Consider the following 41,550-nt stretch of genomic DNA (forward strand, 5'->3'; position numbering starts at 1 on the left):
AAATCCACCCTGCTGAACGCGCTCGTTGGGACGAAAGTCTCGATCGTGACACCGCGCCCGCAAACCACCCGCGAGGCCATTCACGGCGTGGTGAACCGGCCGGAGGGGCAGATTGTGTTTGTGGACACGCCGGGATTCTTCAAGACGCACGCGAGCGCCCTGGTGGAAACGCTGCACAAACGCGCCAAGGAAGCGCTGGCTGACGTGGATGTGATCGTGCACGTGGCGGACCCGACCCGGCCGATTGGCGAGGAGGACGAAATTGTCCTCGCGGTTTTGGCGAAGCAATCCAAGCCCAAGATTCTCTGTTTGAACAAGACGGACGTGCCGTATCGGCGTTACCGCAGTCCGTGGTTCATGAAGCAGAACGATTACGCGGCGGTGGTGGAAGTTTCGGCCATTGACCGGCAAAACCTTGCGGCGTTGACCGACGCCATCATCCAGCAACTGCCTGTCGGGCCGGCGTTGTATCCGCCCGAGCAGGTCAGCAATGCCACGCGGGAGTTCACCTTTGCCGAAGTGATTCGCGAGCAGATCTATCTCCAGACCGGCGAAGAGGTGCCTTACCGGACCAGCGTCGAACTGGACGCCATCGAAGAAGCTGTCAGTGAAACCGGAAAGCCGGTTTTACGGGTGAAGGCAACCATCCTCACGCCCAGCGACCGTTACCAACGGATGTTGATTGGCGCCAAGGCCCGCATGGTGAAGTCCCTGCGGCTGGCCGCGCAGCAACAGTTGCGCAAGCTCACGGGCAAGAAGGTGTCACTCGACCTCGAAGTGCTGGTGGACAAAAAGATGTTGAAGTGAGGCGCTGAGCCGGTCGCGCCGGAAAACAAAAAGGCCAGCCCGACGCGGGCTGGCCTTTGTTTGTCGGAAAGGTCTTTCAGTGGCTGCAGCCACAGCCACCATGGCTGTGTTCGTGGCCGTGAGCATGATCATGGTCGTGGTCATGATCGCCACCACAGCAATCGCCGTCGCCGTGACCGCCGCAGCAGCCGCCTTGCTCAAAATCCTCCGCCTTGGGCAACCGGCCCAGTTCGATGGTCTTGGAAACGTAGTCCTGGATCGTGTCGCGCAGCCCGTGCAATTCCTCCTGGGCATCGATGAATCCGCGCGCCACGGGATTGGCGAGCAGGGCATCGCGGCTTTGCTCGAAATCCGTGATTTCCTCACCGCTCAAGGGCAGCGACTGGTGCTGCTTTTCGTGCAGCGCGCGGCCTTTGCGCATGACGGTTTCATACTGGTTGCGCGCGGCTTCGTCGCCCATGAAGGCGTCGATCCGCTGGCGCATCGTGCGCATGGTGGACTGGTTCAGAATGGTCTGGCAAAGGTCCTGGGTTTTTTGCAGGACGACCGGGTCTTGAGCGATGGCTGACATGTTCTTCTTTGGTTTTGGCGGCCCGGTGACGGGGCGAACGAATGCTCCGGCGCGGCCGCGGCGGGATAGTTCCACAGCTTGCCGGCGAATGCAAATGCGCGTTTTGCCGCGCTTGTCGGGCCGGGTTAAATACCTCATTTTCAAGCGGTGCATGCCGCTTCTTCCTCAGCCGCAACCGCCCGTGCCCAAGGAATGCCGGTTTTTCGCGTTGGTCTGAGGCTGATGCTGGCCGGGTGGCTGTTGGTCGGCGTTTGTCCAGGTCCGGTGCATGCCGCCGGGACCAACGCGTTCTTCCGGATTTGCGTGGTCGATTCCGCCACTGGACGGGGCGTGCCGTTGGTGGAGCTGCGAACCGTGAGCCAGGTGCGTTACTACACCGACAGCGCCGGCCTGGTGGCTTTCGCCGAGCCTGGCCTGATGGGGCGCGACGTTTGGTTTCACGTGTGGAGCCACGGCTATGAATTTCCCCGCGACGGCTTTGGCAATGCCGGTGTGCGTTTGCGGCCCGAGCCCGGCGGCCGGGCCGAAATCAAACTGAAGCGGATCAACATTGCCGAACGGCTGTATCGCATCACCGGCGAGGGCATCTACCGCGACACCGTATTGCTGGGCGAACCTGCGCCCATCGCTGAACCGGTCTTGAACGGCGACGTCGTGGGGCAGGATTCATCGGTCCCTGCATTGTATCACGGACACATCTACTGGTTCTGGGGGGACACCTCCCGGGCGGAGTATCCGCTGGGTAATTTTGCCACTGCGGGCGCCACCTCCGAACTGCCGGACCACGGCGGGCTTTCCCCATCGCAGGGCGTCAACCTTCACTATTTCACCGACGCCAACGGTTTCAGCCGCGGCATGGCGCCCGTTGCCGGCGGCGGTCCGGTTTGGATCGAGCAGCCGGTGGTCGTGACGAATGCCGGCCGCGAAGTGATGGTAACGCATTACCGTCGCATGAAAAATCTCGGCACCAAAGTCGAACAGGGATTGATGATTTTCGACGATGCCCGGGAGCAGTTTGTAAAGGTCCGGGAGGAGGACTTGCGGGAAAGCTGGCGGTTCATTGCCGGGCGACCGTTTGAGTGGCGGGACGCGGGCACAAACTATTTTGTTTTCGCCCGTCCGTTCGCCACGGTGCGGGTCAAGGCCGACCTGGCCAGCGTCACGAATCCGGCGAGCTATCAGGCATTCACATGCCTCGCTCCCGACAGCACGCCGGCGCAGCCGCGCATTGGGCGCGACGCGCAGGACCATGTCGTTTGGAACTGGCAGAACAGGCATCCACCATTGACCCAGAAGGCGGAGCGTGAACTCGTTCGGCGCGGGCGGCTGCGGCCCGACGAGGCGCGCTATCAGTTGATCGATGTCGATTCGGGCGACCCGGTCGAAATGCAGCACGCCTCAATTCATTGGAACGCCTTTCGCCAGTGCTGGATTCTGATTGGCGTGCAAATCGGCGGGCGCTCCCATTTGGGCGAAGTCTGGTATGCCGAAGCGACGAGCCCGCTCGGTCCCTGGCGCCAGGCGAAGCGCATCGTGACCCACGAGAAGTATTCGTTCTACAATCCGGCGCAGCTGCCGTTCTTTGATGAGGCCGGCGGCCGTTACGTTTACTTCGAGGGCACTTACAGCCACACCTTCTCCGGCAATGACCAGCCCACGCCGCGCTACGATTACAACCAGCTCATGTATCGCCTCGATCTGGCCGACCCGCGCCTGCGCTTTCCAACGGTTGAACAGGGAAACTCAAATTCCCGTTGAGTTCGCGCGGGTTTGGCGCACCATGCGCGGACCATTCAGGAACGAACACCATGGCGACACTGCAAATCCGACCGGCCGGCTCCTGCGAATACGACGAGCTTTCCCTCGGCGAAATCATGCTGCGCCTTGACCCCGGCGAGGGCCGCATCCGCACCGCGCGCGAATTCCGCGTCTGGGAAGGCGGCGGCGAATACAACGTGGCGCGTGGTCTGCGCCGGTGCTTCGGACTCCGGACGGCCGTGGCGACCGCGTTTGCGGACAACGACGTGGGCCGGCTGCTCGAGGACTTCATCCTGCAGGGCGGGGTGGCCACCGACTTCATCAAATGGCTGCCCTTCGATGGCGTCGGGCGCAGCGTGCGCAACGGCCTCAATTTCACGGAGCGCGGTTTCGGCGTGCGCGGGGCCTTGGGCGTGTCCGACCGCGGGCTCAGCGCGGCGTCACAACTCAAGCCGGGTGATTTCGACTGGGACCACATTTTCGGCACGCTCGGGGTGCGCTGGCTGCACACGGGCGGCATCTTCGCCGCCTTGAGCGACACCACGCCGCAACTCGTGATCGAGTGCGTCAAGAAGGCCAAGGAGCACGGCACCGTGGTCAGTTACGATTTGAACTACCGTCCGTCGCTCTGGAAATCCATTGGCGGCCAGGCGCGCGCGCAGGAGGTGAACAAGGAAATCGCGCGCTACGTGGACGTGATGATCGGCAACGAGGAGGACTTCACCGCCTGTCTTGGCTTTCACGTCGAAGGCGCCGATGAGAATTTGCTGCACATCGACGTGACGGCGTTTCAGCGCATGATTGAAACGGTCATCAAGGAATACCCGAACTTCAAGGCCACCGCCACCACGCTGCGCGCCGCCAAGACCGCGACCGTCAATGATTGGGGCGCGATTGCGTGGCATGACGGCAAATTTTACGAGAGCCGCCCTTATCCGGATCTGGAAATCCTCGACCGCGTCGGCGGTGGCGACAGTTTTGCGTCCGGCTTCATTTACGGGATGATGACCACCGGCCATGCGCAGGCGGCGGTTGACTACGGGGCCGCCCACGGCGCGCTGGCGATGACCACTCCCGGAGACACCAGCATGGCGAACCTCGCCGAGGTTGAGAAGTTGGTGAGGGGCGGCGGGGCGCGCGTGCAGCGTTGACGTTTTCGCGCCGGCATTGCGCCTTGGTTGGAGGAGACGACTTGCGCTGCGCTGGCAGTTGAGGCCGGCGCCACGAACAAATTTCAACTTCACGCGGCGGCGCGCTTTTCCATTTCCGGCGGCGCGTAAAGAAAGCAACCGCAATGCGGGCAGCTGTGAATTTGTTCTGTGGCCCAGTGGATGTGGAGCACTTGCGAAGGGGTCAGCTTAAGGTGGCAATTCCCGCAGGCCCCGGATTCGGTGAGGGCTGCGACGGGCGAGCGGCCGTGGTGAAGCAGATGTTCAAAGTGCCGCCGCAGGTCGGCGGGCAGCCGGTGCCGGACCTTTTTGATTTCCGCTTCCTGAATCCGCTGCAACCGGCGCGGCACGGCGGGTTGCCGGAGCAGGGCTTGCAGTTGAAGCATGTTTTGCAGCGCCTTGTGCATGCCTCACCCTGCCACAACGCCGGCCATCGTGCAGGCTGCGCCGGGCTATGTGCCTGCCCTGCACGCAAATCAGGCGCCAGGGTGGATTACACGTCGCAAATGAGCACGCCCTGCTTGAGCGACGCGAGGGCGTCGGGGCGCCTGGGCACGAACTCCTGGGCCACGTAGCCCTTGTAGCCGGTGTCCACGATGGCCTGCATGATGCGCGGGTAATGCAGTTCCTGGGTCTCGTCAATTTCGCCCCGGCCCGGCACGCCGCCGGTGTGGTAATGGTCGAAGTATTGGTGGTTCTCCCGGATGGTGTCGCACACGTCGCCATCCATGATCTGCATGTGGAAAATGTCGTAGAGCAGCTTGAACCGCTCCGAGCTGATGCGCTTGACCAGTTCCACGCCCCACGCCACATGGTCGCATTGGTAATCCTTGTGGCTGCGCTTGCTGTTCAGCAGTTCCATGCACAAGGTCACCTTCAGCTTTTCCGCGAGCGGCAGGATGCGCTTGAGGCCCGTTTCGCAGTTGTCCAATCCCTTGTCGTCGGCGAGTCCGTCGCGGTTCCCCGAGAAGCAGATCAGCCGTTCGAAACCCGCGTCGGCCGTTTCCTGGAGGCGCTTTTCATAGGCCTGCACCAGCTTGTCGTGATGTTCAATGCGGTTGAACGCCTTGCCGATGCCGCCCAAACCATCGATGACCGGGAAGCTGACCATGGAGCAGGTCAGCCCATGCTTTTTGACCGTGGCGAATTCATCCGGATTGAGCAGGTCGATCGCCACCAGCCCGATTTCCTTGCCCGCCACACACAGGTCGTCGAGCGAAATCTTGCCGTAGCACCAGCGGCACGCGCTGTGATTGATGCGGCCCTTGAGCTTGGTGGGCGCGGGTGATTCGGCCCGGGCCAGTTGGGGCAGGGCGGTGGTGGCGGCGGCCACGGCGGCGCTGCCGGCAATTTTGCGGATGGCGGAGCGGCGGGACATGGTGGATTGCATGGCCAATCCTTTAGCAGGACAGCCGGGGAATGCACGCAAATTGGGCGCGGATGATTCGCCGGCCGTTGCGAAACGGCGGTTGCGACGCCCGCGGTGATTTGCCAAGTTCGGTGGCCGGCCAAAACCTTCCGGACCAGCCGAACTGGGATGCAGACACCGCGAAAATGAAACTTCCAACTACTGTTCTTACGATGGCTATTGGCCTGTTGTGGGCGTGGTCCGCGGCGGCGCAGTCCAATGAAGCCTTGCTCAACAAGCTCGTTGAGAAGGGCATTTTGACCACGGACGAAGCGAAGCAGCTCAAGGCCGAATCAGAGCACCCCGCCGCGACGGCCTTCACCGCCAAGGCGGGCATGCCGCCGTGGGTCACGGCCTTCAAACTCGGTGGCGATTTTCGTGGCCGCTTTGATGACATTCTGCCCGACAATCAGGCGGGCGTTGACCGGTTGCGATGGCGCTACCGGATTCGCTTCGGATTCGTGGCGACGTTGCAGGACGACTTCGAGGTGGGCTTTCGGCTTGCTTCCGGCGACATGGACAGCGCCCTGGCCGCCGGGGCGAGTCCGTTGTCACCCAACCAGACCCTGCAGAACAACGGCTCCAAAAAGGGCGTCCTGATTGACCAGGTTTACGGGCGATGGATGCCCCTGCACACCGGGGCTTGGAAAGGTGACGTGGCGTTTGGGAAGCTGCCCGAGCCCTTTGTATTTTCCGAAATTGGCCTGGGCATCGATCCAGATTACTCGCCCGAGGGTGGTGCGCTGCAGTTGCAATACGAGCTGCGTCAGGGCCAAACCTTGCGCTGGATCAACGGCGGTTTCGTGCTCGATGAGATTTCACTGTCCAGCCACGATCCGTTCCTGCTTGGCAGCCAGTTGCGGTGGGAATCGCAATGGGCTTCGCAGTGGTCGTCGTCCCTGGGGCTGATGGTTTTTTCGTTTGCCAATGTGGACGAATTGAGCAACGGGGCGGTGCCCAACATGAACACGGGCAACTGGCGCGTGCTTCCCGCCGGCAGCGTCAGCGCGGCGGCGGCGGTTCCGCAGTTCAAGTTCAACCCCGTGCTGGCGGATGCCGCAATCACCTGGCGGGCCGCTCAAGTGCCGTGGTCTGCGGGGCCGTTTCCCGTCACGCTGGTGGGCACGTATTTGAACAATCCCGCGGCCCCCGCGAGCGCCGACAACTTCGGCTGGTCGGCGGGACTGGTCCTCGGCCGGACCGGCAAAAAGGGCACATGGGAGCTTTCCTATGAATACAAATGGCTTGGCGCAAATGCCATCTGGGAAGAGGTGGTGGACGACGATTTTGGCGGCTACTGGGCTTCCACGAGCGGATTGAACTTTGGCGTGAACGACGCACCCGGCTACTACACTGGCACCAACGTGCGCGGGCACATCGTGAGGCTGGCCTATTCCCCCTACGATTCTTTGACGCTCAGTGTGAAGTGGTATCTTACCGGCCTCATCAATGAACCGACGGTGAATGGCGGGACCGACCCCGCAAGCCTGGTTAACCGGGTCCAGGTTGACGCGCTCTGGCGGTTTTAGCTTCGTCCAGCGGAGCCGCGCCGGGCCGGAGGCCGCGTGCGGACGACGCGGAACAGCATTGTCCAAGCCAGACTCCGTGAAATCCGGCCAGTGACCGAACTTGATCGCTGCCAATCCGAGATTTTCAAGGCGGGATCCTTGTCACCGAATTGTCACAATGCCGCCGCATGGGTGTAACACGCCCGTCACAGTGTGTCCGTGCAACGCAATACTTGCATGAAACACACCATGACCAAATACACGAAACTCGCACTGACCGCCGCCGGCGTCGCCGCCTCCGTGGCCTGCGCCAACAAGGCAACGGCCCAGTCGGATGACGCGCTGCTCAACAAGCTCGTTCAAAAGGGCATCCTGACCGAGGCCGAAGCCAAGGACTTGAGCAAGGAGAACGACAGGGAGTTTTCCAAGAACCTGTCTGCCAATCTCGGCTTGCCCGCCTGGGTGAGCTCGTTCAAGTTGAACGGCGATTTCCGCGGCCGGCTCGATTACCTCGGCTCGGACAACTCGGCGTTTACGGATCGTTACCGGCTGCGCTACCGCGTGCGCGCGGGCATCACCGCCAAGCTGCAGGATGATTTTGAAGTGGGCCTGACGCTGGGCAGCGGGGATTCCGGCGGCAACGCGCTGTCGAACAACACGACGCTCGAAAACAACGGCACCAAGAAGCCCATCTGGATTGACAAGGCTTACGCGAAATGGACGCCCATTCACGACGGCGAGTGGACCCTCGGCACCACCATCGGCAAGATGGGCAACCCGTTCCAATTGTCGGCCATGGTGTTTGATCCGGATTACACGCCCGAGGGCGGGGCGCTGCAAGCCGGTTACAAGATCAACGACCAGCACTCGCTCCAGTTCAACACGGCCGGCTTCGTGGTGGATGAGCTGGGTGGTTCGTCGCACGATCCCTACCTGCTCGGCGCCCAGGCGTTGTGGAATGCCAGGTGGAGTTCCAAGGTGGACAGCTCTGTGGGCATTGCGGCCTTCGGCCTCGGCAACCGCGCGGGCAATGACGCCGCACTCGCCAACGGCAACACCGGCAACACGCAGAACAACTTCAATCCCTACGTCCTCAGCGGCAGCGCGACCTACAAGCTGGATCATTTCCCGCTTTTCCCGGGTGAATGCCCGATCAAGCTGGCGGGCGAATATATGGACAATCCGGCGGTTTCGAGCAACGGCGAGGGGTATTCGATCGGGGCCACGCTTGGCAAGGCCGGCAAACGCGGCACGTGGGATCTCTCCTACCGCTACCAACGCCTGGAGGCGGATGCCTGGTATGAGGGTTTTGTGGACGACGACAACGTCGCCTACAACGGGGGCATGATTCACGGCACCAACATCAAGGGCCACCTCGTCAAGCTGAACTACGCCCTCACTGATGCGCTGACCTTCACCTTCACCGGCTATTTCAACGATCTCATCAACGCCGGTCCGGCGAACAACGGCGGCACTCACATCATGGCTGATTTGATGTGGAAGTTCTAAAGTTTCTCAACTGTAACCTGAATCCCAAATCATTTGTGGTCTAATCCCACGGACATGAAGAACCTCATGAATACCTCGAAACTGTTTGCATTGGCCGCCGGCGCCCTCGTGGCGTTTGCGGGGCTCACCCAGGCGGCGGAACCGCTGCTCATCAACGGCGCGGGCTCCACCTTCGACCTCCCGGCATTCTCCAAGTGGTTCGACGCCTACGCCAAGCTCGATCCCAACACGCGCTTCAACTACCAGTCCATCGGCTCCGGCGGCGGGCAGCGCCAGTTGCTCAACGAAACGGTGGACTTTGGCGCCTCCGATGCCCCCATGACGGACGAGGCGATGGCCAAGGGGCCGGGCAAAATCCTGCACCTGCCGGTTGTGGCCGGCGGCGTGGCGATCATCTACAACCTGCCCGGGAATCCGAAGCTCAAGCTCGACGGCGCAACGCTCGCGGACATTTTCCTCGGCAAGGTGGCCAAGTGGAACGACGCGCGGATCGCGGCGTTGAACCCGGGCGTGAAGCTGCCCGACATGGAAATCATCGTCGTGCATCGCTCGGACGGCAGCGGCACGACCTTCATCTTCACCGACTACCTCAGCAGCGTCAGTCCGGCGTGGAAATCGCAGGTTGGCAAGGATGTTTCCGTCAAGTGGCCCACCGGGCTGGGCGGCAAAGGCAGCGAAGGCGTGGCGGGCCAGGTCAAGCAACTGCCCGGCGCCATTGGCTACGCGGAACTCGCCTACGCCAACCAGAACAAGATGCCGTATGCCGATGTGAAGAATGCGGCGGGCAGTTTTGTCTCGCCCTCGCCGGAATCCGTCAGCGCCGCGCTCGCCACGGCCACGATTCCCGACGACTTCCGCTTCTCGATGGTCAATCCGCCGGGCGAAAAGGCCTACCCCATCGCCGGCGCCAGCTGGATTCTGGTGTATCAGCATCAGAAGAAGGCCGATCATGGCGAGAAGCTTGCCGGGTTTCTGAAATGGGCCGTGACCGAAGGGCAGAAGCTGTCGGCCCAGCTGGACTACGCGCCGTTGCCGGAAAATGTCCAGCAACGCGTGCTCAAGCTGGTTGGCACAATTAAATACTGACACTTTGTTGGGGCGCCCGTTAACCTCGGGCTGGCGCGGGACGAAGAGCGAACAGTTCCTCCTCGCTCTTCGTCCCCATCATTTTTACGGAAACCGGCGGCCATGCCAGACGTTGCAACAACCGTTCCGAAGTCCGCGCCGGGTGAGCATCACCTGACGCAACACAAGTTCGGCGATCATGCCTTCAAATGGCTGACGCTGTTCATGGCATTGAGCGTGTTCGCCCTGATTGGGCTGATCGGCTACGAACTGGCGCACGGCTCGACGCTCGCCCTGAAGAAATTCGGCTGGCGCTTCCTCGTGAGCAGCGACTGGGATCCCGTCAGCGAACAGTTTGGCGCGCTGCCGTTCATCTTCGGCACGCTGGTGTCGTCGCTCATCGCGCTGGTCATCGCGGTGCCGCTCAGCGTGGCCAGCGCCGTGTTTCTCACCGAAATGGCGCCCCGCTGGTTGCGGCAGCCGCTGACCATCTTCATCGAGCTGTTGTCCGCCGTGCCGAGCGTCATTCTCGGCCTGTGGGGCATCTTCGTCATGGTGCCGTGGCTGCGGGTGCATCTCTTTCCCTGGCTGAAGAGCACGCTCGGTTTTTTGCCGCTGTTTCAAGGGCCGATCTACGGCGTCAGCATGCTGGCGGGCGGCATCATTCTCGCCATCATGATCATTCCCATCATCACGTCCGTCTCGCGCGAGATCATCCGTTCCGTGCCCGGCCTGCAACGCGAGGCGGCCTACGCGCTTGGCGCGACGCGTTGGGAGGTGACGCGCATCGCCGTCCTGAGCTACGCGAAGAAGGGCCTGTTTGGTGCGACGATTCTCGGACTCGGCCGCGCGTTGGGCGAGACGATGGCCGTGACGATGGTCATCGGCAACCGCCCGGAAATCGCCAAGTCCCTGTTCGCACCGGGCTACACGCTGGCCAGCGTGGTGGCGAACGAATTCACCGAGGCCACCACGGACCTCTACCTGCACGCGCTGTTTGAACTCGGGCTCGTGCTGCTGGGCGTGACCATTCTCGTCAACGCGCTGGCGCAGCTCCTTTTGAAAACCTTGGGCGGTCCGGGGGTGAAGGGACAACGCTAGTCATGAACGCGCCGAACCATCGCTGGCGGAAGTTCAAGAACGTCCTCATGCAGATCGTCACGCTGGCCTGTGCGCTGCTGGTGATTGCGCCGCTTTGCCTGCTGTTCTATCACCTGGTCAAATCGGGTTTCAGCGCGCTGAACTGGGCCTTCTTCACGCAACTGCCCAAGCCGGTCGGTGAACCGGGGGGCGGCATGGCCAACGCGATTGTCGGCACGTTCATCCTGCTCGGGCTGGCTGCGACGATCGGGGTTCCGGTCGGCGTGCTGGGCGGCGTTTATCTTTCCGAATATGGCTCGAACCGCTTGAACCGCTGGATCCGCTTTGGCGCCGATGTGTTGAACGGCGTGCCCTCAATCACGTGGGGCATGGTGGTCTATGCGCTGATGGTCGTGCCGATGAAGGGATTCTCCGCCTGGGCCGGCGGCATCGTGCTGGGCATGATGATGGTTCCGCTCATCATGCGCACCACGGAGGAGGTGCTGCAGCTGGTGCCCAACGGCTATCGGGAGGCGTCCCTCGCGCTGGGCATCGCCCAATGGCGCACCATCGTCCAGATCGTCGTCCGCACCGCGCTCAAGGGCATTGTTACCGGGGTCCTGCTCGCGCTGGCCCGCGTGGCCGGTGAAACCGCGCCGCTGCTCTTCACGGCGTTTGGCAACCGCTACTGGAACCACAACCTTTCCGATCCCATCGCCGCGGTGCCGTTGCAGATTTTCAACTACGCCATTTCGCCCTACGAAGACTGGCACCGGCAGGCGTGGGCGGGCGCCCTCGTGCTGCTGCTGCTCATCACTTTCATCAACGTGAGCGTTCGCGTCTTGACCCGCGACCGTCTTGCGCAAAAAAATCACTAAGCATGCCGACTCCCTTCGTTGCCGAACCGCCCCAGCCGAATCCGCCCGCGCCGGCGAACGCGCCCGTTCCGCCGCGCGCCGAGCCGGCCGCGCCCGCCGGCATCCAGGCCGGAACCGCGTCGCCTGAACTGGCGCTCACGGTCAAGAACCTGAGCATTTTCTTCGGCGCCAACCAGGTGTTGAAAAACATTTCCATCAACATCCAGGCGCGTGCCGTGACGGCCATCATCGGCCCCAGCGGCTGCGGCAAATCCACCTTCCTGCGCTCGCTCAACCGCATGCACGAACTCGTTCCCGAGGCGCGCATGGAGGGCGAAATCCGCCTGTTCGGCCACGACATTTACAGCCACCAAGTTGATCCGGTGGTGGTTCGCCGCCGCGTCGGCATGGTGTTCCAGAAGTCCAACCCGTTCCCGACCATGTCCATCGCGGACAACGTCACGGTCGGGCTCCGGCTCAACGGCGTTCGCAACCGCAAGCTGCTCGTCGAACGCACGGAACAGGCGCTGCGCATGGGCGCCCTGTGGGACGAGGTCAAGGACCGCCTGAATGCGCCCGCCATCAGCCTTTCGGGCGGTCAGCAGCAACGCCTGTGCATTGCCCGCGCACTGGCGGTGCAGCCGGAAGTATTGTTGATGGACGAGCCCGCGTCGGCGCTCGACCCGATTGCCACTTCCCGCATCGAGGAACTGATCCTCGAATTGAAACAAAACCTCACCGTCGTCATCGTCACCCACAACATGCAGCAGGCGGCGCGCATGTCGGACTTTACGGCGTTCTTCTATCTCGGCTCGCTGGTGGAATTCAACACGACCGAAAAGATTTTCACCGCGCCGGCCAACAAGCAGACCGAGGATTACGTCACCGGCCGCTTCGGTTGATTTCATTTTGTCCATGCAAACGCATCACGAGAAGGAACTGTCCGACCTCAAGGACCGGCTGCTCATCATGGCCAGCCACGCGGAAATGGCCGTCACGCAGGCTGTCGAGGCCGTGGTCAACCGCGACGAGGCGCTCGCCCGCAAGGTCCGCGCCGACGACGAGACGCTGGACCGTTTCGAGGTGGAACTCGACGACATGGCCGTGCACCTCCTGGCCAAGGCGCCGCTGGCCACCGAACTCCGGCTCGTGCTCATGGTGATGAAAATGTCCCAGAACCTGGAGCGCATCGGCGACGAGGCCTCGAAGATTGCCAACCGTGCCCGCGACCTCGCCCAGGAACCGCCGCTCAAGGTGAACGTGGACATTCCGCGCCTCGCCCGGCTCGTCCTCGACATGTTGAAGGGCGCCCTCGACGCCTTTGTCCGCCGCGATGCCGAGGCCGCGCGCGCCTTGATCCCGCGCGACAAGGAGGTCGATGCCCTCAACAAGCAGTTCCAGAACGACTTGATCGCCCTCATGGCCGAGAATCCGGAGAACATCCGGCGTGCGCTCTGGCTGACTGTTGTCTCCAAGAGCCTCGAACGCATTGCCGACCACGCCAAGAACGTGGCGGAAGACGTCGTATATCTCTGCGAGGCGCTCGACATCCGGCACAGTGGCAAGTCGGCGCCGACGGCCGCCTAGCGCCCGCAGAACACCCGGCCTTGCCGTTGCGACCCGCGCCTCCGTGCGGCCAGCCGCTTGACGGAAACTGGCCCCGGCGGGGGGGAATCCCAATTGCTTCAACCGCGGCCCTTGACGTGCCCTCCCTCCATGCTTAAATACATTTCGATGTTTGGCGAAATGTAGAAATGAAAGAATTCCTGAACCTGACCCGTGCGCTGGCGGACGAAAACCGTCTTCGCCTGCTGCTGGCGCTGCGCGGCGGCGAGTTGTGCGCCTGCCAGCTCACCGAACTGCTGGGGCTTGCGCCGTCCACCGTCTCCAAACATTTGTTCCTGCTCAAGCACGCCGGCCTTGTGGAATCGCGCAAGCAGGGGCGCTGGATTTACTTCCAGCTCACCGGCAAAGGCGCGCCGGTGGCGGTGCGCGAGGCGATGGACTGGGTCAACAAATCCCTCGGACGGTCATCCGCCGCGCTCACCGATGCCGGGCGGTTGAGGCAAATTTTGAAAGAGGATCCGAGCGAACTTTGCAAACGATTATGCCAAAACTGAAGGTTCTCTTTCTCTGCACCGGCAACTCCTGCCGCAGTCAGATGGCCGAAGGCTGGGCGCGGCATCTGAAGGGTGACGTGATCGAGGCGTATTCCGCCGGCATCGAGAAGCACGGCATGAATCCGCACGCGCTCAAGGTCATGGCCGAGGCGGGCGTGGACATCTCGAAGCAGTTTTCCAAGGCGCCGTCGGATCTCGGGCCGGTGGAGTTTGATTATATCGTCACCGTGTGCGGCCACGCGGATGAGAATTGCCCCGTGTTCCCCGCGAAGTCGAAGGTGGTGCACGTCGGCTTCGAGGATCCCCCCAAGCTCACGAAGCATCTCCCGGATGGCGAGGAGAAGCTGGCGGTGTATCGAAGGGTGCGGGACGAAATCCGGCGGTTTGTGGAGACGTTGCCCGGGGTGTTGCAAAACCGGTAGCGAGACGGGCGCCCGGCGATGGATGAACAACAATCGAAGAGCAAAGTTATGATCGAAACTCAATCTGAAGAAATTAGAAAGCTGGTGCGCGAGGGCTACGCGAAGATTGCGGAGGAAACCGCGAACGGTGGTTGCGGATCAGGCGTTTCATGCTGCGGTTCGGCACCGCAGGACGCGAACAAACTGGCCAGCAAACTCGGTTACACAGTGGCTGAGCTGCAGGCGTTGCCCGAGGGCGCGAACATGGGCCTCTCGTGCGGCAATCCCGCCGCGCTCGCGGCGCTGAAGCCGGGCGAAACCGTCCTCGACCTCGGCAGCGGCGGTGGCTTCGACGTGTTCATCGCCGGGCGCAAGGTTGGCGCAACCGGTCGCGCCATCGGCGTGGACATGACGCCTGCGATGTTGTCCAAGGCACGCACGAATGCGGCGCAATACCGCGCGACGACGGGTTTGGACAACGTCGAGTTCCGGCTCGGCGAAATCGAGCATCTGCCCGTGGCGGACAATGCGGTGGACGCCATTATCTCGAACTGCGTGATTAATCTTTCGCCCGACAAGCCGCAGGTCTGGCGCGAAATGGCGCGCGTGCTCAAGCCGGGCGGACGCGTGGCGGTGTCGGACATGGCGCTGCTCAAGCCGTTGCCGTCGGAGGTGCTGAAGCTCGTCGAGGCGCTCGTCGGTTGCGTGGCCGGGGCGGTGCTGGTCACGGACACGGAGCGATTCGCACGTGAGGCCGGACTGGAGAACGTCGCCGTGCGCGTGAAATCCGAATACGTGGTGGCGATGGAGCATTTTGAAGATCCGCTTTATCAGAAGATCACGGCGGCGCTGCCGGCGGGCGCGAAGCCGGAGGACTACGTCGCAAGCGTGGAAATCACCGCGTGCAAACCCGGCGGTCAGGATTGCTGCGGCACCGAGTGCTGCGACGGAACACGGAACACGTAGCACGGGCGTGACAGGATCAAGATTTCAATCAGGACCAAGATGAAGGGCGAAAACGACACCCCGCACTCTGCGCCGTCCAAGCGTCTCGCCTTCTTCGAGCGTTACCTCACCGGCTGGGTGTTCGCCTGCATGGTAGTGGGCGTGGCGCTGGGCAAACTCGCGCCAGGACTCACGACGAGCCTGAGCAAGCTGGAGTTCGGCGAAGGCTCGCAGGTCAACGTCGCCATCGCGGTGCTCATCTGGTTGATGATTTACCCAATGATGCTCAAGGTGGACTTCGGTGCGATTGGCGGCGTGGCGCGGCGGCCCAAGGGACTTGGCGTGACGCTGTTTGTGAACTGGCTGGTGAAGCCGTTCAGCATGGCATTGCTCGGCTGGCTGTTCATGCAACACGTCTTTGCCACGTGGATCACGCCCGAGGCGGCGCGCGAATACACCGCCGGCCTTATCATCCTCGCCGCGGCACCCTGCACGGCGATGGTGTTCGTCTGGAGCTATCTCACCGACGGCGACCCGGCCTACACGCTCGTGCAGGTCGCCGTGAACGACCTCATCATGCTCTTCGCCTTCGCGCCCATCGTAATGTTTCTCTGCGGCGTGGCGAACGTCGTCGTGCCGTCGAACGTGCTCATCACGTCCGTCGTGGTGTTCATCGTGATTCCTCTGGCGGCGGGCTGGCTGACGCGGACGGCGCTGCTGAAGTCGCATGGCAGGGAGTGGTTCGAGCAGAAGTTCCTGCCAAAGTTTCACCCGGTGACGATTGGCGCGCTGCTGCTGACGCTGGTGCTGATCTTTGCGTTCCAGGCGGAGAATCTGACCTCGCGCTGGTTCGCCGTGTTGCTGCTGGCCGTGCCGATCACGTTGCAGGTCTATTTCAATTCGTCGCTCGCCTACCTGCTGATGCGCTGGCTCAAGGTGCCGCACAACGTCGCCTCGCCCGGCGCGCTCATCGGCGCGAGCAACTTCTTCGAACTGGCGGTGGCGGTGGCCATCACGTTGTTCGGCCCCGGCTCCGGCGCCGCGCTGGCCACGGTGGTCGGCGTGCTCGTCGAAGTGCCCGTGATGCTCTCCGTCTGCAAGATTTGCAACCAATCCCGTGGTTGGTATCAGCGGCAGGAGCAAGCGTAGCCGCGTGGAAACCCGGCGTCGCCCGGCAGTGTTGCGAACGGCATTTCACTCCCCGCTTTCAATGTCGGGAGAACCATCGCACAGTGCGGCCCAACATGAATGACATTGAATCAAGGGTGCTCCGCCTCATCGCGGAGCGGAATTACGTCCCGCTGAACGTCCCGGAACTTTTGCGGGCACTGCGCCTGCCGCCCAGTCGCCAGCAGGAGTTGCAGCGCGGGCTGCGTGGCCTGGAGCAAGCCGGCCACGTCGCCCGCATCAAGGGCAACCGCTACATCCAGCCGCGCGAGGCGGATCTGATTCCCGGACGGATTCGCATGAACCGCCAGGGCAAGGGTTTTCTCGATCCGGACGATCCGGGTCTGAAGGAGATTGCCATTCCGGAAAGTGCCACGGGAACGGCCCTGCATGAAGACCGTGTGCTGGTGCGGCGGGATGTTCGCGCCAAGGGCCTGCGTGCGGATGCCGCGGAGCAGGCCACGGGCGCGGTGGTGCGCATTCTCGAACGCCGCCGCACGCAGATCGTCGGCACCCTGCAACGCGGGCGGCAGTTTCTCTACGTCATTCCCGATGACCCGCGCATTCCGCACGACGTTTATGTGCCCGAGCCGCGCGACCAGGGCCGCCCCGCGCGCGTGGGCGACAAGGTCGTGGTCGAGCTGAAGGACTGGGAATCGCGCCACACGAATCCCGAGGGTGAGATCATCGAGGTTCTCGGCGCGCCGGATGCCGAGGGGGTGGACATGCTTTCGGTGCTGCGCCAATACGAATTGCCGCTGCATTTCCCCAAGGCCGTCCTGCACGAGGCGCACGCCATCGGCAACGCCGTGCTGCCGCGCGATCTGCATGGCCGCGTGGATTGCCGCCGGCACCGCGTCATCACGATTGATCCCGATGACGCGAAGGACTTCGACGACGCCATCTGTCTGGAGCGCGCGGAGAACGGTCACTGGCGGCTGTGGGTGCACATTGCCGACGTGTCGCATTACGTAAAGCCGGGCACGGCGCTTGACACGGAGGCCCGCAAACGAGGCAACTCAACCTACCTCGTGGACCGCGTCATCCCGATGCTGCCGGAGGCGTTGAGCAACGAACTCTGCTCGCTCAAGCCGAACGTGGATCGCCTGACCAAGTGTGTCGAGTTTCTGATCGCATCCGACGGGCGCGTGCTGAACACGAAGTTCCATGCCGCCGTGATTCATTCGCAACGGCGGTTCACCTATCAGGAGGCGCTGGCCATTCTGCAACGCAAGCCCGCGTCTGATCCCATCGAGCAGATGCTGCATCAGACGCATGAACTGGCGCAGCGCATCCGAAAGCTGCGCTTCCGGAACGGCTCGCTGGATCTGGACTTTCCGGAAACGAAAATCCGGCTCGACGAACGCGGCCGCATCCGGCGCATCGAGAAGACGGTGAACGACGTGTCGCATCAGCTGATCGAGGAGTGCATGTTGCTCGCGAATGAAGCGGTGGCGGCGCGGTTGATGCAGTTGGGCCGGCCCGCCGTGTATCGCATTCACGAAGCGCCCGACGAACGGCGGCTGCAGGAGTATCGCGAGGAGGTGTTGAGCCACAACGTGCCGTGCGGCAACCTCCGCCAGCCCGCCGAGGTGCAGAGGCTGTTGCAACGGCTCGGCACGCTGCCCATCGGCCAGGCGCTCAAGATCGGCTTCCTCAAGTCGCTCATGCGGGCGCGTTACGCCGTCGAGCCGCTCGGCCACTACGGGCTGGCGAAGAAGAAATACACGCACTTCACCTCGCCGATCCGCCGCTACGCGGACCTCGTGGTGCATCGCGCGTTGTTCGATCAGAAGGCCGCCGCGCCGGCTGCGCTCAAGCAGACCGCCGAGCACATCTCGGTCACCGAACGCAACTCGGCCGACGCCGAACGCGACAGCAAGGATGTGAAGCTCTTTGCGTTCCTGAATGCACAATTGAAGTCGGGCCGGCCGGAGCAATATCCCGCGCTGGTGACGGACGTGCGCAACTTTGGTTTCTTTGTCGATGTGCCCGGCCTGGCGATGAGCGGCGTGGTGCCCCTGTCCACAGTCGAGGATGATTTTTTTGTATTCGACCAGCGCCGGAATCAGCTTGTCGGCCGCCGCACGCGCCGGGTGATCCGGCTTGGCGACAAGGTGACCGTGCAGGTGGCGAAGGTGGACCGCTTCAAGAAGCAGGTGGACTTCCGGCTGGCGCCGACGGCGCGGACACCCATCCGCGCCAGCCAAACACTCCGCCGCGCGCCGCACCGGCCGGGCGCCAAACCGGTGGCGTCGAGGCCGGCCTTTACGCCCCGGCCCGCCGGGAAGCGGACGTCGTCAGGGCGGCCGCGCCGATTGCGGTAGGCGCAGCAGCCAAACCATTGGTTGCGTCCTCGTCCTGCCGGCGGTGGGTGGCCGGCCCGCTGCGCGCCGTAACGAAACCGTCACCTCGTTTTTGCTGACGCGCCTGCGCGTTGTAACGCAGGCGTTGCACCCTCGCCATTGTGAGTCAGGAGTGGCCATTGATGCTTGCCGAGGAGGTGCTTGCCCCGGGCGAAGAACGCGAGTTTGTCGCGGGGGGATGGCGATTCATTTTGGTTGAGGAGGGCGTGTTGTATTGGCTGGGGCGTCCGCGGGCGCGGGAGGTTGTCAGGCACGAATTGTTGGTCGCAGCGCCGGGCACGGCGGGCAGCGTGCGTGCCAGCCAGATCAACGGCGCCCGCGTGCGGCGGTTCAGCGCCAATTTGGGGGCGTTGCTGGGCGTTTTCAGTCTGGCGGAGCGCGACGCGTTGCGCCGGCTGGAAGCGCCCGATGCGTTTGGGGTCGAAGTGCTCCCCGCCACGCACGCGGCCGCCCACCGACTCGCCCAACTGGGCGTTTCCGAAACGCTGCCCCAGCGGGCCTTGGGGCGGGGCGAACTGCTGCACGTCGCACTGCTGGCGCTGGCGGATGACATCAGGCGGGCCGACGAATCCCGGCCGGGCATTTCCACGGCGGAGCGGCGTTTGCGGGAGCTGATGCTGAACGCGCCGGATGCCGATCTGTTGGCGCGCTCGCCCGAGGACATCGCGGCGATGTGCGGCTGCAGCGTGCGCCATCTGCGCCGGCTCTTGCGAACGGCGTTCCAATTCAACCTGCGTCTGGCGCGGGAAGAAGTGCGGCTGCACAAGGCGCGCGAGCTGGTCGAGCAAACCGGCATTCGCATCGCCGACGTGGCGCGCAGCGTTGGTTACCGGCATGTGGGACAATTCAACGCCTCCTTCAAGCGCATGTTTGGCCACACGCCTTCGGAATGCCGGTTACGGCGGGCCGCGTCGCTGACGGCAGCGGTTCCTGATTCGGCGGGCCGGCTGGGCAAGCTGTCGTCGCCGGAGGAGCAGGAACCGTAACGCAGCCGGGCACTATTCACCCTCGGTGGCGAGGCCCACTTTGGTGATATCGAGCTGCTGCAACACGTCCAGCACGCTGATCATGCTCTGATAATCCACGTCATCCGAACCTTTCACCACGACCCGCACATCCGGATCGCCGGCCTTGAGTTGCTGCAGATCACTCTTCAATGCCGGAATCGTCACGGGCTGGTCGTTCAGAAACGTCTGGCCCGCGGCGTCCACGCTGATGCGGTTGATTTTTGGTTTCGGCTGCCGGGTGGGCGGCGGCGGTTTGCCGGAGGGCAGGGTCATCTCCAGGTTGTTCATCATCTGCGGCGTGGTGATGATGAAAATGACCAGCAGCACGAACACCAGGTCGAGCAGCGGCGTGATGTTCAGCTCGTTGAGCGTGCCGTGATGAGACTGGGAGGTTTTTTTCACGCGGTCAGTCGATCGGGGCTGTGGCGAGTTCCTGCACGTCGAAGCGCACGACGAAGTGGGGCGGGAAATTCGTCGGCGGCGGGCGCTCCATTTTGGTTATTGCGGCGACAGCCTCGCGCACGGACGCATCCCAGCGCGGGTTGCCCGAGCCCTTGAGCCACTCGGGATGGCTGATCCGGCCGTCGGGCCCGATGGAAACGCGCACCTCGGCCACGAAGCGGGCGTCGTCGATGTTTTCAGGCTTGTCCCAGCGGCTGGTGAAGGCGTATTGCAGCAGGCCGCGATAGATTTCAACAGGATTGGAACTCGTCTCCACGGTTTTGCCCCCGGCGAACTCAAACGCCGGCAGGTCCGCAGCGGGCGGTGCGACGGCCGGCGGCGCCACGGGGGCGGGCGGCGCCGTGACCTTCGGCGCCTCCACCAGTTTGGGGGCTTCCACCTTCGGGGTTGGTTTGGGCGTTTCGACTTTCGGCGGCTCCGTCTTGGGCTTGTCGGGCTCCTTGGGTTTCTCGGGCGGTTTTTCCTTCACCATTTCCACCGCGATTTTCTTCATCTGTTTGCCCAGCAGGCCGCCGCGCGCCGCGAGGTAAAGGCCCAAGGCCACGATGAGCCCGTGAAAGGTCAACGAGATGAGCAGGTTGACCTTGGACGAATTGCGGGCGGTGCGTTTCCGGGTTTGCGGAACCATGTTACTTGATCGGGTCGGTGGCGAGGTCAACCTTGGGCACGTTCGCCTGCTGGCAAACGTCGAGCACGGCGCGGATCTGGCGATACTTGGTGTGACTGTCGCCGCGCACGATGACGTTCAGGTCCGGATCATCCATCCGCAGGGCCACCAGCGTGTTCAACATTTCCCGGGCATCGGCCACGCGCTGCTTGTTGAGAAACAGCGCGCCATCCGCCCGGACCGTGATGTAGTTCGCCTTGTGCGGCGGGTCCTTCAACCGTTTGGCGGCGCTGGGCAGCTTCAAATCCAGATCATTCACGGGCGGCGCCGTCGTGATGATGAAGATGACCAGCAGCACGAAGGCGAGGTCGAGCAACGGAGTGATGTTCAACTCCGTCACCGAATGATGCGCCGAATGGGAGCACTTTTTCATGCTCCCACGAGCGCGGCTTCACGTTTTTCCAGCGTGTGAATGAGCTGGCGGGCGAACGCCTCGTTGGCGCTGCGCAATTCCTCGGCGAGCGGGCGGTGGTCCACATAGACGTGCTCGACCTGGTTCGCGTAACGGCTGGCGAAGCCGTCAAGTTCCTGCGTGATGTGCCGGATGGTGGTGACCATGAAGTTGTAGGCGAACATGGCAGGAATCGCGACGAGCAGGCCCGTGACCGTGGCCACCAGTGCCGCGGCAACGCCGGGTGCCATGGCCGTCAAGCTGGCCGAATGGCTCTCCGCGATGCCGGCAAAGGTGGACATGACGCCCCACACCGTGCCGAGCAGGCCGATGAATGGCCCGCCCGCCACGGCGGTGGACAGCACGATCATGCCTTTTTCCAGGGCCATCGCCTGTTCCCCGGCGGCTTCCTCCATGACGACCTTTACGGCTTCGAACGAGCCCTGGTTGATTTTGACCCGGTTGGCCCGGGCCAGATGCTCCGTGGCGCCGTGCTGGCTGGCGTGGGCGGAGTGCACGGCGGGCCGCGTTTCGACGGGGTTGTTCTTCAAGTGATAGCCCAGCTCATCCGCGCCGCGGATGTAAAGCTGGTAGGCGGGCGCGCCTTCAAACGCTTCGCCCTTGCGTTGCACGTCCAGCGGGTCATGCGTCGCATTGTAAGCGGCCATGAATTTTTTGGTCGCTTTCCGGGCAATGTGAATTTGCCGGTATTTGGTCAGGATGACCGTCCAGCTGAACAGCGACAGGGCGAACAGCACACCAACGGTGATCAGGCCTTCGGTCGTGGCGTTCTTGATGGCATAGACCGCCGCGTTCGAGGCGAACAAGGGGTGGAAGAATTCAGGGTTCATAAGCGGTGCAACATTCCGGTCCGGCGGGACCGGGGTTAAAACTTCAGTGTCAGGTCAACTTGAAAGAGATTGAAGTTGTCGATGGGGTTGATCTGCGGCAGGTCCTGGTTGCTGCCGCCGGTGCCGAGACGCTTGTTGATGCGTTGGGCGTGGGCGTAGCGGAACGAGCCGATGAAATGGCGGCTCAGCCCGTAGGAGACCTGCACGTTGATGCCTTCCAGGTTCTCGCGGCCCTCGAACGTGTCCGAATCGATGAGGTTCGGGTCGAGCGAATACTGTTCGGTGTGCTGCCAGAAGGTCTTGAACTCCCACGGATGCCGCGCGGCCCAGCCCGTGTCGCTGCCGAGCGCAAACCCGATCTGGTAGGCCATGTTTTCGTCCGTTTGCGGCGCGAACGGCTGCACGTTGGGGGTGGTGGGTTGATTGGCGAGCCAGTTCGCGTAGCCGGCGGCGGCGGCCTTGGCGCGGTCGGAGCCTTGGAGATTGTAGGCCACGTCGCCAAACACGCGTGCGTCCAGCTGGCGCAGCTTGAAATTCAGTTCAAACGGCACCTCGACCACGAGCAGGTCGTTCAGACCCACTTGATTGAGCGGAAAGCCCGTGCTGCCGTAACCGGGCAGCGAACTGGATGTGCCGTAGCCGCTGGAGCCGTTGACGGTTCCCGAACCGGGCCCGAGATACGCACCCTCGCCAACATACGGATCGCCAAAATACGGCGACAATGCTCCGGGGCCCGTGGTGGAACTGCGCTGCCGGCCGAGGTAGTGATAAATCGTGGCGGCAACTTTGGCCGTGGTGTTGGTGGTGAGGTGGTATTTGAAACCGGCCTGCCACGCGAGTTGGAAGACGTTTTCGGTGTTTTGTCCGGCCAGTCCGTTGAAACCAAGCCCGCCGTCGGCCGAAGCCGGATTCACGTCCTGGTAGATGAACTGGCCGAATGTGGCGAAGAAATCCGCTTCGCCCACCACGTAATGGAAACGTTCCGCCGCGCCCTCGACGTTGAGGTCGGAATCCCACACGAGCGGCGTCGTGAAGAGAGGGTTCGGCATCTTGCCGACGGTGAGATCCATCCAATCCCAACGGGCGGGATGCCAGCCGACATACGCCTGGCCGATTGCGATGCCGGCCGATGACTTGCCGAAGGGCCCCTGGTAGGGCGAACCACTGGATGACGTGCCTAAGCTCACCCAGGACGAGCGCGGGTTGGCGGAGGTGTCCAGCCGGACGCCGTAATAAAAGTCGTCAAAAAAATCGCCGTGCAAGCCCACGCGCACGGCATAGCGGAAGCGCTGCAAATCCACGCTGCCGCCCGGCGCCTCGACCGAGCGGTCTTCGTAGCGCAACCGCACGTCGCCGAACAATTCGAGCTTCTGGACGGTGTCGCTAATTTTCCAACGCGACGGGGGAATATGCGGCATCTCGGTCCGGTTCGTGCGCAGCGCTTCAATCTCGGAGCGTGCCTTGGCCGCTTCGCCTTCCGTGATGAAACCCTTTTGCAAAAACAAATTGATGATCGGGTCGGAAGTGTCTTCGCCCCGGCCCGCCAAGCGCCCGGCGGCGAGCAGGGCGGTGGTCAGAACTACCGTCCAACGGACGGATAGAAACCTGGTCTGGCTGCGGAGCGGGTTGGAGCTCCGTGTCGCGGCGACATTAATTCGCATCGCCTGATGCTAAGGAAGGCGAAGCGACGGTTTGGTGGCGCAAGCGTTACGATCTCGTAACGAACCCCGGGCGGCGGAAAATTTTTCGCGACGGCATGGCAAACGCGCCGCGGCGTCACCAACGTTGCACCCGATAGAACCGCTGGCTTCCGGGCGGGGCCGGATCCGTCAATGTCAGGAGACCACCGGAGCCGGCGTGGAGCGGCAGCGCGTGCCAGGTCACGTCCGTCAGTGAGTCCTGATATTCGAGTTGATACACGCGACCGTTTTGGGTCGGCAGCGAGACGTTGAATCCCGCGGCCGTGAAGCCGTCAACGGTCACCGGCACTTGGGTGACCGGGGGTGCTGAGCCTTGCAGCGCCAGACTGTGCAATCGCCCGGCGGCAATGCGCACGACGTTGCTCAAGCCGGGCGGCACGGTGCTCTGGCCGAAATCAACATTCGTGTTCGCACCGCTGCCCGCGCCCCACGCCGCCACCGTTCCGTCGCGTCGCAAGGCGAGACTGTGCCAGCCGCCGGCGGCGATTTGCACCACGTTGCTCAAGCCCGGTGGCACGTCGGCTTCGCCGTAGGTGTCCAGTCCCCAGGCCGCGACGGTGCCATCTGATTTCAACGCCAGATTATGGGCGACGCCTGCCGCGATGGCGACCACGTTGCTCAAGCCCGGCGGGAGATTGGTCTGCCCGCTGTCGCCGCGGCCCCAGGCGCGGAGCGTTCCGTCGGCTTTCAGCACCAGGCTGTGCCAGCCGCCACCCGCCACGGCGACCACGTTGGAAAGACCGGCCGGCACGGCTGCCTGGCCGTAATTGTAGGCGCCTTCGCCGCCCCACGCGGTCACGGTGCCGTCCGCCTTGAGGGCGAGCCCGTGATATGCGCCGCCCGCCACGGCCACGGCGTTGCTCAACCCGGCCGGGACATCCAGCTCGCCGTAGAAATTGTCATCGCCCGTGGCGGCCACCGTGCCATTGGTCCGCAACGCCAGGCTGAACAGGTCGCCGCATGCGACCGCGAGATAGTTGCTGGTGGACGGGAAATCCGTTTGGCCCAGGGTGTCTTCGCCCCAACCCAGCAGCGTGCCGTCATTGCGCACCGCCAGGCTGTGACGCCAGCCGCCCGCGAGCTGCGTCGCGTTGGTCAAGCCGGTGGGCACGAGGGACTGCCCGGCCTGGTTGTAATTGTTGGGATTCACAACGGTGCCGGCGCCCCACGCGACAACATTGGCCGCCGAGCCTGACGCGGCGGCGTTCAGCAGGACGACGAGCGCTGCGTGGCACAGCCAGGCGGGTGAACCGCAACGCGCAGCGGGTTGGCGGGGTGATGAGAAGTGGTTCACGAGGATTGAACGATGTTGTTTCGTCGCGCGCGAGTCTGCCACGGTAGGCCGATTGTCTGCGTTACAATCGTGAAACAACCGGCGCATTGCTTCGCGTTGCTCTTACAAATGCGCGGTCCGGCGCAAGCTCACCGCGCGCGTGGTTCTTTCTGGGCAGCCGCGCATTTTTTTGCGGCACCAAACCGGGTGGCGTCGCACAACCGATTTGCGTGACCTTTCAGCGACGATGTCCGGTGGAACGGCGACGGCGGCCGCGATGGTCCCGCAAATGGTTCATCGCCAAGCGATTCGTCGCCCGCCGCGCAGTTCCTAAAACAGAACCCGCGTGTCCGCAGGCATGAAGTGATTTTCCGGACAGAACCCTAGAGTGAGCGCGGGTCAACTCATTGCTTTGGGGAGATCACGCGACACACAAGCAACAGAAATCAACAACCATGAAATTACTTACCAAACCAGCGGTATGGGCGGCTGGAGTCAGCCTGATCGCAGCCGGTGCGCAGGCGTTCACGGCCAATGACATTTATCTCGGCTTCAGCCAATCGGGCGCGGCGGGCGATTATCTCATCGATCTCGGGCAGGTCAGCGCCATTGGCGTGGGCGGTTCGACCGTGGTGGATCTGAGCAGTTCCGTTTCACTCAGCCAGTTCAACTCCACGTTCGTCAGCGGTCCCAACGGCGTCAGCGTGGGCGCGGTGGGTGGCGAGAGCGCGTTTCCCTCCAGTTACAGCATCTTCGCCACCACGCTGCGCATCACGGGCCCGGGCAACCCGGCCGTGGCCGGCTCCGATCTGAGCAGCGCCAGTCACAGTCAATCGGTCATCTCCAGCGCGGTGTCCGACCTCACCCAGGTGGCCTTTCCGACGGCGGGCAACGGGACGGTGGATGCGGGTAAAACGTGGGCCAGCCACGTGTTGACCCTGGGACCGGGCTCGTTTTATGGCGATTCGGGGATCAATCCCAGCTCAACGATGGACGCTTCGGGCGTCGTTTATCAGGACTTGTGGGGGGCCACTCCTTCCGGCGCCTACACCTATCTGGGTTACTTCTCGCTCGATCTCGGCGGCTCAGAGGCCAGCCTGACGTTTACCCCCACGGCGGCGCCGGTTCCGGAGCCGAGCGGCATGGCGCTTTTCGGCCTCGGCGCGGTGGTCTGCCTCTTCACGCTCCGCAACCACAATCACAACCGGCGCCGCGGCGATTACGTGTGAACCCGATTCACGAAAACCAGTAACAGCAACCAAAAAGAAACAGCAACCAGAACATGAACATGAAATCAGCAACCACGGCCGCCCTCATCGCCTTGGGCCTCATCTCCCAGGCCAGTGCCGACAACGTTGTTTACCTCACCGGATCAACGGCGTTCCGTTCCACCGTTTACAACGTGCTGGCCGGCACGAATGTGTTTGACGTGGCGCCCACGTATGTCAGCCGCAAAGGCTCGGGCAGTTCGGCCAGCTACATGCTGTTCCACGGCGACATCAACGGCACGCCCACCTACATCAACTGCGTGTGGAGCGGTTCCGAAGCCGGCATCGCCTCCGTCGCAAACGTGACGATCGACAACGACGGCAATCCGCTGCCGGGCTCGCCGGCCACGTGGTTGAAAGCCGATGGCTCGGTGACGGGCAACGACACCGGCGCTCCGACGTCGGGTGAACTGGAAGCGTCCAGCCACGGTGCCGATCTGGCCATGGCGGACACGTCGCAGGCCGTTTCGCTGACACCCAAGGTGGCCAACACCTCGACCGATTTGAAGGACTACGGCACAGTCGGCATCGTCACATTTGTCTGGGTCAAGAACCTCAACTCCAGCCCCTCGGCGGAGTGGAGCGCGCTGACGAACGTCAGCATTCCGCAGCTCAACTCGCTGATCAGCGCCGGCTATCAACCGGCGGCGTTCTTCACCGGGAATGTGGCGCACACCAACAACAACGTCTATCTCGTGGGCCGCAACAAGGGCTCCGGCACGCGCGCCAACACGCTGGCCGACACGCTCTACGGCACCACGCGGAGCGTGCAGCAGTTTTCCATCGGCGGCGGGGTTTCCACGCCGACGGACGGCACGCTCACCCTCGCCTATGAAGGCAACAACGGCTACGAAAGCGGCGGCGGCGTGGCAGGCGCGTTGAAAGTGGACGGCAGTTGCGGGCAGACGGATCCGTTCTTCCCCGGCAAGCCCGGCTGGCTGGCCATTGGCTACCTCGGCATCGGCGACGCGGGCGGAACGCTGGCCAACAACTGGCTGACGCTCGATGGCACGGCCGAGTCCGACGGCGCCATTGCGGAAGGCCGGTATTCGTTCTGGGGCCATGAGCACGTGTTCGGCAAGCAGAACATCAGCGGTTTCCTCGACACGGTGGGCGGCAAGCTGCACGACGGCATCATCGCCAACCTGGAAACCGCCGGCGCGGGCAGCAATCCGGCCGCGCACTCCGGTGCCATCGCGGTGAAATACATGCACTGCGACAAGGCCAGCGACGTGGCCTTCCCGACCCGCAACTGATCGGGCCTCGCAAAATCATCATCAGCCAGCGCGGACGTTGCTCCGCGCTGGCTTTGAACTTTCCCATCCGGTGATGAACGCATGAACCGCGCATTGAAATGGTCGCTCGGCCTGAATCTGCTGGCGTTGGCCGGCTTGGGGCTGACGCTGAGTTCGCTCCCCCCGGCGCGTAATTCCTACGAGGAGTCTCCTTCCATTCCGCCGCGGCATGTCGCCGCCGCCAAGGTCGCGCCGGCGGCCGCCGCGTTTCACTGGGATCAACTCGGCGATGCGCGCGATTATCCGGCTTACGTGGCGAACTTGCGGGCGGCCGGCTGTCCGGAAGCGACGCTGCGCGACATCGTGAGCGGCGACGTGGCCCGCGCCTTTGCGCTTCAGCGGCGCTGCCGGGGGCTCGATGGTTCCGGTGATGGCCCGTGGTCGCGCGCGCGGGAAACCCAGCTTGTCACTGCGCTCGTGGGGACTGCAACGCACGTTGACGACACGCTGGCCATGGCACACCGGCAAGAGGCGATCCCAACGGCGACGGCGGAAACCGCAGTCGCTGCGAACGATTTTGATCAAGCCGCAAGCCGCCCTGTGGTCGCGCCGGCTCCGACCGCAGCGGCCGGGATGCCGCCGACCACGATGCGCGAGCAATCCGCGGCGAACACCCCCGCACGTTTGCCTGCGCCGCATTATCCGGTGGTGTATCAGGACGCCGTTGCGGCGGCGCCGCAACTGAGCGCAGCCGAACAGGCGGTGATCGCACGGGTGCAACAGCAGTTCGTGGCGGACATCGGTGGTCTGAATCAGAATCCGCAGGATCCGGCGTATCGGGCGCGCTGGCAGACGGCCCAGCAACTGGCGGATGATGCGCTGCGCGCGAATCTTGGCGCGCAGTTCTACCTGAATTCCCGTTTGCAGCAGTATTTTCGGAACTTCCAGCAGCAGATTCTGTCCGCAGGCACCGGACCGTTGAGCATTAATCCGGACCGGCTGGCGGAGTAGGACCGAGCGCGGGGCCACGGCGGGGCGTGCCTTCAATTTAATCAGCCGCGTGCGGGGGCGATGCCGGGGCCGATTCGGTGCCGGTCGGCCGGCTTGTCAGGAACGCTTCCACCCGCCGGCGAGCCTCAGCCAGTTGGGTTGGTGTCAGCCGTCGCAGGCGATCGTATTCGTCGCAGAAATGCCGCCCCACCATGTCGCCTTGCCGCGCGCTTAAGGCAAACCACTTGTAGGCTTCGACGAGATCGCAAGGCACGCCGTTTCCGTCCTGATACATCACGCCCAAGTTGGCTTGAGCGCGGGCCTCGCCGTGCTCGGCAGCGCGGCGATACCAGTGCAGCGCCTGCTCAAAGTCGCGGGTCACCCCAAAACCAAATTGATGGAGGAATCCAAGATTGTTCATGGCGGGGACGTAGTCTTGTCTGGCGGCCTGGCCAAGCCAGCGGGCTGCGCTGGCATAGTCCGTGTGATTGGTGTCCCCGCGAATGCCGCCGTTCAGATACAACTGGCCCAGGGCGTTGGCCGCTTCGGGTTGACCGTGTTCGGCAGCACGCTGCCACCAGCGCACGGCGGCATTGAGATCAGGCGCAACCCCGGCGCCGTGGGCGCAGGCGTAACCGAGACTGTATTCGGCCAGGGAATCCTGCTGGGCCGCGGCCTGGCGAAACCAATGCACGGCTTCGGCCAGGTTTTTCTCCACGCCCAGGCCACGGGCGTAATAGGCGCCCAGTTCCGTTTGGGCCGGTGCGAAGCCCAGCCGGGCGGCGCGCCGATAATGTTCGGCGGCCCGCGAAAAATCCTGCGGCACGCCGTCGCCCTGGGCGAAGCGTTTCCCGAGTTCGTATTCGCGGCGGGCCGCTTCCTGATTGGCGGCGGGCGCGGCTATATGGCGGCAGGCTGCCAGCGTCAGGGCGAGCAACAACGTGCCGATCACGCTTGCGCCACAGATCCACGGAGTTTTTCGGTTCATGCAACCGCCAGTTTAGAAAATGGGATTTGCGAAATACAAGTGACGGTCCGGTTGCGCTTGGGTGACGACGCGATGGCGAAAACCGCTTCGATGTTACAATCGCGTGTGGTGGCGGCGGCAGTGGGAGCCAACGGAAATAAGAATCCGGGCAACCATGTGTCGCTGGCCGTTCTGCCGGCAGCCGGCGTCCCCGGCCGGCGCGTCCGGAAGCAGGCAGTCGATGTCCGTCGACTGGTGGTTGGCCGGGGGCGTTCTTCAGTAGGTTGATCCTGCAAATGACAATCATGACACTCTTCAAGATGACTTCGCGTGTTTCCAAGGCCCGCGTGTGGGCGATGATTCTGGCGGCCGGGCTGCTCACGCCCGTGTTGAGCCAGGCGCAGTATTTCGATTATGCCAGAAGCACGTCCGGCCGGGGCGCCTTGCTGGCCGGTTTTCGGAAGCCGGGCGTGGGCACGTATGAACTCGTGGTGAATGCGGGCAACATCACCGATTTGCTGGCCGTTCCGGCCGGAACGACCACCACCATCGGCACGTTCACCCCGGGCCAGCTGGCCGCCGCCTTCAGCGACCTGAATAATTTGAACTGGTCGGTGATGGGGACGTTTTACAATCCCGAGTTCGGCACCTGGTCGGGCTTCCACGGCAGCACGCTCTGGTTCACGCTGCCCCGCGGCAATGTGGCGGTGCAGACGGCGGCCCCCGCGCGTCGTTCCTATTCCTCCCAAAGCGCTGTCATGGTTTCCGTGGACTCCATCGGCACCGGTGCGAACTACATTTCGACGACGCTGGGCACCACGAACAACAACAACAATCTGACCCTTGTGCGGGAACCGGCCGATGGCGATCCACATACGCTCAGCTACAACCTCGACGCGACGAGCGGCCTGCTGGCGAACATGCCGGCTTCGATTGAGAACACGACGCCGGCGAGTTTCACCGCGGCCGTGCGCTCCGACTTGTATCAGTCGGTGCCCAACGGTTACGCGGATCCCTACAGCGGCACGACCAGCGGTGCGGCATACTACGCGGGCTATTTCACGTTCAACCCGGATGGCACGCTGACGTTCACCCGCGCATCCGGCACGGTGCCGCTGCCGCCGGCGCCGCAGATCACGCAGATCATAAGGGCTGGCAACACCTCGACCGTCTCGTTCACGACCGCCAGTGGCAGCTACACCTACTCGTTGCGTTACACCAATGCCGCGGGCTTGACGGCGCCGGTGAGCACCTGGCCGGTGGCGGCCACCACCGTGACGGGCGACGGCACGGTGAAGTCGTTGTCGGACACCACCACGGAGGCGGGACGCTTTTACCGCGTCAGCGCACAGTAGCGGCGTTGACCGGAACGTTGCTCCAGACTTTCACGCTTGAACGGCCGGCCCGAGATGGGCCGGCCGTTTTGCTTTGTGAGTGTGCCGTGCCGGGGCCGAATTACTCGCGGCCCGGCGTTCTTGGAGTGCACTTTTTTGCGGTTGCTGTGCAGATATTGGCGAGGGGCACCGCTACAATGCGCCACATGTTCCACCCGCTCGCGGCTTTCCCCCGAGGAGTCCATGCCTCGGTCCAGCGCGTCTTTCAAGGCCGGTGTGGGGTGCAGCCTTTCGCCGGTCCGGCCGCTTCGCTTTGTTCAGTTGGATGAAATCACCCAGACCCAATACCAAACGCATGAAAGCACGACACCATCCCCGCGCCGTGGCCACGCTGCTGTCGTTGGCCCCGACTGCTCCCCTGTGGGCGCAGTTGCAATGGAATGTTTACAGCACCAGCGGCGCGCTCGTCACCGCCAACGTGGCGACCGGCGGCGATGCGACTTACGGCGGCAGCGTGACGTTCACGGTGCCGGCCAACACGGAACGCATCTTCATCACGCGGTCCTTTGCGCCGGTGGACCTTTCTGCGGCCAGCGCCAGCGCCAAAATCAACTTCACGCTCAGCGTGGGCGGCGGCTTGTATCCGCTGTCCGGTCGCGTCATCGGCATGGGGCTGCTGAACGATCCGGGCACGCCCGGCCCGGCGCTGGACGGCACGGGTTATTGGACAGACCTGCACACGGGCAACAATCCGCCGTCGTTCGAACTGTTTTACCGGCCGGCCACCGTGGGGAACTTTTTTTCAATATGACAGCAGCCACAAGCTGGGCTCGGGCAAGATCAGCTCCGGCCATCCGTCCAACAACATTCCCTACGGGATAAAGTTTCAGTTGAACGAAAACGCCAGCGCGAGCGCCATCAGCATCGGCACGAGTTCCTCCACCTCATCTCATCGCCCTGAGCGAACGGGCGTGGTTGGCAACCCGTGCCCGGGCGAGTTTAACAGGTGATTCACAGGCACCGGAGCGTCGGCCTTGTGCGGGCGCTCCGGTTTGCTTTTCGGGTGGTGCGTGCCCGCCGCGCGGCTCAAGCCTTGGGCAGAATGATTGTCACCCGCTTCACCCGGCGGAGCAGTTGGGCCGGGCCTTTTTTCTTCTTTTTCTCGTCGTCATCGTCGCCGGCGGTGTTGCTGGCGACTTGCTGGCCGTTGTCGCTGGATTGCTGGGCGGCGGCCTGGCTGGTGCCGGTGGCGGAAGCGGTGGTGCCCAGCGTGGACTGGGCGGTTCCGCCGTTGACGGAAACATTCTGGCCCAGCAAGGCGGCCGACACGCCGCCGACGCCGCTGGCGTTGACGCCTCCGACGCCAATGATCGTGCCCGAGACACTGCCGCCGGCCGCGAGATTCGCGGTGCCGCCCGAGAGCACCGTGCCGCTGAAGTTCTGGCCCGCGTCCACGCTCGAATTCTCCCGCGAAATTACGAGCCCGCGAATGTCGCCGCTGGCCTTGAGATTGACGGTCACCCCGATGACGCCCGAGTTGCCGAGGTCGATGTTGCCCACGTAATCGTCGCTTCCGGCGACGAGCGTGATGGTCGGGCCGGAGGAGAGGTTGCCATTCAACGCCTGCTGGAGGATGCCGCCGAGCCCGGCAAGGATGTCGCCCTGCGGGGCTTCGACCAGGATGTTGCCGGGAACGCCGGAACTGCCGGGCACTTGCGCGGCGTTCACCAGCGTCTCGGCCACGATGCCGTTGGCGTAAACATATTCGAACGGTTCGGTCGGGATGTGCACGAAGGGGGAGAAAACGTTGATCGGAATTTGAATGCGCCCGCCGCTCCCGGCGTTGACGTCGCCGGTTTCGGAGCGCACGTGAATGTCGCCGCCGTTGAAGGTCGCAATGCGCGAGCTGTCCACATTGATGTCGCCCAGCGCCAGGACGGTCACATCGCCGCCGCCGGAGGTGTAAATGCCGAGGCCGAGATTGTTCCGGCGCATGATCTGGCCCTCGAAATCGACCAGATCCTGGGAGCCGAGGTCCATGGCGCCGCCGAGGCTGTTGACCGTGACGTCGCCGCCGCAGAGGGAGGCAATCGTGGAACTGGGCATGTTCAAATCGCCATCCACCGTGACGTTGAGGGCGGCACCCGATTGGATGTAGGGCGCGAGCGTTGAATAATCGCGCCCCAGCAATTTGCCGCTGCCGAGGGAAAGAATGCCGTAGGAGTTGCCGAGTGAAATCGATCCGGCGTGCACATTGAACGTCCCGGTGCCGCCGACCACGAGCCCGCCGCCCGCGTTGTCCAGCGAGGGAGCGCCCTGGCTGGCGAGGAACAGGCTGTTGATGGCACTGGCCGGAGCCCACGTGATCTGGTCGGTCACGAAATGGAGTTTGCCATCGCTCAACCGTTCCACCACGGGGTTGCCCAATGCGTCGTAGCGCAAAACCGTCAGCGGCTGGCTCAAGGCGGCGAGGACGCCCGAGGACATGGGCCCGATGAAGGTAAGTTTTTTCGTGGTCCCGTTGTAGGCAAAACTGTTTTGCAGGGAATTGCCGAACTGCAGCACCTGCGAGATGTAACTCGCGTAGGCCGACGGATCGGTTCCGCTGGGAATGCCGAGAGCCGCCACCTTGACGGGATCGACGGCCAGGGCCAGGAGGGTTTGCCAGTTGTTGATGGTGTTGGGCGGAAGATTGTCCAACGGTGCGATCGGGGGGGCACTGGGAAGAATGACCGAATTGAACGAGCCCGGGCTGTAAATCTGCCCGTGCACGTCAATCGACGTGACATCGTCCGCGTGGAGATTCTGGCCGGAGAACTGGCTGTTGATCAGGTCGCCGCCCACGGAAATTTCGGCGGCCTTGCTGGTTTGCAGGATGACGTTTTTCATGTCGCCATCGATGGAGACCGTCGCCGGGTCGGTGTTCTCCAGCGCGACGGGCGTGCTGGCGTGGTCGGCAGGACTGAATGGCTGCAACCCGGTGTTGCTGACATACCAGTGCGTTTCGCCGCTGTCGGACATGATCAGGCCCGAGCTGTTGAAGCCGATGAAGTCGCCGCCCGTGCCCGGCCGGTTCACCAGCGTCAGGTCGGCGTCTGGCGACGGAAACAGCGTCATGTTGCCCAGCAGATTGATGCCGCCTGCGCCGGCTGAAATGCTCAGGCTGGGCGGGAGGAGGACGGGCACCGCGCCGTTGGGGCGGGGCAAATTCTGGCCCGTCAAATACACTCCCGATCCGGCGGTCAAATCAACGGCGGCGTCCGGCGCGTAGTCGAACCAATGGTAACCCGCGCTGTTGGCGCCGCCCTGGACGTTGAACACGCCGTTGGGATTGCGCACTTCCTGCAGGTAAATGTCGCCCGCGCCTTCGGTCACCGTTTGCGCGGCGGCGTTCCAGCCGGCGTTCACGTCCCAGCTCCCGTTGGCAAGGCTCAACGCCACGTTGTGCGTGGCCGAGCCGACGTTGGCCTGGGCGTTGATGGAGCCCGTGCCATTGACCACCATGTAATGTCCGTAAACGCTGCCGCCGGCGTTGATGGTCACATTGCCGGGCTGCGAGCCGAAGGCGCCGGTGCCGGGATCGCCTGCGGGCGCCGCGGTGGGATTGCCGGCGTTGCCCACCGGCAAATAGCTCGTCACGTCGCCGCCGGCCGTGATCGTGACATCACCGCCCGCCGCAGTGCTGATGCCGCCCAAGGTCGAGGTGGTGCCAATCGCGCCGCTGAAGGGGTTGACCGAAAAGGGCGTGTAGAACGGGGCGTTCTTCAGGTAATTGAAACCCGACGTGCTGCTGCCGGTGTTGACGTCGCCGAACAACGTCGTCACCGCGATGCTCCCGCCGCCGAGCGTCACGATGCGGCCCGTGCCGGTGTTGGCCGTGCCCGCGCCCAAACGGGTGCCGGACCAGCCCACCTGCACTTCGTTGGCGGCCCACAGGTTGATGTTGCCGTTGAAGCCTTGGAGATAGGCGCTGCCGTTCAAATAAATGCCGTAATCACCCGCGCCGGGCGTCGTTCCGGCCGGCAGGGCCGTGCCGGCCGTAAGGTCGAGATTCCAGTGATTGCCCGCCCGTAGCGAAGTGCCGTTGTTGAAGGTGATGTTGTGCCCGGCCGACAGGCTCAACTGCGCGTCCGCCGTCTGGTCGGCCAGGGACCATGCAGTGGTCAGCAGAATGTCGTGGTCGGCCTGCAGCGAGATTTGCGACAGCCCGCCGCTGATCTGGCTGTTCAGTGAATTCACATACGCGGCGTCCAGGGTGATGTCGTAAGGATCGATGCTCAGCGTGCCGCCGGTGAAACCAGCCTGCGCGCCGCCGCTAATGCTGGATGCAATCGGACCCATCTGCGCGGCGGAAAGCTCCACCTGACCACCCTGGCCGCCCTCGGTGCCGCCGCGAATGTCGATGGTCGAGCCCGCCTGGTCGGCAAACGTCTGGCCGGCTTTGACGGTGACAGAGCCGCCCGCACTGGCCCCTGCGGTGTCGCCGTGCGCGCTGATGAGCGAGCCGGCGCCGAGGTTGACGCTGTCGCCGGCCACGAGTTCGATGGTGCCGTTGACGTCGCGGACGGAGTTGGCTTGGATGAGATTGTTTTGGTTCACCACTTTCGCCTGCAAGGCGATGCTGCCGCCATCGGCGATCAGGCGGCCTTCGTTGTCCACCGAACCGGCCGGCAACGTGACTTCGGCGCTGATGCCGCGGCCGTCCGGGCTGGTGGACACGAGCACCGTTTGACCGGCGTAAAGCCCGATCTTGCCGCCGGGCGCGGCAATCGTGCCGTGGTTCTGAATGTCGCTTGCGATCAAAAAGGCCGGCGCGCCGCCCGCGACGTTGATCTGGCCGTAATTGACGATCTGCGCCGTCGGCGGTGGGGTGTCGAACTGCCAGGCGCCGCCGCTGAACACGTCGGGCGCGTGAAGCGGCGCGGTGGTCATCAACAGCCCGTGCGTCGAGATTGCGGCCTGGCCGCCGATGTAAAAGCCCGCGGCATTTTGCAGCACGACGTAGCCGTTGGCGTTCAGGTTGCCGAGAATTTGCGAGGGGTTCGGATCGTTGATCCGGTTCCACACCAACGACGAGGCCGAGGGCTGAACGAATGTGGTCGTTTCGCCGGCGCCGATGTTGAAGCTCTGCCAATTGATGAAGGCATGATCGGAGGTGGTGACCGTCAACTGCGCGCCGAACGTGGCGAATGAGGCCGTGCCCTGGGCGACGGTGCCTCCCTGCGGATTGGCGTGCACCAGGGCGGATGGCCAGCTCAGCAACAGCGTGCCGGCGAGCAGGGCAGGGCGCAGAACGATCCGGAACCGGCACAAGCGCGCGGTGCCGCCGGCGTTGGGAGATATAAATGAAGTGCTCATGAGCAACGTAGCGCGCGGCCGGGTGGCCGGTTCGCCAGAGCGGGATTTTATCATCTCCCGCGAACCGGTTGAATGCCTCCGCGGTGACATTTGGGTGACATCAGAATTGCGCCGTCAGCGCGAAGTTGAAGAACGGCTCGTGGGCGTTGATCGTGCCGGCGTCCAGCAGCGGCAGCGAAAAGAGGAAGCGCGCCTCCCAGTAGGAACCGAGGGAAGCCACCGTCCCAAAGCCTACGCCCCACAAGGCGGTGCGGCCGTCACGGCCCTGCGGATCCAGCAAATAGGTTTCGGCGTAGTCCATGTAAACCGAACCGCGCACGGTCAACGGCAGTTGGCCGGCGACCATGCCGACGACGTGCGGTGGCGTCTTTTGTTCCAAGGACACGTGCCAGCCGGTGTCGCCGAACACCTCGCCTTCGTGATAGCCGCGGACGCTTGCGATGCCGCCCGCGCCAAACTGTTCGTTGCTGATCAACGGTTCGCTGGCCCAGCGACCGTTGGCGCGCAGCGACAGGACCCAGTTGGTGCGCACCACGATGTCGGCGGAGAAATTCGGATCCAGCGTGACCCAGTGACCGGAGGCCTTGGTGGAGCCGGCGATGTTTTGGAGATTGCTCGTGGAGCCGGAGAAGCTGGTGTTGGCGCTCAGGCCCAGGCCAAAACCCAGCGTGGCGCGCGGCACGCGCCACTGGGCGTTGTAGGCCAGCGAAACGGGCAGGTAATCGAGCGACTGACGCGTCTCGGGCACCGGCGAATTCACGGTGCTGACGACCGGCGGATTCTGGTTGCCGTTCGCATCGTAGGTGATTTCCGACAGCACAAAGCTGTTCGTTTTGCCGGAATTCAGCGCGTAGGACTTGAAATCGAGTCCTTCGGAGAAGCTGGAGCTGAACGTTTCCGTGCCGCGCGCGGGCTGGTTGAGGCGGAACCCCAGGGACTCGTTGACGGTGAGGTCCTGTTGCGAGTCGTTGCGCGTGATGCGCCGCACGCCCGGAATGTCCAGCAGCGTGGCGCTCGACAGGTTTTGAACGCCCGTGTCGATCGTGGCGCGACTGGCATACACCGTCAAATCCATCTGCCCCGAGGGCGGCGGCAGCACGAACCGGCGTTCCCCTTCATTGTAACCGAAACTGCCCGGGTTGCTGGCAATGACGTCCGCCACCGCCTCGGGGTTGAACAGCGGCAGCCGGTAAAAGGCGCTGTAGTTGGCGACCAACGGCAGGTCGTAGGTGTTCCACTGGTCGCCCGCCTTCCAGGCCTCCGGCGAGAAACTGTATTGCACGCCGAGCGAGTGCTCGTGCTGCCACAGGTTGTTGTAGGCCGCCGAGGCGTTGACCCGCAAATCCGGCGTGCCCGGCGTGCTCTGGTTGTTCAGCTCCAGCTTGCCGTGCAGCGGGAGGTGATCCTTGACATTGAGCGTCAGTTCGCTGGTGCCGGGATCGAAGCCCGGACCAATCACTGGATAGATCTGGCGATCCTGGTTGGCGTTGGCGCGATTGAGTTCGGATTGAAAGACGAGGCCGTTCAGAATCATGTTCGTGTGCAGGCTCGGCAGCGCGCGCATGACGTTGTTGGAGCTGAAGTAATGGTTGCCCCGGACGTTGATGGTCGCCAGCCGGCCTTCGGTCACGCGCAGGCGGACGCTGGCGTTGGTGAGCTTTTGCTGCGGCAATCCGACTGATGCGGTCACGTAGCCGCGGACGCGATAGGCTTGTTGCAGCTCGGACAGTGCCGCCTGAATGCCGCCCAGGGTGACGTTGGTGCCGAACGCCGCCGGCGCGTTGGTGATCGCCCGGGCGATTTCGGCCGACGACAGCAAGGTGTTGCCCTCAACCAGATACTTTCTCACTTCGAATGCCGGTCCGCTGTTGGTGGCCGTGGCACTGGCGGTGGCCGGGGATGCCGGTGAGCCGGCTGGTTCAGCGGGCGCAGGATTGGCCGCGGTGACTTCGCCCTCCGGCGAAATCACGTAACGCCGGCCGGCCAGCACGATTTGCGGCAGCGCGCCGTGAAACACGTTGAGCGTCACCACGCCGTCGCCCGCGTGCTGCGTGCCGATGACGACGCTCAGGTCCGGATGACCGTGGTCGCGATACACCGTCTGCACTTCGGCCGCCACGCGCACGAGTTCGTCCGGTGCAATGTTGGTGCCGGCGTGGCGGGAAAAGATCGGCGCGAGCAGGTTGGTCGCCGGGGGAATGGTTCCTTCGATGCTGAAGGAACGCACGTTGAATCCGGTGAGCGCGGCCGGTGCGTCAGCTTTGCCGGCGGGCGGGCTGACTGCGGCCGCCGTCGCATCGGCGCCGTGGGCTTGCCCCATGGCCATCAGCCCGGTCAATCCGGGCAACAGGAGCAGGGTTCGGAGATGCGTCCATGAGAACAACACCGAGGGAAGCTGGGTGGCGTGTATTACGGTTCTTTGTCGGCGCCGTGACAAAACGGCAACAACCGCCGCGCCGCGGGCCGGGCGGTGCGGGAATGTCGGCGACAGTTTGCGTTGTTTTTTCCCAACCGTCGCGGGTTTGTAACGCAGACGAACTAGCTCTCTCCGTCACGCGGAGCCAACCGCCAACACCCACATCGCCCATGAGATCTTCCACCCGTGCGCACGAACCCCACCTGGCCTTGCGGGAGAGGGTGGTTCCGCCGGGTGGGGAATGGGCGCCACGTTCAGTGGGCTGGCTCGTGCTCCGTATTCGGGCCGGCGACGGTTACTGGCTCCAGCCGAATCAAAACCTGCCCCTGACGGCTGGCGCGGTCGTGGTGGCCCCGGGTGAGGCGCCGGTGGTTCTGCGCGCCAGTCATTTGAGCCGGCTGGAAGTGCAGTATTTCACCGTTGTGCCGCGGCGCCTGGGCGGTTTGCTGACCTTGACCGAGCAAAACTTTCTGCAAGCCGCCAGCCGGACCGGCGCCTTTCAAATTTTGCCGCCGCACCATCCGGTCGCGTTGCGGATGCAGGAATGCTGCGCGAACGCGGGCCAGCCGCGGCTCGCGGACCGGCTGAAGCTGCTGCAGGTGTTCGTGGAGGCGGTGGGCGACGAGCCGGGTCCGCCGCCATCGGACCAGGGTCCGGCGGAGGCGCGGGAACGGCTGCGCCAATTTCTGGCAGCCACGCCGGCTTCGGAGCTGCTGGAAATGAGCACGCACGAACTCGCGCAGCGAACGCATTGCACCCCGCGGCACCTGAGCCGCATCTTTCGCGAACTCGTGGGCGTGTCGTTTCAGGAGAAGCGCGCCGAGTTGCGGCTGGCAAGGGCGCGCGAGCTGCTCGCCACCAGCGATTCCAAGATTGTGGACGTTGCCTTGGAGAGCGGTTTCAAGTCGCTCAGTCTCTTCAACCTGATGTTCTCCCGACGGTTTGGCGCGAGTCCGGGCCAGTGGCGTCACCGGCACGGACGACCGCGCGCCCAACGCGGGAAACGCGCTCCAGCACCGGCCGCGGCGCCGGCCTGATGCAGGATGTCAGACTCCGTGGGTGCGTGAAGAACGTCCGCCGATGCCACGCCCGCGCCGGCTTGGGATGCGGCATCAACTTTCCAACGGCCCCGCCAAAGCCTGCAATGCCCGCTGCTTCGGCGCGGCTTTACGCTGTTGGTTCAGCTCCGTCTGAATCTGCCGCCGCAGTCGGGTCACTTCGCGGGACCGGCCGCATCGGGCCAGACTGTGCCCGATGACCTCCCCATCTTGCACGGCGCCGAGAACTTCCTGTGCGGCGATGAGCGCGCGCACGACGGGGCTGTGGGCCATCTCGCGCCGCGGCAGCACCAATTCCTCCAGGTAACGCCAGCGGCGGATGCGGCGCCGCAAGGCGTGCAGCTCCGGGGTTGCAAACGTGGCCGCCTGCGCGACGTCCGCGCGGCAGCGGGCGGCCAGTGCGTGCCGCCATTTGGTGAAGCGTGCCGCCAGTTTTTCCGCCCCGACTTTTGCAAGGGCACGCGACTTGGGTGGGCGCGCTTCGCGTCGCAACGTCCGGAGGTGGCGTTCGGCCGGCTGCCAGGATTGGGCGCGCTCTTGCAGCACGCGGGTCAGCAACGCCGGGGAAGCCTGCTGGGCGCGGACCCATTGCAGCGTGACGTCAAAATCGCGGATGGGCGCCAGCACGTCCATGATCTGGCGGGCGGCGGCGCGGAAAAGCCGGGTGCGGTGGTGGTCGCGGTGTGGGTTGCCCAACTGCAACAGCAGCCGGGCCCGGCGCAGCGCCACGCGCAAATCATGCACGGCGGTCGCATTGAGCGGACCGCGTCGCCGCAGCAAGGTTTCGGACCGTTTGAGGCTGGCGGTCAGGGCGCGCTGCCATCGTTTGCGCAAACGGCCGGGTTTCATGGCTTGGGCAGGATTGCCGGTTCGCCGGCCGACGGCAATTGCCGAATTGTAACACATTCGCCGCGCGCCTGAAACACGCTTCCAGCAGTTTGGGGGCGTCGTTTGAATCATACCGTTGCCGCCATGAACGTGTCCCGTCATTCCTGTTTCCGCTCACCACGCCTGTCGATGGCCGGTTTGCCGGTTCCTCCGCCCGGCCGGCGGATTCCCATCGTGGCGGGGAGCCCGGTTGAATTTTTGGTCCGCCTCCGTGAGGTGCGACGCCGGTCGCGGCGGAACTGGAGCCGTTCCTGATTGAACATGAGAACCAGGCACCAACGCGGGCCCGGCGCCGTCCGGTGTCGGCGTCCCAGCCCACGAACGACGGAGGAGGCTTCGCGCTTGGCGTTCTGGCAGATGGAGCCGACGCCGCTGGAACGGCTCATGGCCCGGTTGCTGGCGCAGGCGTTGTGCACGTTCGAGGAACCGCATTTCAACGCGCCGTTGCGGCAGGCGGCGCGGGAAGCGGGCGAACTGGCGGAGGCCACGGGGTTTGGGCTGCTGGTGTTTCCCGAATTGTTCACCGAGCTGGCCATTGCCGCGATGGTCCGGGCCGAATATGACCATGCCGGGCGCTTTTGAAGGGCAAGCTTTGCGCGTCAGGCGATGTCTCCTTCAAACCTGGCCTCATGCCGGCCAGGCGCCAAAGCGCAGGCGCTCTGGACTCATGCTTTTCGCAATCGCGTTGACCGGACCTCTCACTTTCCAGATCCGGCCGCTTTGCTGAATTCAATCTCCTGGCGCTGCTTCATCCCGCACCCCAACAACCGACGTCCCGCTGCCGTCCACGACCAGCGACTTGTAACGCCCGCCGAACAGATGTCCGAACAACTTGTGCCGCCGGTTGAAGCGCGCCGTGTAGGTCCCCAGAAACCATTTCATGCCGGCCACCAGATTCGCCCGCGGCGTTTCCACCACCAGATGAAAGTGATTGGGCATCAGACAACAGGCATG

At 63.7% G+C, this 41,550-nt stretch carries 36 protein-coding genes and 1 pseudogene; 23 read left to right on the plus strand and 14 right to left on the minus strand.

The window, feature by feature from the left end; translation table 11 throughout:
* The coding region (gene era / locus VFV96_00025) for a GTPase Era (GenBank protein HEU5068783.1) at window positions 1-807 on the plus strand (807 nt) is incomplete at its 5' end.
* 76 nt (window positions 808-883) lie between these two features.
* Here the strand turns inward: era and VFV96_00030 are convergent.
* Window positions 884-1,378, minus strand: coding sequence for a YlbF family regulator (locus VFV96_00030; protein ID HEU5068784.1), 495 nt, complete (start codon window positions 1,376-1,378; stop codon window positions 884-886).
* A gap of 303 nt (window positions 1,379-1,681) precedes the next feature.
* Here VFV96_00030 and VFV96_00035 point away from each other — a divergent pair, with 303 nt between their 5' ends.
* Together VFV96_00035 and VFV96_00040 are read left to right on the plus strand one after the other, a co-directional pair.
* Window positions 1,682-3,136 (plus strand): hypothetical protein, encoded by a 1,455-nt coding sequence (locus tag VFV96_00035; protein HEU5068785.1) that lies wholly within the window; start codon window positions 1,682-1,684, stop codon window positions 3,134-3,136.
* A gap of 50 nt (window positions 3,137-3,186) precedes the next feature.
* Entirely contained in the window at window positions 3,187-4,287 is a 1,101-nt protein-coding gene (locus VFV96_00040; GenBank protein HEU5068786.1) for a sugar kinase, read from the plus strand.
* An 89-nt stretch (window positions 4,288-4,376) separates the two neighbouring features.
* Here the strand turns inward: VFV96_00040 and VFV96_00045 are convergent, their stop codons facing one another.
* Together VFV96_00045 and VFV96_00050 are read right to left on the minus strand one after the other, a co-directional pair.
* Window positions 4,377-4,691, minus strand: a complete 315-nt coding sequence (locus VFV96_00045) for a C4-type zinc ribbon domain-containing protein (protein ID HEU5068787.1) — start codon at window positions 4,689-4,691, stop codon at window positions 4,377-4,379.
* A gap of 107 nt (window positions 4,692-4,798) precedes the next feature.
* Complete coding sequence (locus VFV96_00050; protein ID HEU5068788.1) at window positions 4,799-5,695, minus strand: TIM barrel protein; 897 nt, start codon at window positions 5,693-5,695, stop codon at window positions 4,799-4,801.
* Between the two features lie 164 nt (window positions 5,696-5,859).
* On the opposite strand from VFV96_00050, the gene VFV96_00055 reads away from it, so the two are divergent.
* From VFV96_00055 to VFV96_00115, 13 genes are all read left to right on the plus strand, one after another.
* Window positions 5,860-7,242: a putative porin gene (locus VFV96_00055; GenBank protein HEU5068789.1), complete on the plus strand. Its 1,383-nt coding sequence runs from the start codon at window positions 5,860-5,862 to the stop codon at window positions 7,240-7,242.
* 216 nt (window positions 7,243-7,458) lie between these two features.
* Window positions 7,459-8,730, plus strand: coding sequence for a putative porin (locus VFV96_00060; protein HEU5068790.1), 1,272 nt, complete (start codon window positions 7,459-7,461; stop codon window positions 8,728-8,730).
* Window positions 8,731-8,796: 66 nt separating this feature from the next.
* Window positions 8,797-9,816 carry a phosphate ABC transporter substrate-binding protein PstS gene (pstS, locus tag VFV96_00065; GenBank protein HEU5068791.1) on the plus strand — a complete coding sequence of 340 codons (1,020 nt, stop codon included), beginning with the start codon at window positions 8,797-8,799 and terminating at the stop codon, window positions 9,814-9,816.
* 102 nt (window positions 9,817-9,918) lie between these two features.
* Window positions 9,919-10,896 carry a phosphate ABC transporter permease subunit PstC gene (gene pstC / locus VFV96_00070; protein ID HEU5068792.1) on the plus strand — a complete coding sequence of 326 codons (978 nt, stop codon included), beginning with the start codon at window positions 9,919-9,921 and terminating at the stop codon, window positions 10,894-10,896.
* Window positions 10,897-10,898: 2 nt separating this feature from the next.
* Complete coding sequence (pstA, locus tag VFV96_00075; protein ID HEU5068793.1) at window positions 10,899-11,753, plus strand: phosphate ABC transporter permease PstA; 855 nt, start codon at window positions 10,899-10,901, stop codon at window positions 11,751-11,753.
* 2 nt (window positions 11,754-11,755) lie between these two features.
* The gene (pstB, locus tag VFV96_00080; GenBank protein HEU5068794.1) at window positions 11,756-12,634 is read left to right on the plus strand and encodes a phosphate ABC transporter ATP-binding protein PstB; all 879 of its coding nucleotides are present in this window, start codon (window positions 11,756-11,758) and stop codon (window positions 12,632-12,634) included.
* Between the two features lie 13 nt (window positions 12,635-12,647).
* Window positions 12,648-13,319: a phosphate signaling complex protein PhoU gene (gene phoU, locus VFV96_00085; protein HEU5068795.1), complete on the plus strand. Its 672-nt coding sequence runs from the start codon at window positions 12,648-12,650 to the stop codon at window positions 13,317-13,319.
* Between the two features lie 167 nt (window positions 13,320-13,486).
* The gene (locus VFV96_00090) at window positions 13,487-13,852 is read left to right on the plus strand and encodes a metalloregulator ArsR/SmtB family transcription factor (protein HEU5068796.1); all 366 of its coding nucleotides are present in this window, start codon (window positions 13,487-13,489) and stop codon (window positions 13,850-13,852) included.
* Window positions 13,840-14,274: an arsenate reductase ArsC gene (locus VFV96_00095; GenBank protein HEU5068797.1), complete on the plus strand. Its 435-nt coding sequence runs from the start codon at window positions 13,840-13,842 to the stop codon at window positions 14,272-14,274. The genes VFV96_00090 and VFV96_00095 overlap by 13 nt, the downstream gene beginning before the upstream one ends.
* 48 nt (window positions 14,275-14,322) lie before the next feature.
* Window positions 14,323-15,219 carry an arsenite methyltransferase gene (gene arsM, locus VFV96_00100; GenBank protein ID HEU5068798.1) on the plus strand — a complete coding sequence of 299 codons (897 nt, stop codon included), beginning with the start codon at window positions 14,323-14,325 and terminating at the stop codon, window positions 15,217-15,219.
* A gap of 39 nt (window positions 15,220-15,258) precedes the next feature.
* The gene (gene arsB / locus VFV96_00105; protein HEU5068799.1) at window positions 15,259-16,347 is read left to right on the plus strand and encodes an ACR3 family arsenite efflux transporter; all 1,089 of its coding nucleotides are present in this window, start codon (window positions 15,259-15,261) and stop codon (window positions 16,345-16,347) included.
* A 95-nt stretch (window positions 16,348-16,442) separates the two neighbouring features.
* Window positions 16,443-18,692 (plus strand): ribonuclease R, encoded by a 2,250-nt coding sequence (gene rnr / locus VFV96_00110; protein HEU5068800.1) that lies wholly within the window; start codon window positions 16,443-16,445, stop codon window positions 18,690-18,692.
* Between the two features lie 140 nt (window positions 18,693-18,832).
* Window positions 18,833-19,717, plus strand: coding sequence for a helix-turn-helix domain-containing protein (locus tag VFV96_00115; protein ID HEU5068801.1), 885 nt, complete (start codon window positions 18,833-18,835; stop codon window positions 19,715-19,717).
* Between the two features lie 12 nt (window positions 19,718-19,729).
* Here VFV96_00115 and VFV96_00120 read toward each other — a convergent pair whose 3' ends face one another.
* The 6 genes from VFV96_00120 to VFV96_00145 form a co-directional block, all read right to left on the minus strand.
* Window positions 19,730-20,140 carry a biopolymer transporter ExbD gene (locus tag VFV96_00120; GenBank protein HEU5068802.1) on the minus strand — a complete coding sequence of 137 codons (411 nt, stop codon included), beginning with the start codon at window positions 20,138-20,140 and terminating at the stop codon, window positions 19,730-19,732.
* A 4-nt stretch (window positions 20,141-20,144) separates the two neighbouring features.
* A complete protein-coding gene (locus VFV96_00125; protein ID HEU5068803.1) occupies window positions 20,145-20,828 on the minus strand; it encodes a cell envelope integrity protein TolA in 684 nt (227 codons plus the stop codon).
* A 1-nt stretch (window position 20,829) separates the two neighbouring features.
* On the minus strand, window positions 20,830-21,240 hold the full coding sequence (locus VFV96_00130; GenBank protein ID HEU5068804.1) for a biopolymer transporter ExbD: 411 nt from the start codon (window positions 21,238-21,240) through the stop codon (window positions 20,830-20,832).
* The gene (locus VFV96_00135) at window positions 21,237-22,109 is read right to left on the minus strand and encodes a MotA/TolQ/ExbB proton channel family protein (GenBank protein ID HEU5068805.1); all 873 of its coding nucleotides are present in this window, start codon (window positions 22,107-22,109) and stop codon (window positions 21,237-21,239) included. Before VFV96_00135 ends, VFV96_00130 begins: the two co-directional genes overlap by 4 nt.
* A 35-nt stretch (window positions 22,110-22,144) precedes the next feature.
* The gene (locus tag VFV96_00140) at window positions 22,145-23,770 is read right to left on the minus strand and encodes a putative porin (GenBank protein HEU5068806.1); all 1,626 of its coding nucleotides are present in this window, start codon (window positions 23,768-23,770) and stop codon (window positions 22,145-22,147) included.
* 115 nt (window positions 23,771-23,885) lie between these two features.
* On the minus strand, window positions 23,886-25,103 hold the full coding sequence (locus tag VFV96_00145) for a hypothetical protein (GenBank protein ID HEU5068807.1): 1,218 nt from the start codon (window positions 25,101-25,103) through the stop codon (window positions 23,886-23,888).
* Window positions 25,104-25,537: 434 nt separating this feature from the next.
* Here VFV96_00145 and VFV96_00150 point away from each other — a divergent pair, with 434 nt between their 5' ends.
* The 3 genes from VFV96_00150 (at window position 25,538) to VFV96_00160 (ending at window position 28,596) form a co-directional block, all read left to right on the plus strand.
* Window positions 25,538-26,311: a PEP-CTERM sorting domain-containing protein gene (locus VFV96_00150; GenBank protein HEU5068808.1), complete on the plus strand. Its 774-nt coding sequence runs from the start codon at window positions 25,538-25,540 to the stop codon at window positions 26,309-26,311.
* Window positions 26,312-26,370: 59 nt separating this feature from the next.
* Window positions 26,371-27,606: a hypothetical protein gene (locus VFV96_00155; GenBank protein HEU5068809.1), complete on the plus strand. Its 1,236-nt coding sequence runs from the start codon at window positions 26,371-26,373 to the stop codon at window positions 27,604-27,606.
* Between the two features lie 81 nt (window positions 27,607-27,687).
* The gene (locus tag VFV96_00160) at window positions 27,688-28,596 is read left to right on the plus strand and encodes a hypothetical protein (GenBank protein ID HEU5068810.1); all 909 of its coding nucleotides are present in this window, start codon (window positions 27,688-27,690) and stop codon (window positions 28,594-28,596) included.
* Window positions 28,597-28,633: 37 nt separating this feature from the next.
* On the opposite strand, the gene VFV96_00165 is transcribed toward VFV96_00160, so the two are convergent.
* Window positions 28,634-29,563, minus strand: a complete 930-nt coding sequence (locus VFV96_00165; GenBank protein HEU5068811.1) for a tetratricopeptide repeat protein — start codon at window positions 29,561-29,563, stop codon at window positions 28,634-28,636.
* 284 nt (window positions 29,564-29,847) lie between these two features.
* On the opposite strand from VFV96_00165, the gene VFV96_00170 reads away from it, so the two are divergent.
* Together VFV96_00170 and VFV96_00175 are read left to right on the plus strand one after the other, a co-directional pair.
* Window positions 29,848-30,897, plus strand: a complete 1,050-nt coding sequence (locus tag VFV96_00170) for a hypothetical protein (protein ID HEU5068812.1) — start codon at window positions 29,848-29,850, stop codon at window positions 30,895-30,897.
* 334 nt (window positions 30,898-31,231) lie between these two features.
* Window positions 31,232-31,687 (plus strand): hypothetical protein, encoded by a 456-nt coding sequence (locus VFV96_00175; GenBank protein HEU5068813.1) that lies wholly within the window; start codon window positions 31,232-31,234, stop codon window positions 31,685-31,687.
* 275 nt (window positions 31,688-31,962) lie between these two features.
* Here VFV96_00175 and VFV96_00180 read toward each other — a convergent pair whose 3' ends face one another.
* Window positions 31,963-36,234: a filamentous hemagglutinin N-terminal domain-containing protein gene (locus VFV96_00180; protein ID HEU5068814.1), complete on the minus strand. Its 4,272-nt coding sequence runs from the start codon at window positions 36,232-36,234 to the stop codon at window positions 31,963-31,965.
* 100 nt (window positions 36,235-36,334) lie between these two features.
* Window positions 36,335-38,620: a POTRA domain-containing protein gene (locus tag VFV96_00185; protein ID HEU5068815.1), complete on the minus strand. Its 2,286-nt coding sequence runs from the start codon at window positions 38,618-38,620 to the stop codon at window positions 36,335-36,337.
* A gap of 200 nt (window positions 38,621-38,820) precedes the next feature.
* Here VFV96_00185 and VFV96_00190 point away from each other — a divergent pair, with 200 nt between their 5' ends.
* Window positions 38,821-39,687 carry a helix-turn-helix transcriptional regulator gene (locus VFV96_00190; protein HEU5068816.1) on the plus strand — a complete coding sequence of 289 codons (867 nt, stop codon included), beginning with the start codon at window positions 38,821-38,823 and terminating at the stop codon, window positions 39,685-39,687.
* Window positions 39,688-39,762: 75 nt separating this feature from the next.
* Here the strand turns inward: VFV96_00190 and VFV96_00195 are convergent, their stop codons facing one another.
* Window positions 39,763-40,557, minus strand: coding sequence for a CHAD domain-containing protein (locus VFV96_00195; GenBank protein ID HEU5068817.1), 795 nt, complete (start codon window positions 40,555-40,557; stop codon window positions 39,763-39,765).
* Window positions 40,558-40,857: 300 nt separating this feature from the next.
* Between VFV96_00195 and VFV96_00200 the strand changes: the two genes are divergently transcribed.
* Window positions 40,858-41,178, plus strand: coding sequence for a hypothetical protein (locus tag VFV96_00200; GenBank protein ID HEU5068818.1), 321 nt, complete (start codon window positions 40,858-40,860; stop codon window positions 41,176-41,178).
* 192 nt (window positions 41,179-41,370) lie between these two features.
* On the opposite strand, the pseudogene VFV96_00205 reads toward VFV96_00200, so the two are convergent.
* Window positions 41,371-41,550: pseudogene (locus VFV96_00205) on the minus strand (transposase).

It is taken from the genome of Verrucomicrobiia bacterium, from assembly GCA_035765895.1.
Classification (GTDB): Bacteria; Verrucomicrobiota; Verrucomicrobiia; order Limisphaerales; family DSYF01; genus DSYF01.

Coding starts and splice junctions, on each gene's coding strand:
- VFV96_00030 (HEU5068784.1), bottom strand. CDS start 1,378: ATGTCAGCCATCGCTCAAGACCCGGTCGTCCTGCAAAAAACCCAGGAC.
- VFV96_00040 (HEU5068786.1), top strand. CDS start 3,187: ATGGCGACACTGCAAATCCGACCGGCCGGCTCCTGCGAATACGACGAG.
- VFV96_00045 (HEU5068787.1), bottom strand. CDS start 4,691: ATGCTTCAACTGCAAGCCCTGCTCCGGCAACCCGCCGTGCCGCGCCGG.
- VFV96_00050 (HEU5068788.1), bottom strand. CDS start 5,695: ATGCAATCCACCATGTCCCGCCGCTCCGCCATCCGCAAAATTGCCGGC.
- VFV96_00055 (HEU5068789.1), top strand. CDS start 5,860: ATGAAACTTCCAACTACTGTTCTTACGATGGCTATTGGCCTGTTGTGG.
- VFV96_00060 (HEU5068790.1), top strand. CDS start 7,459: ATGAAACACACCATGACCAAATACACGAAACTCGCACTGACCGCCGCC.
- pstS (HEU5068791.1), top strand. CDS start 8,797: ATGAATACCTCGAAACTGTTTGCATTGGCCGCCGGCGCCCTCGTGGCG.
- pstC (HEU5068792.1), top strand. CDS start 9,919: ATGCCAGACGTTGCAACAACCGTTCCGAAGTCCGCGCCGGGTGAGCAT.
- pstA (HEU5068793.1), top strand. CDS start 10,899: ATGAACGCGCCGAACCATCGCTGGCGGAAGTTCAAGAACGTCCTCATG.
- pstB (HEU5068794.1), top strand. CDS start 11,756: ATGCCGACTCCCTTCGTTGCCGAACCGCCCCAGCCGAATCCGCCCGCG.
- phoU (HEU5068795.1), top strand. CDS start 12,648: ATGCAAACGCATCACGAGAAGGAACTGTCCGACCTCAAGGACCGGCTG.
- VFV96_00090 (HEU5068796.1), top strand. CDS start 13,487: ATGAAAGAATTCCTGAACCTGACCCGTGCGCTGGCGGACGAAAACCGT.
- VFV96_00095 (HEU5068797.1), top strand. CDS start 13,840: ATGCCAAAACTGAAGGTTCTCTTTCTCTGCACCGGCAACTCCTGCCGC.
- arsM (HEU5068798.1), top strand. CDS start 14,323: ATGATCGAAACTCAATCTGAAGAAATTAGAAAGCTGGTGCGCGAGGGC.
- arsB (HEU5068799.1), top strand. CDS start 15,259: ATGAAGGGCGAAAACGACACCCCGCACTCTGCGCCGTCCAAGCGTCTC.
- rnr (HEU5068800.1), top strand. CDS start 16,443: ATGAATGACATTGAATCAAGGGTGCTCCGCCTCATCGCGGAGCGGAAT.
- VFV96_00125 (HEU5068803.1), bottom strand. CDS start 20,828: ATGGTTCCGCAAACCCGGAAACGCACCGCCCGCAATTCGTCCAAGGTC.
- VFV96_00130 (HEU5068804.1), bottom strand. CDS start 21,240: ATGAAAAAGTGCTCCCATTCGGCGCATCATTCGGTGACGGAGTTGAAC.
- VFV96_00135 (HEU5068805.1), bottom strand. CDS start 22,109: ATGAACCCTGAATTCTTCCACCCCTTGTTCGCCTCGAACGCGGCGGTC.
- VFV96_00140 (HEU5068806.1), bottom strand. CDS start 23,770: ATGCGAATTAATGTCGCCGCGACACGGAGCTCCAACCCGCTCCGCAGC.
- VFV96_00150 (HEU5068808.1), top strand. CDS start 25,538: ATGAAATTACTTACCAAACCAGCGGTATGGGCGGCTGGAGTCAGCCTG.
- VFV96_00155 (HEU5068809.1), top strand. CDS start 26,371: ATGAAATCAGCAACCACGGCCGCCCTCATCGCCTTGGGCCTCATCTCC.
- VFV96_00160 (HEU5068810.1), top strand. CDS start 27,688: ATGAACCGCGCATTGAAATGGTCGCTCGGCCTGAATCTGCTGGCGTTG.
- VFV96_00165 (HEU5068811.1), bottom strand. CDS start 29,563: ATGAACCGAAAAACTCCGTGGATCTGTGGCGCAAGCGTGATCGGCACG.
- VFV96_00170 (HEU5068812.1), top strand. CDS start 29,848: ATGACACTCTTCAAGATGACTTCGCGTGTTTCCAAGGCCCGCGTGTGG.
- VFV96_00175 (HEU5068813.1), top strand. CDS start 31,232: ATGAAAGCACGACACCATCCCCGCGCCGTGGCCACGCTGCTGTCGTTG.
- VFV96_00180 (HEU5068814.1), bottom strand. CDS start 36,234: ATGAGCACTTCATTTATATCTCCCAACGCCGGCGGCACCGCGCGCTTG.
- VFV96_00190 (HEU5068816.1), top strand. CDS start 38,821: ATGAGATCTTCCACCCGTGCGCACGAACCCCACCTGGCCTTGCGGGAG.
- VFV96_00195 (HEU5068817.1), bottom strand. CDS start 40,557: ATGAAACCCGGCCGTTTGCGCAAACGATGGCAGCGCGCCCTGACCGCC.
- VFV96_00200 (HEU5068818.1), top strand. CDS start 40,858: ATGAGAACCAGGCACCAACGCGGGCCCGGCGCCGTCCGGTGTCGGCGT.